The organism is Pseudomonas sp. A, from assembly GCF_056270345.1.
The window spans coordinates 1,807,773-1,865,443 of sequence record NZ_CM149873.1 but is presented as its reverse complement, the minus strand read 5'-3'; the positions used below and the strand labels follow the sequence as shown (position 1 = coordinate 1,865,443).

The following is a 57,671-nucleotide window of genomic DNA, read 5'->3' as shown; positions in this document are numbered from 1 at the left end:
TTCACCGGCAAGGCCGGCTCTGATGGAACTACATATAACTCATTGATTTAGCAGGACCATGTGGGAGCGGGTTTACCCGCGAAGAATCCAACGCGGTGGATGGCACCGGCTCCGCCGGTGTTCGCGGGTAAACCCGCTCCCACAGGTAATCTTGCCAACCTGTCACCGATACCAGGCCGCCCCCTCCTCGCCAATCCCATAGCGCGCCCTCGCCTGCCCCAGCACATCCGCCGGCAGCACGCCCTGGCACACCAGCCCGTACAACGCTGCCAGCACTACAGCATGCCGATCCACCTCGAAGAACCGACGCAACTGCTGACGCGTGTCACTGCGCCCGAAACCATCGGTGCCCAGGGTGATATAGGGCGCCTGCACATACTCGGCAATCAGCTGCGGCCAGGCACGCACATAGTCGCTGGCCGCGATCACCGGGGCATCACCGGGCAGGCAACGACGCACGTGGCAATCCCCCTGTTCCCCGGCCATCGCCAGGCGCTGCGCATCCCTGGCCCCACGCGCCAGCTCGCTGAAGCTGGTGACGCTGAACACCTCACTGTCGACCTGCCAATCACTGGCCAGCAACTCGCCGGCGGCGATCACCTCGCGCAGGATGGTGCCCGAGCCCAACAAGCGCACCTGGCCACGAGGTGCCGCCGACGCATGCCGTGCAAACCGGTACATGCCTCGCAACACATCGTCGTGCACATCTTCGGGCAACGACGGCTGCGGGTAGTTTTCATTCATCACCGCCACGTAGTGGAACTCGTCCCGTTGCTCCACCAGCATGCGCCGTGCGGCATGATCGAGGATCACCGCCAGCTCGCCGGCAAAGCACGGGTCCCAGGCGCGGCAGTTGGGCACCATGGCGGCCATGACCAGGCTCGAGCCGTCCTGATGCTGCAGCCCCTCGCCACCCAGCGTGGTGCGCCCTGCGGTGGCGCCAAGCAACAGGCCGCGGGCGCGCTGGTCGGCGGCGGCCCAGATCAGGTCGCCGACCCGCTGGAAGCCGAACATGGAGTAGTAGATGTACACCGGCAGCATCGCCTCGCCATGCACCGCGTAGGCGGTCGCCGCCGCGATCCACGAAGAGATCGCCCCGGCCTCGGTGATGCCCTCCTCCAGCAACTGACCGTCGCGCGCTTCCTTGTAGACCAGCAGCGAGCCGGCATCCTCCGGCTCGTAGCGTTGCCCCTGGGGCGAGTAGATACCGATCTGACGGAACAGGCTGGCCATGCCGAAGGTCCGCGCTTCGTCGGCGACGATCGGCACCACCCGCGGCCCCAGCCCCGGCACCTTGAGCCAGTTGCCGAGCAGGCGCACGGCGGCCATGGTGGTGGACATCTCTTTGCCCTCGGCGCGCAGGGCGAAGCCTGCGAAGCTGTCCAGGTCCGGCACGGGCAGGCCGGTGCAATCGCTGCGCCGCACCGGCAGCGGCCCGCCCAAAGCCTCGCGGCGCTGGCGCAGGTAGATCATCTCCGGGCTGTCGGCGGCCGGACGGTAGAAGCGCAGCTGCTCCACTGCCTCGTCGGACAGCGGCAGGTGGAAGCGATCGCGAAAGGCCAGCAGCGCCTGCACATCGAGCTTCTTGGCCTGGTGCGCGGTCATTCGCGACTCACCGGCACTGCTCATGCCGTAGCCTTTCTTGGTCTTGGCCAGGATCACCGTCGGCCGCCCCTTGCAGGCCTTGGCCGCGGCGTAGGCGGCATGCAGCTTGCGAAAATCGTGGCCACCGCGCTTGAGGGCGTTGATCTCGTCAGCGCTCATGTGCGCCACCAGACGCTGCAACGCCGGGTTCTGCTTGAAGAAGTGCTCGAGGTTGTAGCTGCCGTCCTTGGCACCGAGGGTCTGGAACTGCCCATCAGGTGTCGCCGCCAGCTGGCGCAGCAGCGCATGCTCATGATCCCGGGCGAACAGCGCGTCCCACTCCGAGCCCCACAGCACCTTGATCACGTTCCAGCCGGCGCCGCTGAACAGCGCTTCGAGCTCCTGGATGATCTGGCCGTTGCCGCGCACCGGGCCGTCCAGGCGCTGCAGGTTGCAGTTGACGATGAAGGTCAGGTTGTCCAGGCCTTCGCGGGCGGCCAGGGTCAGGCCGGCTATCGACTCCGGCTCGTCCATCTCGCCATCGCCGAACACGCCCCACACATGCCGCGCCGAGGTATCGAGCAGGCCGCGGTGCTGCAGGTAGCGCATGAAGCGCGCCTGGTAGATGGCATTGAGCGGGCCGATGCCCATGGAACCGGTGGGGAACTGCCAGAAATCGGGCATCAGCCAGGGATGCGGATAGGAGCACAGGCCGTTGCCCGCGACTTCCTGCCGATAGTTGGCCAGTTGCGCCTCGCTCAGGCGCCCTTCAAGGAAGGCGCGGGCATAGATGCCCGGCGCCGAGTGCGGCTGGAAGAACACCAGGTCGCCACTGCGCTGCGCGCCGCCGCCCTCGCCACGGAAGAAATGCTGGAAACCGACCTCGAAGATTTCCGCCGCCGAGGCATAGCTGGCGATGTGCCCGCCCAGCTCGCCGTAGGCATGGTTGGCCCGCACCACCATGGCCAGGGCATTCCAGCGCAGGATGCCGGTGATTCGCTCATCCAGCTCCAGGTCGCCGGGGTAGTTGCCCTGCTGCTCCACCGGCAAGGTGTTGCGGTAGGCCGAGAAGGCCTGGGCCTCACGCTCCAGACCCAGCTCCAGGGCATGGGCCTGCAGGCGCTGCAGCAGGTAGCGCGCCCGCGCCGGGCCGCAGTGGGCCAGGGTCGAGGACAGGGCCTCACACCACTCGGCGGTTTCCTCGGGGTCACTGTCCAGGGCGGCTTCGAGGGCCGTCAACGGCTCGTTCGGGTTCATCATCGCTACCATCGCGCAGGCCTCGTCCGTGGCGGTTCAGGCACAGGCCTTCAGGGCCTGGGCAATGTCTGCGAGCAGGTCGTCGATGTCTTCCAGCCCCACCGACAGACGCACCAGCCCTTCCGAGATGCCATGCTCGGCACGCTCCTGCTGGGTATAGCTGGAGTGGGTCATGCTCGCCGGGTGCTGGGCCAGCGACTCGGCATCGCCCAGGCTCACCGCGCGGCTGAACAGCTGCAGGGCGTTCATGAAGCGACGGCCGGCCTCGATACCGCCCTTGAGTTCGAAGGCGATCATGCCGCCCGGCAGGCGCATCTGCCGCTGGGCCAGCGCGTACTGCGGGAAGGATGGCAGCCCCGGGTAGTGCAGCAGCTCTACCTGTGATTGTCCGGCGAGGAACTCGGCCACCTGCTGGGCATTGGCGCAGTGGCGGTCCATGCGCAGGGCCAGGGTCTTGATGCCGCGCATCAGCAGTGCGGCATCATGGGGCGACAGCACCGCGCCGGTCATGTCCTTGAGCCCTTCCAGGCGGATGCGGTCGATCAGCGCCTTGCGCCCGACCACCAGCCCGGCGGTGATATCGCCATGCCCGGACAGGTACTTGGTGGCCGAATGCACCACCAGGTCCACGCCCAGCTCCAGCGGGCGTTGCAGGTAGGGGGTGCAGTAGGTGTTGTCGACCACGATGCTCAGGTCGTGACCACGGGCGGCGTCGACCACCGCGGCAATGTCCACCAGCTGCATGTTGGGGTTGGCCGGGGTTTCGAAGTAGATCATCCGCGTCTTCGGGGTGATCGCGGCCTGCAGTGCCGGGATGTCGTTGAGATCGACATGGCGGATCTTCACGCCAAACTCGCCGATGCCGTGGTGCAGGTAGGCGAAGGTGCAGCCATACAGGGTGCTGCCGACGATCAGCTCGTCACCGGGGCGTAGCAGGGTCCATAGCGTGGCGGTAATGGCGCCCATGCCGGAGGCCAGCGCCAGCCCGGCCTCGCCCCCTTCGAGAGAGGCCATGCGCTGTTCCAGCAGGCCCAGGGTCGGATTGGAAATGCGGCTGTAGAAATGCCCCGGTTCCTCACCCGCGAAGCAGGCGGCGCCGTACTCGACGGTGGGGAAGGCATAGGTGGCGGTCTGGTACACCGGCGGCACCAACGCGCCGCCGTGGGACATCGGGTCATAGCCATGGTGGATGGCCCGTGTGGAGAAACCGGTGTTCTTGTTGGAGTCGCGCATGGCAACAGCCTCTTGTGGTTTGCTATAAGCTTATGCCACCAAGCTGCCGCGCTTTTTCCAAACTTGCCCACGCAATTGCGCAAGTTTTGAAAGAAAAACAACAAAAATAGAACCAGGAGGGCAAGATATGCCTTCAGCTCTCGACCGTACCGACCGCGCCCTGCTCGCCGCCCTGCAGGACAACGCCCGCCTGACCGTATCCGAACTCGCCGACCAGGTCGCCCTGACCACCTCGCCCTGCTGGCGGCGGGTCAAGCTGCTGGAGGACAACGGCTACATCACCGGCTACCAGGCCATTCTTTCGCCCAAGTCGCTGGGCTTCGGGGTGACCGCGTTCGTCAGCATCATGATGGACTCGCACACCAAGGAGATGGCCCTGGCGTTCGAGCAAAGGCTGATGGAGATTCCCGAGATCGTCGCCTGCCACAACATCTCCGGGCGCTATGACTTTTTGCTGGAGATCCTCGCCCGGGACCTGGAGTCGTTTGGCGAATTCACCCGGGAGGTGCTGCAACGGTTGCCGGGGGTGAAGGAGATCTATTCGAGCTTTTCGTACAAGGCGGTGAAGGAGCGGCGGGTGATTCCCGTTTCCGAGAAACACATTTAGAGAGTCGGGGGCGCGCTGCGCCCCGTTCGCGGCACAAGGCCGCTCCTACAGGGTTGTGCGGTCCCCTGTAGGAGCGGCCTTGTGCCGCGAAAGGGCTGCACAGCAGCCCCGGCTCTCCCGAACCAAACAAAAAACCCCGCCGAAGCGGGGTTTCTCAGATCACGTGGTTACTCAGATCGCGCCACGCAGACGCAGCACATCCAGCACCAGCTTCACACCTTCATCGACACTGACCGACTGGGTGTCGATCACCAGGTCCGCATCCAGCGGCACATCGAACGGGAAACTCTCGCCCGGAATGTTGTCGCCACCGGCCGCGTACAGCCCCTGTGGATCACGCTCACGGCACACCAGCGGCGACGCCTGGACGTAGACGGTGACCAGGCGCTCCTTGCCGATCAGCGCCTTGGCCTGCTCGCGGCCTTCGGCATCCGGGGCAACGAACGCAGCCAGGGTCAGCAGGCCGGCTTCGTTGAACTGGCGCGCCACATGGGCGGCGCGGCGCCAGTTCTCGGTGCGCCCGGCGCGATCCTGCGGCAGGCCCTTGTTCAGGTCGTGGCGCAGGTTCTGGCCATCGAGCACATAGACCGCACGGCCCATGTCGAACAGCTTGCGCTCCACCGCGTAGGCCAGGGTGCTCTTGCCGGCGCCGGACAGGCCGCTGAACAGCACGGTGGCCGGCTGCTGGCCGAAGCGCAGGGCGCGCTCTTCGGTCGACACATGGGCCAGCTTGCCGTGCTGACCGGTGCTGCCGTGCGGCAGTACCGGCGGGGCGATGATCATGCCGGCGCCGACGGTGCCGTTGGTCAGGCGGTCGATGACGATGAACGCGCCGGTGGTGCGGTTGCTCTCGTAGCCGTCCAGGGCAATGGCGCTGTCCAGCGCGACCTTGACCCGGCCGATCTCGTTGAGCTGCAGCGCGCTGGCGGGGCCCTGCTCCAAGGTGTTCACATCGACCTTGTGGGTGATGCTCGCAATCGAGCCCGGCACGTAGCTGGTGGCGCGCTTGATGTCGTACTTCTTGCCCGGGAGCATTGGCTCCTCGGCCATCCACACCAGCATGGCATCGAACTGGTCGGTGACCGACGGTACGTTGTCGGCATGTACCAGCAGGTCGCCACGGGAGATGTCGATCTCGTCTTCCATCGTCAGGGTCACGGCCTGGCCGGGGCCGGCGTTCTCCAGTTCACCTTCGTAGGTGACGATGGACTTGACCCGGCTGCTCTTGCCCGACGGCAGCACGACGATCTCGTCGCCCTTGTGCACCACGCCACCGGCGATGGTGCCGGCGAAGCCACGGAAGTTCAGGTTCGGACGGTTGACGTACTGCACCGGGAAACGCAGGTCGGTGACGTTGCGGTCGGCGGCGATCTCGACGGTCTCGAGGATCTCCATCAGCGCCGGGCCCGTGTACCACGGCGAACGCTCGCTGCGGTTGACCACGTTGTCGCCCTTGAGCGCCGACATCGGCACGAAGTGCAGGCTGCTCGGCTTGAGGTTGATGCCCTCGGCGAACTTCAGGTAGTCGGCCTTGATCGACTCGAAGACCTGCTCGTCGAAGCCCTTGAGGTCCATCTTGTTGACCGCGACGACGATGTGCTTGATGCCCAGCAACGAGGCGATATAGCTGTGCCGGCGGGTCTGGGTCTGTACGCCGTAGCGGGCATCGACCAGGATGATCGCCAGATCGCAGGTGGACGCGCCGGTGGCCATGTTGCGGGTGTACTGCTCGTGGCCCGGGGTGTCGGCGATGATGAACTTGCGCTTGGCGGTGGAGAAGTAGCGGTAGGCGACATCGATGGTGATGCCCTGCTCGCGCTCGGCCTGCAGGCCGTCCACCAGCAGCGCCAGGTCGACTTCCTCGCCAGTGGTGCCGGATTTTTTCGAGTCGCGGGTGATGGCCTCGAGGTGGTCCTCGTAGATCATCTTCGAGTCGTGCAGCAGGCGCCCGATCAGGGTGCTCTTGCCGTCGTCCACGTTGCCACAGGTCAGGAAGCGCAGCAGCTCTTTACGCTCGTGCTGGGCCAGGTAGGCGAGGATGTCCTCGCTGATCAAATCGGATTGGTGCGACATGAGGAAACCCTGAAATTAGAAGTAGCCTTGGCGTTTTTTGTCTTCCATGGAACCGGCGCCATCGTGGTCGATGACGCGGCCCTGGCGCTCGGACGTTCGGGTCAGGAGCATTTCCTGGATGATGTCCGTCAGGGTCTCGGCTTCAGACTCGACCGCGCCCGTCAGCGGGTAGCAGCCCAGGGTACGGAAACGCACTTTCTTCTTGACGATGCGCGCCTTCTCCTCGTCGCTCAGGTGCTCGAGGATGCGCTCGTCGTCGATCATGATCAGGGTGCCGTTCTTCTCGATCACTTCGCGCTCGGCGGCGAAGTACAGCGGCACGATCGGGATGCCTTCGAGGTAGATGTACTGCCAGATGTCCAGCTCGGTCCAGTTCGACAGCGGGAACACGCGGATCGACTCGCCCTTGTTGACCTTGCCGTTGTAGATGTTCCACAGCTCCGGGCGCTGGTTCTTCGGGTCCCAGCGGTGCTTGCTGTCACGGAACGAGTAGACGCGCTCCTTGGCCCGCGACTTCTCTTCGTCACGGCGCGCACCGCCGAAGGCGGCGTCGAAGCCATGCTTGTCCAGCGCCTGCTTCAGGCCCTGGGTCTTCATGATGTCGGTGTGCTTGGAGCTGCCATGGGTGAACGGGTTGATGCCCTGCGCCACACCCTCGGGGTTGACGTGGGTGATCAGCTCCAGGCCCATCTCTTCGACCATCTTGTCGCGGAAGCGGTACATCTCCTGGAACTTCCACTGGGTGTCGACGTGCATCACCGGGAACGGCAGCTTGCCCGGGAAGAACGCCTTGCGCGCCAGGTGCAGCATGACCGCGGAATCCTTGCCGATCGAGTACAGCATCACCGGGTTGTCGAACTCGGCGGCCACCTCGCGGATGATGTGGATGCTCTCCGCCTCCAGCTGTTTCAAGTGCGTCAGATTGTCGACCATGGCTACTCACGAAAAACGATCTTATGGACGGCCTGCGGGCCGTGTTCGAGCGAGCCACTTTATCACAGCACCTGATTCTATTTAGGAGGCTGCCTAGATCGAAACAATCTAACGATATGACTGGGGGTTTGGGCCCTGTAGGAGCGGCCTTGTGCCGCGAAAGGGCTGCAAGGCAGCCCCGGCGATTTATGCATCAACGCTGAAATCCTGGGGCTGCTGCGCAGCCCTTTCGCGGCACAAGGCCGCTCCTACAGGAACGACATCTGCATCATCAGATCGGATTCGGGCAATCGATGAACAGGTGCTCGACCGCGAACCGCCGCGCCAGGTAATCCCCCAGCGCCTGCACGCCATAGCGTTCGGTGGCGTGGTGCCCGGCGGCGATGAAGCTCACGCCGTTCTCGCGGGCACTGTGGAAGGTCTGCTCCGACGCCTCGCCACTGATGAACAGGTCGACCCCGGCGGCGATGGCGGTGTCGATGTAGCCCTGCCCACCGCCGGTGCACCAGCCGACCCGGCGGATCATCTGCTCACCCTCGACGACCAGCGGCTCTCGCCCCAGCGCCTCGCGCACCCGGCGGGCGAAGTCCCGCGCCGACACCGGTTCCGCCAGCGAACCGACCAGGCCGACCACCTTGGGGTTGTTCGGGTCCAGCGGGCCCTCGACGGTGATGTCCAGCTGGCGCGCCAGCTGCACGTTGTTGCCCACTTCCGGGTGTACGTCCAGCGGCAGGTGGAAGGCCAGCAGGCTGATGTCGTGCTTGAGCAGGGTCTTCAGGCGCCGCTGCTTGATCCCGGTGATGCACGGGTTCTCGCCCTTCCAGAAGTAGCCATGGTGCACCAGCACCAGGTCGGCTTCGGCCTCGACCGCCGCGTCCAGCAGCGCCTGGCTGGCGGTCACGCCGCTGACGATACGGCTGACCTGGGGGCGGCCTTCGACCTGCAGGCCGTTGGGGCAGTAGTCCTGGATCTTCGCGCTGCCCAGGTAGCGCTCGGCTTCCTCGACCAGGGTATTGAGGGCGACGGCCATGAAAAATCTCCTCGAATTCGGCGTTGCACCAGGGCGCGAGGCCCTATAATGGCCGCCATTATGGGCCGTCGCCGGCGCAGGGGAAACCGGTGACAAGTGCTTGGGGGCAAACCTGCGGTGCTGCCCTTCGCGGGTAAACCCGCTCCCACAGGGTTGGTGTGATCTCTGTGGGAGCGGGTTTACCCGCGAAGCAGCCACTGCGGTTTCGACCGTGCCGATCGACTTTTTCACGTGTATGATCGCGCGCGCTCGCCCCGGGCCGAACTGACAAGGCCCCCGCCCTACTCCCAGGATTCATTCATGTTCAAGGCTCTGCGTTACTTCGGCTGGCCCCTGCTCACCGGTGTGCTGATCGCCATCCTGATCATCCAGCGTTTCCCGCAATGGGTCGGCCTGCCCAGCCAGGACGTCAACCTGCAGCAGGCCCCGCAAACCACGAAGATCATGCAGGGCCCGGTGTCCTACGCCGATGCCGTGACCCTGGCCGCGCCTGCGGTGGTCAACCTGTACACCACCAAGGTGGTGAACAAGAGCGCCCACCCGCTGTTCGAAGACCCGCAGTTCCGTCGTTTCTTCGGCGACAACCTGCCCAAGCAGCGGCGCTGGGAGTCGAGCCTGGGCTCGGCGGTGATCATGAGCCCGGAAGGCTACCTGCTGACCAACAACCACGTCACCAGCGGCGCCGACCAGATCGTCGTGGCCCTCAAGGACGGCCGCGAGACCCTCGCCCGGGTGATCGGCAGCGATCCGGAAACCGACCTGGCGGTGCTGAAGATCGACCTCAAGAGCCTGCCGGCGATCACCATCGGCCGCTCCGACAACATCCACATCGGTGACGTGACCCTGGCCATCGGCAACCCGTTCGGCGTCGGCCAGACCGTGACCATGGGCATCATCAGCGCCACCGGTCGCAACCAGCTGGGCCTGAACAACTACGAAGACTTCATCCAGACCGACGCTGCGATCAACCCGGGCAACTCCGGCGGCGCGCTGGTGGATGCCAACGGCAACCTGGTGGGCATCAACACGGCGATCTTCTCCAAGTCCGGCGGCTCCCAGGGCATCGGCTTCGCCATCCCGGTCAAGCTGGCGCTGGAGGTGATGAAGTCGATTGTCGAGCACGGCCAGGTGATCCGTGGCTGGCTGGGCATTGAAGTGCAGCCGCTGAGCCAGGAACTGGCCGAGTCGTTCGGCATGCAGGGCCGCCCGGGCATTGTCGTGGCGGGTATCTTCCGCGATGGCCCGGCGGCGCGCGCGGGGCTGCAACTGGGCGATGTGATCCTGAGCATCAATGGCGAGCCGGCCGGTGACGGGCGCAAATCGATGAACCAAGTGGCGCGGATCAAGCCCAATGAGAAGATCACCATCGAGGTGGTGCGCAATGGGCAGCAGCTGAAGCTGGTGGCCGAGGTGGGGCTGCGGCCGCCGCCAGCGCCGGTGGCCACCAAAGAAGAGAAGTGATATTGCTTGATTGGGGCTGCTTTGCAGCCCTTTCGCGGCACAAGGCCGCTCCTACAAGGATCGCGTTGTTCCTGTAGGAGCGGCCTTGTGCCGCGAAAGGGCCGCAAAGCGGCCCCGACTGCATCAATGCAGGATCTGGCTCAGGAACAACTTGGTCCGATCACTGCGCGGCCGGTCGAAGAAGTCATCCGGCGCGGCCTGCTCGACGATCTCCCCCTTGTCCATGAAGATCACCCGGTTCGCCACGGTGCGGGCAAAGCCCATCTCGTGGGTCACGCAGAGCATGGTCATACCGTCTTCGGCCAGGCTGACCATGGTGTCCAGCACCTCCTTGACCATCTCCGGGTCCAGCGCCGAAGTCGGCTCGTCGAACAGCATGATCTTCGGCTTCATGCACAGCGCCCGGGCAATCGCCACCCGCTGCTGTTGACCACCAGACAACTGCCCCGGGTACTTGTGCGCCTGCTCCGGAATGCGCACGCGCTCGAGGAAGTGCATGGCGATTTCCTCGGCCTTGCGCCGCGGCAGCTTGCGCACCCACATCGGCGCCAGGGTGCAGTTTTCAAGGATGCTCAGGTGCGGGAACAGGTTGAAGTGCTGGAACACCATGCCCACCTCGCGGCGGATCGCCTCGATCTGCTTGAGGTCATTGGTTAGCTCCACGCCATCGACGACGATGCGCCCCTGCTGGTGTTCCTCCAGCCGGTTGAGGCAGCGGATGGTGGTCGACTTGCCCGAGCCGGACGGCCCGCACAGGACGATGCGCTCGCCCTGGCGCACGTTCAGGTTGATGTCCTTGAGCACATGGAACTGGCCGTACCACTTGTTCACGCCCTGCATCTGGATGATGCCTTCGGGGCCGGCAGGCTGCTTGATCGCTTCACTCATTTCGAAACTCCTAACGCTTGTGGCCAGTGTCCAGCTTGCGCTCCAGGTGCATGGAGTAGCGGGACATACCGAAACAGAAAATCCAGAACACCAGGGCGGCGAACACATAGCCCTCGGTGGCCATGCCCAGCCAGGCCGGGTCAGCCGCTGCCTGCTTGACGCTGTTGAGCAGGTCGAACAGGCCGATGATGATCACAAGGCTGGTGTCCTTGAACAGGGCGATGAAGGTGTTGACGATGCCAGGAATCACCAGCTTGAGCGCCTGGGGCAGGATCACCAGGCCCATCGCCCGCCAGTAGCCCAGGCCCATGGCCGCGGCGGCTTCGTACTGGCCCTTGGGGATGGCCTGCAGGCCGCCGCGCACCACCTCGGCGATGTACGCCGACTGGAACAGGATCACGCCGATCATCGCCCGCAGCAGCTTGTCGAAGCTCATGCCCTCGGGCAGGAACAGCGGCAGCATCACCGATGACATGAACAGCACGGTGATCAGCGGCACGCCGCGCCAGAACTCGATGAAGGTCACGCAGACCACCTTCACCGCCGGCATGTTCGAACGCCGCCCCAGCGCCAGCAGGATGCCCAGCGGCAAGGCGCCGACGATACCGACCGTGGCGATCACCAGGGTCAGCATCAGGCCGCCCCACTGGCTGGTGGGCACCGTGTCCAGGCCCAGCACACCGCCATGCAGCAGGATGTAGGCGAGGATCGGGTACAGCACCAGGAAGCCCAGGCCGTACACCGCCTTGCGCGGGAAGCGCTTGATGAACAGCGGTGCGGCGCCGAGCACGGCGAGCCATACGCTCAGGTCGACGCGCCAGCGCAGTTCCGCCGGGTAGTAGCCGTACATGAACTGGCCGAAGCGCTGTTGGATGAACACCCAGCAGGCGCCCTCCTTGGTGCAGTCGGCGCGAGTGGTGCCGACCCAGTTGGCGTCGATGAACGCCCACTGCACCAGCGGCGGCACGATCAGCCAGACCAGGTACAGGGCGAACAATGTCAGCAGGGTGTTGAGCCAGCTGGAGAACAGGTTGGCCCGCATCCAGGCGAGCACGCCAACGGTCTTCACCGGTGGCGGCATGTCGGGTTTGAAAACATGGGCTGTCACGGATGTACCCTCACCGTTCGATCAGCGCAATGCGCTTGTTGTACCAGTTCATCAACAGCGAAATGCTGATGCTGATGGCGAGATAGACGCTCATGGTGATGGCGATCACCTCGATGGCCTGGCCGGTCTGGTTGAGCACGGTACCAGCGAACAGCGAGACCATCTCCGGGTAGCCGATACCGGCGGCCAGCGACGAGTTCTTTGCCAGGTTCAGGTACTGGCTGGTCAGCGGCGGAATGATCACCCGCAAGGCCTGGGGAATGATCACCTTGCGCAGCGTCGGGCCTTCGCGCAGGCCCAGCGAGCGGGCCGCCTCGGTCTGGCCGTGGCTGACCGAACGGATACCGGAACGCACGATCTCGGCGATGAACGCCGCGGTATAGATGGTCAGCGCCAGGGTCAGCGCCAGCAGCTCGGGGATCAGCACCCAGCCACCGACGAAGTTGAAGCCCTTGAGCTGCGGCACTTCCCAGTGCACCGGGCTGCCGAACAGCAGCGCGCAGACGCCGGGGATGCCGATGAACAGCAGCAGGCCGACCCAGAACTTGTGGAACGGCTCGCCGGTTTCGTTGAAACGCTTGTTGGCGAAACGCACCATCACCGCGATGGCGACGATCGCCAGCACCAGCGCGATGACGAACGGCCAGAAGCCCTCGGCCATCGAGGCGCCGGGCATGTTCAGGCCGCGGTTGCTGATGAAGAAGGTGTCGTCGATGTTGATGCTGCCCCGTGGCCCGGGCAGGGTCAGGAACACGGCGAAGTACCAGAACAGGATCTGCAGCAGCGGCGGAATGTTGCGGAAGGTCTCCACGTACACCGTCGCCAGCTTGTTGATCATCCAGTTCGGTGACAACCGCGCCACGCCGATGATGAAGCCCAGCAAGGTGGCCAGGATGATGCCGATGAAGGTCACCAGCAGGGTGTTGAGCAGGCCGATGACGAACACCCGGGCATAGCTGTCCGATTCCACGTAGGGGATCAGGTGCTGGGCGATGCCGAAGCCGGCGCTGCGCTCGAGGAAATCGAAGCCCGAGGTGATGCCCCGGTGCTGCAGGTTGGTCTGCGTATTGTGGAACAGGTACCAGCCCAGGCCCACCACGAAGACCACCGTGAGGATCTGGAACAGCCACGCGCGCACACGTGGATCACTAAGGGAAAACCCTTTCCGTGCGCCGATTTGATTTTGCATGAAGTGCCCCGAAAAGAAGGGATTCGAACGACCCGCGGCGGCAGGATGCCGCCGCGGGGTGCAACCATCAGCGCACCGGTGGCGCGTACTGGATGCCGCCGTTGTTCCACAGGGCGTTCATGCCACGGTCGATCTTCAGGTCGGTGCTCTGGCCCAGGTTCTTCTCGAACACTTCGCCATAGTTGCCGACTTGCTTGACGATCTGTACTACCCAGTCCTTGGGCAGCTTGAGGTCCTTGCCATACTCGCCGTCGGCGCCCAGCAGGCGGGCGACGTCAGGGTTCTTGGTGGACTTGGCCTCGGCCTCGACGTTCTTCGAGGTGACGCCGGCCTCTTCGGCGTTGAGCATGGCGAACAGGGTCCACTTGACGATGCTGAACCACTCCTCGTCGCCCTTGCGCACCACTGGGCCCAGCGGTTCCTTGGAGATGGTCTCCGGCAACACTACGTACTCGGTCGGCGCGGCCAGCTTGGAGCGCTGGGCGAACAGCTGCGACTTGTCGGAGGTCAGTACGTCGCAACGGCCGGACTCCAGCGACTTGGCGCTTTCGTCGGAGGTGTCGAAGGTGATCGGGGTGTACTTCAGGCCATTGGCGCGGAAGTAGTCGGAGACGTTCAGCTCGGTAGTGGTACCGGCCTGGATGCAGATGGTCGCGCCATCGAGTTCCTTGGCACTGGAGACGCCGAGTTTCTTGTTGGCGAGGAAGCCGACGCCGTCGTAGTAGGTGACACCGGCGAACACCAGGCCCATGCCGGCATCGCGCGAGCTGGTCCAGGTAGTGTTGCGCGACAGCACGTCGACTTCGCCGGACTGCAGCGCGGTGAAGCGCTCCTTGGCGTTGAGCTGGCTGAACTTGACCTTGGTCGCGTCGCCGAACACGGCGGCGGCGACGGCGCGGCACACATCGGCGTCGATGCCGACGATCTTGCCTTGCGCGTCCGGTACGGAGAAGCCTGGAAGACCATCGCTCACGCCACACTGGACGAAGCCCTTCTTCTTCACCGCATCGAGGGTGGCGCCGGCCTGGGCAAAGCTGGTGGCGCCCAGCGCAGCGGCGGCGGTCAGGACTGCCAGGGTGGTTTTCAACATCTTCATCAACAACCTCCAAATCGCTCTTGTTGTATGAGCCGGAATTGCACCGCACCCTTATGAGGCGCATCCGACCCCTTGTTGGCTTGTTTTTGGGTCAATTGGCGCAATGGGCTGTTCTATGACAGCCTTCGATCCACACGAGGGGTGTTACCGCGACCGGTCCACCTCTTCGCATGGCAAGGACGTAGCAAAGGGCGTACCACAGTCGAAGGCTTAAGCGATTAAGCGGTAGTCAAGTAGTAAAAGTTGTAGAGTTGCGACATCTTTTTCTGGCATTAACCTCCAATGCCTTCTTTTTACGCACTACATAAGTACGCAAGCACTCTTTCGGAGCAGTCATGACCAACCCGCTGATCCTCGAACCGCAGAAAACCGCCGACGCCTGTGTGATCTGGTTGCACGGCCTGGGGGCCGACCGTTACGACTTCCTACCTGTGGCGGAATTTCTCCAGGAACGCCTGCTGAGCACTCGCTTCATCATGCCCCAGGCGCCAACGCGCGCGGTGACCATCAACGGTGGCTACGAAATGCCCAGTTGGTACGACATCAAGGCCATGACCCCGGCGCGGGCCATCGACGAAACGCAGCTGGAGGAATCGGCCGATCAGGTCATTGCCCTGATCAAGGCGGAACAGGCCAAGGGCATCAACCTATCGCGCATCGTCCTCGCCGGTTTCTCCCAGGGCGGCGCCGTGGTGCTGCACACCGCCTATATAAAGTGGCAGGAAGCCCTGGGCGGGGTGATCGCACTGTCCACCTACGCACCGACCTTCACCGACGCCCAGCAGCTGAGCGCCTGCCAGCAGCGCACCCCGGCGCTGTGCCTGCACGGCGTGCATGACTCGGTGGTGATCCCGTCGATGGGCCGCACGGCGTTCGAATACCTCGATACCTGGGGTGTGGCTGCCCAATGGCACGAGTACCCCATGGAACACGAAGTGGCGGTGGCCGAGCTGTCCGACATCCACGACTGGCTGAGCCGCCAGCTGAAGTGATCGTGTAGCCCAGGATGCATTGCACTACGCCGCGCCCGATTCTTGCATTACACTGCCCGGCGTACATTCCTTAACCAGTTGACGAGACGACCGTGCTCAAGGCACTCAAGAAAATATTCGCCAAGGGAGACGCCACGCCGCAGGCCGCCGAGCCCGTCGCCGTGACCCCGCCCGCGCCGGCTGCGCAACCCGCCGTCGAAAAGGCGCCAGCGCGCCAGCACGCCAAGCCCAGGGCCGCGGCAAAACCGCAGGCCGAACCCCAGCCCGCCGACCAGCCGCGCGTCGAACAGCCCGCCCGTGACAAGCCGCGCCGCGAACGCAAGCCCAAGCCTCAGGCCAGCCTGTGGAAACCCGAGGACTTCGTGGTCGAGCCGCAGGAAGGCAAGACCCGCTTCCACGACTTCAAGCTCTCCAACGAGCTGATGCACGCCATCCACGACCTCGGTTTCCCTTACTGCACGCCGATCCAGGCCCAGGTCCTGGGCCACACCCTGCGTGGCCAGGACGCCATCGGCCGAGCCCAGACCGGCACCGGCAAGACCGCCGCGTTCCTGGTCTCGATCATCTCGCAGCTGCAGCAGGTGCCGCCGCCCAAGGAGCGCTACATGGGCGAGCCGCGGGCGCTGATCATCGCCCCGACCCGCGAGCTGGTGGTACAGATCGCCAAGGATGCCCAGGCCCTGACCAAGTACAGCGGCCTGAACGTGATGAGCTTCGTCGGCGGCATGGACTTCGACAAGCAGCTCAAGTCGCTGGAGGCCCGCCACTGCGACATCCTGGTGGCCACCCCCGGCCGCCTGCTGGACTTCAACCAGCGCGGCGAGGTGCACCTGGACATGGTCGAGGTGCTGGTGCTGGACGAAGCCGACCGCATGCTCGACATGGGCTTCATCCCCCAGGTCCGCCAGATCATCCGCCAGACCCCGCCCAAGAGCGAGCGCCAGACCCTGCTGTTCTCGGCCACCTTCACCGACGATGTGATGAACCTGGCCAAGCAGTGGACCACCGATCCGGCCATCGTCGAGATCGAGCCGGAGAACGTGGCCAGCGAGACCGTCGAGCAGCACGTCTACGCCGTGGCCGGCAGCGACAAGTACAAGCTGCTGTACAACCTGGTCACGCAGAACAAGTGGGAACGGGTGATGGTGTTCGCCAACCGCAAGGACGAGGTGCGACGCATCGAGGAGAAACTGGTGCGCGACGGCATCAACGCCGCCCAGCTGTCGGGTGACGTGCCGCAGCACAAGCGCATCCGCACCCTGGAGAATTTCCGCGAAGGACGCATCAGCGTGCTGGTGGCCACCGACGTGGCCGGCCGCGGCATCCACATCGACGGCATCAGCCATGTGATCAACTTCACCCTGCCGGAAGATCCGGACGACTACGTGCACCGTATCGGCCGTACCGGCCGTGCGGGCAGCAGCGGTGTGTCGATCAGCTTTGCCGGCGAGGACGATTCGTACCAGCTGCCAGCGATCGAAGAGCTGCTGGGGCGCAAGATCAAGTGCGAGATGCCGCCGGACGAGCTGTTGAAGCCGGTGCCGCGCAAGCATCATTGATCAGTGGTGACTTCTTCGCGGGTAAACCCGCTCCCACAGGCACGCATGATCCCTGTGGGAGCGGGTTTACCCGCGAACCGGGGCCCAAGCCCCGGCCATCCACAACAGGCCTACCAGCGCCCCGCCGCATCCTGATCGCTCTGCTTACCCTCGACCCAGCGCGGCCCTTCCCGGGTGTTCTCCTTCTTCCAGAACGGCGCCCGGGTCTTCAGGTAATCCATGATGAAATTGCAGGCATCGAACGCCGCCTGGCGGTGCGCGCTGGCCACGCCGACGAAGACGATCGGCTCGCCCGGCTCCAGGGCGCCGATGCGGTGCAGCACCTCGACCTTGAGCAACGGCCAGCGCTGCTCGGCCTCGACCACGATCTTGGCCAGGGCCTTCTCGGTCATCCCCGGGTAGTGCTCGAGGAACATCCCGGCCACATCCAGGCCATCGTTGAAGTCGCGCACGTAGCCGACGAAACCGACTACCGCCCCCACGCCGACATTGGCGGCGTGCATGGCGTTGACCTCAGCGCCCGGGTCGAAGGCCGCCTGCTGGACACGTACGGCCACGGTCAACCTCCGGTCACGGGTGGGAAGAACGCGATCTCGTCACCCTCTTCCACTGGCTCATCGAGCCGGCACAGCTCTTCGTTGCGGGCGCACATCAGGTTCTGCTCGGCCAGCACCGCATAATGCCCGCCCTTGCCCACCAGGGCCTGGCGCACATCCTCCAGTACCTTGAAGTCACCTTCCAGGCGCTCGGCATCGACGCCCAGCAACTCACGGTAGCGGGCGAAATACATGACCTTGACCTTCATCACCCCTCCACCTTGTAGTGGCCGCTCTTGCCGCCGGTCTTCTCCAGCAGGCGCACTTGCTCGATGACCATGCCCTTGTCCACCGCCTTGCACATGTCGTAGATGGTCAGCGCGGCGACGCTGGCGGCGGTCAGGGCTTCCATCTCGACGCCGGTCTGCCCGGCCAACTTGCAGCGGGCGACGATATGCACCACATCCTCGCCTTCGGCGGCCAGCTCGACCTTGACGCCGGTAAGCATCAGCGGATGGCACAGCGGGATCAGGTCGCTGGTCTTCTTCGCCGCCTGGATGCCGGCGATGCGCGCCACGGCGAACACGTCGCCCTTGGGATGTTGGCCATCGACGATCATGCGCAGGGTGTCCGGCAACATGCGCACCCGCGCCTCGGCAATCGCCTCGCGCGCGGTCACGGCCTTTTCAGTGACGTCGACCATGTTGGCGCGCCCCTGGGAATCAAGATGAGTCAGCACTGCTCTGCTCCTGGGTAGGGAATACAGAGTGTAAACCTGCAGGTCAGCTTTGAGCAGAGGGCAGATCAGCGCATCGCGGGGTAAGCCCGCTCCCACGACGAATCGTGGGAGCGGGCTTGGGTTACAGATGCGACTCGGCGTACTCGGCCAGCACCGAGCGCGGCACGCCCTGCAGGGTGATGTGAACGCCGTGGGGGAAGTCCTTGAAGCGTTCGGTCAGGTAGGTCAGCCCGGAGCTGGTGGCCGACAGGTACGGCGTGTCGATCTGCGCCAGGTTGCCCAGGCAGACCACCTTGGACCCGTTCCCCGCGCGGGTGATGATGGTCTTGATCTGGTGCGGCGTGAGGTTCTGGCACTCGTCGATGAGGATCAGGCTCTGCTGGAAGCTGCGACCCCGGATGTAGTTCAGCGACTTGAACTGCAACGGCACCCGCTCGAGGATGTACTCGACACTGCCGTGGGTGCTCTCGTCGTCCATGTGCAGCGCTTCGAGGTTGTCGGTGATGGCGCCCAGCCAGGGCTCCATCTTCTCCGCCTCGGTGCCCGGCAGGAAGCCGATCTCCTGGTCCAGCCCCTGCACGCTACGGGTGGCGATGATGCGCCGGTAGCGCTTGCTGACCATGGTCTGCTCGATGGCCGCGGCCAACGCCAGGATGGTCTTGCCGGAGCCGGCGGCGCCGGTGAGGTTGACCAGGTGGATATCCGGGTCGAGCAGGGCGAACAGCGCCAGGCTCTGGTGGATGTCCCGCGGCTTGAGGCCCCAGGCTTCCTGGTGCAGCAGCGGTTCCTGGTGCAGGTCGAGCAGCAGCAGCTCGTCGTTGCGGATGCCCTTGATCCAACCGACGAAGCCCTGTTCATCGATGATGAACTCGTTGATATGCACCGCCGGCAGGTTGTCGATCAGTTGCACCCGGTGCCAGGTACGGCCGCGTTCCTGGCGGGTGTCGACCTTGCTCACGCGGTCCCAGAACGACCCTGTGACCGAGTGATAGCCCTTGGACAGCAAGGACACGTCGTCGACCAGCTGGTCGGTGCTGTAGTCCTCGGCGGCAATCCCGCAGGCACGCGCCTTCAGGCGCATGTTGATGTCCTTGGTCACCAGCACCACGTCGAGGTCCTTGCGCTTGGCGCGCAGGTCCAGCAGCTGGTTGATGATGATGTTGTCGGCGAGGTTTTCGGGGAGCAGGCGGTTCGGCTCGTTGCGCGTGCTCATGAGGATGGACAGGAAGCCCTTGGGCCCGCTCTTGCCGCGCTGGATCGGCACGCCCTGCTCGACATCGCTGGGCGAGGCATCACCGAGGGTCTGGTCGATCAGGCGGATGGCCTGGCGACACTCGGCGGCGATGGTGTGTTTACCGGTCTTGAGCTTGTCGAGTTCCTCCAGCACCGTCATCGGTATGGCGACGTGGTGCTCCTCGAAGTTGAGCAGGGCGTTGGGGTCGTGAATCAGGACGTTGGTATCGAGCACATACAGGATTGGCTGGTTGGAGGAAGGGTTGCGTCCTTGGTCATCCATACTCGTTCACCTTATGTGAAAGCCACACGGCGCGAACGGCTGCGCCGCAGAGTGACTGCCGTTCTTCCCGTATCCGCGTCGTTACGGGCGGGAAGCTCACCTGGCAAAAGGGGCGTGGATGACGCCACCTGTGCTGCAGGGTTCGGCTGTCTGATTCCTTGATACCGCAAAAACCATGACCGAAAAAAGTCTTTTTACGCTCTAGTGAAGTTTATTTTTCGGATTGACGAACAGGGCTTGGCGCGAGGCCGGAGCGGGACTACAGTCAGAGATCAGGTAGCGCATCAAGCCCGTTCAGGCGCGCACGAAACGCTGGCGCAGCACATTGCTCAGGGCATCCACCAGCAGCACCAGCAACAGCATGGCGATGATCACCGTGCTGGCCTGGGCCTCCTGGAACAGGCTCAGGGTCGCGTAGAGCATCTGTCCCAGCCCGCCCGCCCCCACGAAGCCCAGCACGCTGGCCATGCGGATGTTGTTTTCCCAGCGATACAGGCTGTACGCCAGCAGTTGTGGCCACAGGTTGGGCAACGTGCCGAAACAGAACGCCGCCACCTGGCTGCCGCCTTGCAGGCGGATCGCCGTCGCAGGCTCAGGCGGCGCATTCTCCAGCGCCTCGGCGAACAGCCGCCCCAGCACCCCGGCGGTGTGCAGCGCCAGCGCCAGGGTGCCGGCATTCGGCCCCAGGCCCGCCGCCAGCACGGTCAGCGCCGCCCAGACCAGCTCCGGAATCGCCCGCAGCGCATTGAGCAGCAGGCGCGCCGCGCCCTGCAACGGCCAGCCAAAGCGTCCGGCGGCCGGCAGCGCCAGCATCAGGCCGAGCAGTATTGCCAGCAGTGTCCCCATCCCCGACATCGCCAGCGTTTCCAAGGCGCCGCGCCCAACCGCCCGCAGGTGCGCCACAGAGAGGTCCGGGTGCAGGAAACGCGCCGCGTATTCCCCCATCTGCGCCGGCCCACCGCTGCCGACAACCGCTGCCAGGTCCAGCTCCAGGTAGGCGAACGACGCCAGCACCGCCGCCAGGATCGCGACAATCACCAGCCCATTGATCACCCGCCTCATGCGAGCCTCCCGCGCAGGAAGCGGCTGAGCAGGTCGGCCAGCATCACCAGCAGCAGGAAGGTCAGCAGCATGCTCGCCACCTCGGCGCCGGCGAACATGCGCATCGACAGGTCGATCTGCTGGCCGAGGCCGCCGGCGCCAACGAAGCCCATCACCACCGAGGCGCGCACCGCGCATTCCCAGCGGTACACGGTGTAGGACACCACCTCGCTCGCGGCCTCGGGCAGGGTGCCGTAGAGAAACGCCGACAGCCGGCTGCTGCCGGCCTGGAGCAAGGCATGGGCCGGGCGCTGGTCCACCGATTCGAAGATCTCCGCGTAGACCTTGCCGAGCATGCCGCTGTAGGTAATGGCGATGGCCAGCACCCCGGCGGTCGGGCCCAGGCCCACGGCGCGGACGAACAGCAGTGCCCAGACGATCTCCGGCACGCTGCGCAGGAAGATCAGCACGCCGCGCACCGGCAGGCGCGCAGCGCGTGACCATGGTCCCAGACGTCCACCATTGGAAGCCGCCCGCAGCGACAACGCCCGGCTGGCCAGCAGGCTGGCCGGGACTGCCAGCAGCAACGCCAGGGTCATGCCCGCCGTGGCCACGGCCAGGGTCTGCACGGTGGCGGTGAACAGCAGGTCGAGAAACCCGGCGTCGTGGGCCGGGGGCCAGAACGCGCTGACGAAGCTGGCCATCTGCCGGCGGTTCTCGGCCTGCAACAGCACGCCGGGGTCGAGTTCGCTCAAGCGCAGGCCCGGCCACAGCAACGCCAGGCCCAGCAGGGTCAACAACAAGCGGGGGATGGCAGCGGGATCGCGCTGGTCAGTGCTCAGCATCGCGGGATCTGCACCTGCAGGCTCGCCGTCGCGGCGACAGGCGAGGCCAGTTGCTCGTTGGCGTACAAGGCATCGAGCATCGCTTCGCTGACCGCTGCTGCCGGACAATCGAACGCCACCTGCCCGGCACGAATACCGATGATGCGCGGAAAATGCGCCAGGGCGAGCTCAACCGCGTGCAGGCTGGCGACCAGGGTCACGCCATGGGCCTGGGCATGACGGTTGAGCAACGCCAGGCTATGGTCGGCCAGCACCGGGTCCATGGCCGAGACCGGCTCGTCGGCCAGCAGCACTTCGGGTTGCTGGTACAAGGCGCGGGCGATGCCGACCCGCTGCAACTGGCCACCGGACAACTGCCCGCATTGGGCGAACAGCTTGTCGGCCATGCCCAGCTCGGCCAGCGCCGCACGGGCACCGGGTACATCGCCGGGGTGGATCAGGTTGAGCAGCCCGCGCAGCGTGCCCCACTGCCCCAGGCGCCCCGCCAGCACGGCGGTGACCACCCGCTGGCGCGGCGGCAGGGGCGGCGCCTGGTGCACCAGGCCGACCCGTGCGCGCAGGCGCTGGCGAGCCCTGGCAGACAATGCCCAGGGTTGCTCGCCCAACAGTTCCAGGCGCCCTTCACTGGGCGGCACGGCAGTGGCCATCAGGTGCAGCAGGCTGGACTTGCCGGCCCCGGACGGGCCGATGATCGCCACCCGCTCGCCCTGGCCGAACTGCAGGTCCACCGCGCTCAAGGCCTGGACCTGGCCATGGCGCACACTGGCGCCCTGAACACGGATACTCACTTGAGCAGGCCGGCCTCACGCGCAGCTTGCTCGGTGCCCTTGTAGTTCTCGGGCTTGGTCTCGATGAAGCGGCTGGCGGCCTGCAGGTCGAGGATCGCCTTGTCCGCAGGTTTGGCCGGATCCAGGGCAAGGAAGGCCTGCTTGATCTTCTCTTTCAGCGCCGGGTCCATATTGCCGCGCACGGTCCAGTTGTAGTCGAAGTACTCCGGCGTGGTGGCAAACACCTTGACCTTGCTGGTATCGACCTTGCCCGCCGCAACCAGCTTGTCCCAGACGCTGGCATTGAGCACGCCGGCATCGGCCTTGCCGGCCTGGACCCAGGCGGCGGTGGCATCGTGGGCGCCGGAATAGGCGACGCGGCTGAAGTACTCCTCGGGCTTGATGTTGTCGTTCTTGAGCATGAAGTAACGCGGCATCAGGCTGCCCGAGGTGGACGAAATCGAACCGAAGGCGAAGGTCTTGCCCTTCAGGTCCTTGAGGCTCTTCACGTCCGGGTTGGCGGTGATGAACTTGCTGGTGAACTTGGCATCCTGCTCACGCTGCACCAGCGGCGTGGCCTTGGGATCCTTCAGGTGCACCTGGACGAAGGTGAAGCCCCCCAGCCAGGCCAGGTCCAGGCGATCGCTGGCCAGCGACTCGACCACCGCCGGGTAGTCGGCCACCGGCACGAACTGCACCTTCATGCCCAGCTGCTGCTCGAGGTATTCGCCCAGCGGCTTGAACTTGCGCAGCAGTTCGGTTGGCGCCTCGTCGGGGATGGCGCTGACGCGCAGCACATCGGCGGCCTGGGCGACCACCGCGCAGCAGGACAGCGCGAGGCCGGCAAACAGGGCCAGGGGGCGTTTGAGCATGGGGATTCTCCGGTTCGATAGCGGGGCATGAGTCGATGGCGCATCGCAGGTCTGCGTGGGAGCGGGCTTGCCCCGCGATGCTGATAAACGAGGGAAGTATAAGAGCCGCAGGCACAAAGGCCAGCTTTGCTACAATCGCGCATCACGAAAAGTCGAGGTGCACATGAGCGAGCCGATTCGTCTGACACAGTACAGCCACGGCGCTGGCTGTGGCTGCAAGATTTCTCCCAAGGTCCTGGATGTGATCCTCGCCGAGAGCGGCACCCAGGCCCTCGACCCGAAACTCTGGGTCGGCAACGCCTCGCGCGACGACGCCGCCGTCTACGCCCTGGATGACGAGCGTGGGGTGGTCTCGACCACTGACTTCTTCATGCCCATCGTCGACGACCCGTACGACTTCGGCCGCATCGCCGCCACCAACGCCATCAGTGACATCTACGCCATGGGCGGCGATCCGCTGATGGCCATCGCCATCCTCGGCTGGCCGGTCAACGTGCTGCCGCCGGAGGTCGCCCGCGAGGTGATCCGCGGTGGCCGCGCCGTGTGCGCCGAAGCGGGTATCCCGCTGGCCGGCGGCCACTCCATCGACGCCCCCGAACCGATCTTCGGCCTGGCCGTGACCGGCGTGGTGAGCAAGCGCCACCTCAAGCGCAACGACACCGCCAGCGTCGGCTGCCGCCTGTACCTGACCAAGCCGCTGGGCATCGGCATTCTCACCACCGCCGAGAAGAAGGCCAAGCTGCGCGAGCAGGACCAGGGCCTGGCCCGTGACTGGATGTGCACCCTCAACACCCCGGGCAGCCGCTTCGGCAAGCTCGACGGCGTGCAGGCGATGACCGACGTCACCGGTTTCGGCCTGCTCGGCCACCTGGTCGAAGTCGCCGAGGGCAGCGGCCTCACCGCCCGCCTGCAGTTCAATGCCGTGCCGCGCCTGCCCAGCGTCGAACACTACCTGGCCGAGGGCTGCATCCCCGGCGGCACCCTGCGCAACTTCGACAGCTACGGCCACAAGATCGGCGCGCTGAGCGACGAGCAGAAGCACCTGCTGTGCGACCCGCAGACCAGCGGCGGCCTGCTGGTGGCGGTCACCCCGCAGGGCGAGGCCGAATTCCTCGCCGTGGCGCGGGAACTGGGGCTCGAGCTGGCGCCGATCGGCGAGCTGGTCGAGCGACAGAGCCACGCAGTCGAGGTGATCTGATGCGCCCCGACTGCACCGAGCTGAAACAGCTGTTCCTCGACGACGTGCCGATGATGGACATGCGCGCGCCGATCGAATTCACCAAGGGCGCCTTCCCCGGCGCCGTCAACCTGCCGCTGATGAACGACCAGGAGCGGCAGAAGGTCGGCACCTGCTACAAGCAGCAGGGCCAGGCCGCCGCCATCGCCCTGGGCCATCAGTTGGTCAACGGCGCGCTCAAGCAGCAGCGCCTGGAAGCCTGGGCCGCGTTCACCCAGGTCCATCCCGACGGCTACCTCTATTGTTTCCGTGGCGGTCTGCGCTCGCAGATCGTCCAGGGCTGGCTCAAGGACGCCGGCATCCAGTATCCGAAGGTGGTGGGCGGCTACAAGGCCATGCGCACCCTGCTGATGGATACCACGCTGCAGGCGGTGCAGCAGTGCGAGTTCGTCCTGCTGGGCGGACTGACCGGCACCGGCAAGACCGATGTGCTGCACCAGCTGGACAACGTGCTCGACCTCGAAGGCCACGCCAACCACCGCGGCTCCAGCTTCGGCAAGCGCGCCACGGCGCAGCCGGCGCAGATCGATTTCGAGAACGCGCTGGCCATCGACATCCTCAAGAAACGCGAGCGTGGCACCGGCCAGTTCGTGCTCGAGGACGAAGGCCGCGTGGTCGGCAGCTGCGCGGTGCCGCTGGAGCTGTACCAGGGCATGCAGCGCTATCCGCTGGTGTGGCTTGAAGACAGCTTCGAGCATCGCGTGGAACGCATCCTGCGCGACTACGTGATCAACCTGTGCGCCGAATACATCGCCGTGCACGGTGCAGAGGCCGGCGGCCCACTGTTCGCCGAGCGTATGCGCCAGAGCATGGCCAACATCCACAAGCGCCTGGGCGGCGAACGCTTCCAGCGGCTGTCGACGTTGCTCGACCAGGCGCTGGAGGAGCAGTTGCGCAGTGGTGACGTGAGCCTGCACCGAGGGTGGATCGAAGGGCTGCTCAAGGAGTACTACGACCCGATGTACGCCTACCAGCGTGAGGCCAAGGCACAGCGGATCGAGTTCGCCGGAGACGGCGTGGAGGTGCGCGAGTACCTGAAGGCCCGGGCACGACGCGCGCACCGCAGCGCCTGAAGCTCGGGCAAGACCGCTCCAATGGAACTGCAAATGACTGATTGATTTAGCAGGGACCTGTGGGAGCGGCTTTAGCCGCGAACACCGGCGAAGCCGGTGCCAGGCACCGCGTTGGATTCTTCGCGGGTAAACCCGCTCCCACAGTCGCGCAGGGAGCTGACTTCGCGGGTAGTCCGCGCACCCTGTGGGAGCGGGCTTGCCCGCGAACACCGGCAAAGCCGGTGCCATACCCCGCTTGACTAGCCCACCAAAGGACCACTGCACTTCGCGTCAATGCTTGTACAACTTGAACTCACGATCTATCCAGATCACATGGAAGATCCGCCCGCTGCGATACCCCACCATCGCCACCAGATCGAAAGCCCTGAACGCCAGCAACCGAACATCCTCGGTGAGAAATGAAGGCAACACAGCCCTGATACTGCCGCGTGAAATCGTCTCCGTGCCATAACCGTGTCGATCGAGCTGGCGGATCTCTCGCCACGTGCGTTGGCTGATCTGGCGCAGTCGCTCGAGCATCCGCGCCCGCTCCGCCTGCTGGCAATCCTGGATGCACCAACCTGATTGCAGGTGCTCCAGTGAGAACACTGGTGGGCGCAGCCTGCCGCTTGGCGTGTCCTGACCTGATTTCCCTGGGCGTCTCGCTCCTTGAGTCGCTTGCGTACCATTGCTCAGTTCACCAGGTGGTTCCTGAAGTAGCGCTGCATTTCGTCCCGGGGAATTTCCCGGCTGAAAGCGCCCTCCTGATAATTGTCCCGCCAGGGGTCTTCTTCATGGGTCAGTTGGCGGAGCTTCCACGCCGAATACTGCCCATAAACCTCGAAGACCTCCTTGATCAGACGGGCCTGCTCCCGGGAAAAGCAGGTCGGCTCGAACACGGCAGGCACCGGAATCGGGTTCGAGCCGTGCTGGCTGAACCGGCGGTAGAGGTCGGGCACCACCGGGCCATGCATCCAGGCCTCGATTCGCTCTTCGAACAACGGCCCGCCCAGCAAGACCAAGCTGAAGCCCTGCGCGTAATAAACCAGCTTCTGCAGCTTCAGGTTCGAGATTTCACCCGCCTCGCCTTCCAGCGTGAGGAAGTAGTTGGCGACATCGGTGCTGTCAGGCATGTGCTCCTCCCTTGGTGAACAAGCTGTCCATGAGCTATACAAAAATACAGCCATCAAGGTCGCGGCGATACCCTTCAGCCGACCAGATCAACCACCAATCTGTAAGCTGATGCTGCGCTACTGCCCCGGACTGAGCACACGCTCCAGCTCCGCCGCCCGGTCCTTGCTCATGTCCATCTCGCACATCGCGCCTTCGATGCGGTAGATGCTGCCGTTGCTCAACTTGCCGTGGAACGCGCAGTTGCCGTCGCGGTACTTCATCCAGGTACGCTGGACTTCGCGCAGGTCCTTCTGCTGCTGGCTGTCGAGCTTGGCCATCAACTGCTTGTAGACCCGGTTCAGCCGGTCATCCTGTAGCTGGGTCTCGGCCTGGATACAGGCGCCCATGGCCAAGGTGCTGGAGGCCTTGTCCATGCACTGGGTGTAGGTGGGCGAATAGTCTTCGGCCTGGGCAGCGGTCGCGATCAGCAGGGCGGCAACGCCGGGCAGGTAACGCTTGAACATGGGCATTCCTTCTCGCTTAGGGTCTTGGCACAGCCTAGTGTCCTGTCTCGGAAATACGTTCTCTTTTGGCGAGTGGCTTGGGTGTTCGGGCAAGGCGCCGCGACGAGTCATAGCAGGGCTATGGCGAGGAGTGGCAACGCCGGCCGGGCGCCCAAGACGCCGCCAAAAGTGAACAGCTTATTTCCGAGACAGGACACTAGCACCCTGCCACGCTTTCGTTCACGCACAGCGCCTGGATCCGCGCCCGCAGCCAGCGGTGCCCGGCATCGCCGTCACGCCGCGAATGCCAGGCCTGGGCGAAGGCGAACGGCGAGATCGCCAGGGGCGGCGCGAACTGGCGCAGCGCCGGGTCCAGCCGGGCACCGGCGAGGCTGCGCCGGGCCACGGTGAGCACCAGATCGGTCCCGGCAATGAGGCTTTGGGCCACACCCCAATGCGGCAGGGTCAAGGCGATGCGCCGACGTGCGCCCAAGCTGGCCAGGGCCTGGTCGATCTCGTTGTCGATGCCGGGGCGTACCGCCACCAGCACATGGGGCCGCGCCAGCCACGGGTCGAGCGCCAGGCCGCCACGGGGCGGCAGGCTGGCGCGGTCGGCCAGGCAGACGAAGGATTCCTCGAACAGCACCTGCTGGGCCATCTCCGTCGGCAGCTCCGGGAACACGCCCAGCGCCAGGTCCGCTTCGCCGTCGATCAATTGGCCGAGCATCGCCTCACGGCTGCCCTGGGACACCACCAGGTCAATGCCCGGCGCTTCGCGCCGCAGCAGGCGCATCAGCGCTGGCAGCACCACGCGGGCGCCGTAGTCGGACATGGCCAGGCGAAAGGTACGCCGTACCCGCGCCGGCTCGAAGCCCGGCGTGCCGAGCAATCCGTCGAGTTGCTGCAACGCCTCCTGCAACGGCGCTTGCAAGGCCTCGGCACGGGCTGTCAGTTGCAGGCGGCCACCGCGTCGCACCAGCAGCGGGTCGGCGAAGAGCTCGCGCAACTGCGCCAGGGCATGGCTGACCGCCGGCTGGCTGCGGTGCAGGCGCAGGGCCGCGCGGGAGACATGTTGCTCGCTGAGCAAGGCGTGCAAGGTCAGCAGCAGGTTCAGGTCGATGCGGCGCAAATCATCCATGGTACGAATACAGCCTGTGCGAAGTTCGAATTTCCATCATTGAAATGCATGATCGAGACTGAGGCCAGTGTTCTTATCTGGAGTAGACACCATGCCCGCCAGCCTCTTCGCCGCCCTCCCCTTGCTCATCGCCCTCCTTGCAGGCGCCGCCGTGCCGTTCCAGGCGGGCAGCAACGCCGCGCTCGGGCGCCTGCTCGGCCATCCGCTGTGGGCCGCCGGGGTGTCGTTGCTGGTCAGCCTGCTGATGCTGGTGCCGGCCCTGCTGCTGATGCGCGCGCCGCTGCCGCAGGTGCAGCAACTGGCCCATGCGCCCTGGTGGGCCTGGTTCGGCGGGGTCGCCGGGGTGCTGTACATCACCGCCGCGCTGGTGCTGACGCCGCGCCTGGGGGCAGCCGGGTTCATCGTCTGCGTGGTGGCCGGGCAGGTGCTGTCGTCGCTGCTGATCGACCAGTTTGGCTTGATGGGGTTGCCGGAGCGGCCGGTGAACCTGTTGCGGCTGGCGGGGGTGGGGATGATCGTGATCGGGATGATCGTGGTGCAGTGGGGAACGGTGCGTTGAGGGCCATCAAGTGCCCGCCGCTCGCCTTGCAGCGAACACTTGGTGGCCCTCACTCGGTCAACAATCCTCGCACCCAAAGACCTTGAAAGAGCTGGCATTAAGGGCCTTGTCGCAGGGCAATCCATCACAAGCTGCGCGGCTGCTCCGGCGGCACGATCACCTTGTGCGGCTCGAAGCGCAGCGAGGGCATCTGCGTACCGGCATACAGCGCCACGCTCAGGGCAGCGATCAGCGCCACATCGAGCCAACCCCAGCCCGGCACATCCGCCGCCGAGCGCGCCTTCCAGCACCACCACAGCTGCCCCAGGCAGAACACCAGGATCGCCAGCAGCCACAGGTAGAAGCCCACGCCGAAGCCGGTCACATCCTGGAAGGCGTAGCTCTGGTTGTCCGGCAAGCGGCTGATGGCAAAACTGCTGGCCGCCAGGTACAACGCCACCAGGCCGCATACCAGCGCCAGGCGGCGGAACCGTCGATGGGCGAGGATAGCCAGCGCCAGCAGCGGATTGGCGAACCACTGGTACAGGCCGAAGGCGATGCCCCAGGGGCCGTAGAGCAGCATCTGCAGCGCCGGCACATGCCGCCCGGCGCCCGTCAGGGCACCGTCGAAAGCCAGGCTCAGCAGGTACAGGGCCAGGCTTGTGGTCAGGTAGAAAGCGGGCAAGTCAGGTACCTGGAGAAAACGGGACAAGCTGCGACCTTAACCCAGCCCCTGTCGACTTTCCAAACCCATCCGGGCCGCACCGCATCAGCGTGTCGCAGCCTGCTCCGGCAACTCGTCGGCGCCGCTCGGCTGGACGCGCAGGCTCGGCATCTGCGTCCCGGCGTAGATCGTCGCCACCAGCACCGTGATCAGCACACCATCGAACCAGCGCCAGCCCGGCACATCCGCCGCCGAACGCACCTTGCGGCACCACCAGGCCTGCCCGACGCAGAACAGCAGGATCGCCAGTGTCCATAGATAGTAACCGGCGCCAAAACCCGTCAGGGGCAGGAAGTTATAGCTGCGGTTGTCCGGCACCCGTTCGATGCCAAGGCAACTGAGCGCCAGGCCCAGCGCGATCACCCCGGCTGCAAGCGCCAGCCGGCGAAAGCGCCGATGGGCGAGCAGCGCCAGGCCCAGCAGCGGATTGGCAAACCACTGGTACTGCCCGAAGGCAATGCCCCAAGGGCCCATGAGCAGTATCTGCAAAGCAGGCATATGCCCATCGACGCCCATCAGGATGCCGTCGAAACACAGGCATAGCAGGAACAGCAGCAAGGTGAACGTCACATATAAAACAGGCAAAACACGGGCTCCATCCATCAATAAAAGACTCGTCCATGACACCCTCGGGTATCAGGCCACAGGCGGTTCCAGCAGCAGCCCGTACAGCCCCGAGTCAGACAGCTCACCCGCTACGCACCAGCGGGCCCGCAGCGTCCCCTCCAGGACGAAGCCCTGGCGCTCGAGGGTGCGCGCCGAGCCCTGGTTGCGCGGGTCGATTTCCGCCTCCAGGCGACGCAGGTGCAGGGTGTGGGCGAGGTAGTCGATGAAGCAGGTCAGCGCCTCGTCCATGTAGCCCCGCCCTTGGGCCGACTTGGCCAGGCAGTAGCCGACCTCGCCACGGCGCGAGCCCTCCTCGAGGTTGAACAGCTGGACCATGCCGATCAGCTCGCCGTTGTCGCGGCGGTACATGCCCAGTTTGAGCAACTGGCCGGCGGCATAGGCTTCGCGGTCGGCGGCCAGGGCGCTTTCGGCCTCGGCCAGGGTCTGCCAGGGGGCGTGGTACCAGTAACGCATCACTTCCGGGTCGGCCATGATGGTCAGCCACTGCTGCGCGTCGCCATGGCGCATGGGGCGCAGCTGCAGGCGTGGGCTTTCAAGGCACAGGTCGCTGGGGAAACTGCGGGGGTCGGGCACGCCGGGACTCCTGTCCGGTGGTGGGGAGATGACAGTCTAACGACAGTGGCCCGGTCTGGCATCCCTGGGGCCGCTTTGCGGCCCTTTCCGGCCGGTCCGACGCCTCGGCAAGGCCGCTCCTACAAGAAAACGCGATCCCCTGTAGGAGCGGCCTTGCCGAGGCGTCGGACCGGCCGGAAAGGGCTGCGCAGCAGCCCCCCATTCACCGCGCTCGATTCAACCCCAACTCCATGTCATCGATCAGCCCCTTGGCCAGACCGCTGAGAATCTGCGCCGCACTGGCGGCCATGAGGTCCCCTTCCATCTCCGCCTCGGTAGTGAAATGCGCCACGCAGCCGAGCAGCACCGACAGGTCGCTGAAGGCGTGATCGAACGGGATGCCAGGCTGGATGCAGAAGATCTCGAGGCAGGTGGTCTTGCCCTGGGTCGGGCCGGGCTTGAAGTCGTCGCTCATACCGGCGCCCCCTTGGCCCGGGCGTGGCGGACCAGCGAGATGACCAGTTGGCCGAGGATCTCGACGCTGTCCTTCATCACGTCGAGGCGCTCGTCGCGCTGGCAGACGGTGTAGGCGTGGACGGTGTCGCTGAGGGTGTGCATCAGCTTGTTGGCGTGGGCCATGGCTTCTTCGTGGTCGAGGTCGCTGATGATGGTGACGAAGGGGATTGGGTAGGGTGGGTCGGGTACTAGTTTTTTCATGGTTACTCCTCGAAATTGAATTTCAGGAACAACCACCTCGATCCTTCTCACAGATTAGGGTGGCAGTCGTACGCATGGTGAGAAGCCCGTGTGTAACCATGAATCCACGGTCAGGCCAAAGCCTGCACGCGCACGACCGCCATTGACGGTATCGACATGGTTCACACAACGGGCTTCTCACACCCGGTCGCCAAATGTGACGACCCAGTGACGGTACCCCTGATGAGTTTCCCGGCCAATTCAGAGCCTTCCGGCTGGCGCGTAGGATAGGTCCGAAGTGCTGGATGGCTGAAGGATTTGGTTTCAAGTTCAGAAATGTCTTACGGGGTTTGGGGCGAGGGTTTTGATCGCGTCATGGCCACCAGGTGCTTGGCGCTGCAAAATTTGCGGCGAACGCCTGGTGGCCCTGATGCGGTCAACAGCCCTCGCGCTCGAAGACCAAGAAAAGGCCGGGGGCGCTTTGCGCCCCTTTCGCGGCACAAGGCCGCTCCTACAGAGAGGAACACGGTCTCCTCCTGTAGGAGCGGCCTCGTGCCGCGAAAGGGCTGCAACGCAGCCCCGGCGATCTACCTCAGAACCCCATGCTGAAGCTCACCACCACACCATGGTCACGGTTCTCGCTCGACAGCTGCCCGGAATACCCGACCCCCAGCTTGCCGCTCGCGCCCACCGACAGGTCCACCCCTGCCTCGACCACTGCCGCGTCCTTGGCGATCGGCACGCCCTCGGTGCTGAACCCGGCGCCACCGTCGATAAAGCGCAGATCCGCATCGGGCTTGTCGTCACCGAACGCATGGCGCCAACCCACCGACAGCCGCGGCGTGACGCTGCTGCCATTGTCGAGCAGGATGCGCTTGCCGGCCCGCACGCCCAGGGTGGAGAAGGTCACGTCCTGGTCGACCTTGCCTTCCAGCCGCCCTGCCCCGCCCTTCTCGTGGGCGGTGTCGCTGTCGTAGTTGACGTAGGCCAGCCCGGCGAACGGCTCCAGGGCGATGCCGCCGGCATCGATGGCGTAGCCCACCTCGCCGAACACCTGGGCGCTGCGCGCCTTGTACTTGGCCTTGAGCCGGTCGTCGTAGCTGCCGACGGTGACATCGCGCTTGGTGTCGATGTCGTGCCAGCTGTAGGCCACGCCCATACGGGCGGCGAAGGCGTCCAGCTGGTAGCCGAGGTAGGTGGTCAGGTGGTAGCTGTCTACCGTGGCGTCGGAGCGACGGCGGTGCGCATCGATGCTCGAGCGGGTGTAGCCGGCGGCGGCGCCGACTTTCCACTGGTCATCCAAGGCACGGTCGACGCCGAGCATGAAGCCCGACAGGTCGCGGTCGACGCTGGCATGGCTGCTGCTGCCGTCGTAGGTACCCCAGCCGCCGATGGCGCGGATCCAGCCCACAGCCTGGCCCTGGCAGCCTTCGCTGGTCAGCTGCTGGTTGGCGGTCGGCGCCAGGGTGCGACGCGGATCGTCCTGGTTGCTGCAGTCGGCCTGGCGCAGACGGTCGTTGACCGCTTCGCGGACGTAGCGCGAGTCCTCGATCAGCACGGTCGCGGTGCTGGCGTGGATCTCGCCGGACAGGCTGTCGAACGCCGCCTGGGCGCCCTGGCGGTCCAGCGGCAGCAGGTTGTTGACCAGCTCGGCCGGCGCCCCGGCACTGCCCAGGGCCGTGGCCACGCCACGCTGGTTGCCGGTGGCGGCGACATCGGCGAAGGAGTTGCCGTTGCGGCTGACCGACAGGGTCACCTGGTTGGCGCCATAGTCCAGCGAGCTGTTGAGGAACGCCGAGTTGGCCAGGTTGGTGGTGGCGAAAGTACCGGTGACGCCACCCGCGGCGCTGACCACGGTGTACTGGCCGTTGCCGCTGGCAAGGTTGGCCACCATCAGGCTGCCGCCGAGGTTCGCGGTGCCGCCCACGTTCAGGTAGTTCACCGGTGAACTGGCGAGGTCGATCACCAGGGTGCCGGTGGCGCCATTGGTGAAGTTGCCCGACACGTTCAGGTTGCCGGCCGGCCCCGGCAGCACGGTGCCGTTGTTGATCAGCCCGGCGACGGTGCCGTTGCCGGTCAGGGCGGCGCCGTTGGCCACCGTGACCTGGGCGCCGAGGTTGCTGCCCGGGTTGGCCGCGTCGCCCACCTGGAGCACGCCCTGGTTGACATTGAAGGCGCCGCTGAACGGCTGGTTGCCGGTCAGCAGCAAGGTACCGCCACCCTGCTTGGTGGTGATGCCGGTACCGCTGAGGGTGCCGTTGAAGGTGCCGTTGCTGCCCTGGGCGAACACCAGGTTGGCGTTGTTGAGGATGTTGCCCTGCAGGCTGGTGGTGTTACCGACCAGGGTACCGCCGCTGACGGTGGTGCCGCCGCTGTAGGTGTTGGCGCCCGCGAGGATCAGGGTGCCGGCATCGAGTTTCTCGATACCGCCAGTGCCGACCAGCGGTGCGCTGACGGTGGCCGTCGCGCCGGCGTTGACACGCACTGCCGCCAGGCTGCCGTCGGCATCGTTGACCGGGGTCAGGCTGCCGCCAGAGCCCGGGACGACCTGGTAGCCATCACTGAGGAACTGCAGGCCCTCGAACGACTGGTTGCCAACCACGGTAACGGTGCCCGACGTGCCGCCAAAGACCGCGTAGCCGCCACTCCAGCCTTCGCTGCTGGTACCGCCGGCATTGGTCCAGCCAGTGTTCGAGCCCCAGGTGCCACTGCCGCCGCCGACGCTGCCGTCGGGGTTGGTCTTGCCGCCGTTCCAGAACTGCAGCTCCTCGCCGTAGTTCTGCACCACCAGGTTGATCTGGTTGGCGATGGCGGTCTGCAGGCTGAGGTCGCCCAGGACCACGCTGCCGGGGATGGCGCCGAACACCAGGCCATTGTCGGTGAGCGTGCCGCCGTAGCTGAACAGTTGGTAGACACCGGTGCCGAAGCCGCCGGCATCGGTGATGTTCAGCGTGCCGTCAAGCACCAGGTTGCCGTTGACCCTGACCACGGTGGTGGAGGCAGCCGGAGCGCCAAGGCTGAAGTCCAGGGCGCTGCCCGACGCCAGGTCGAGGCTGCCTACTGTGAGCGGCGTGGCGCTCTGGCCGGCGGCCAGGGTAGCGCCGTTGGCGATCTGCACGCCGCCGCCGTAGGTGCCGCTGCCGCCCAGGCGGGCGCCGGTGGCGACCTGCACGCTGGTGCTGTCGAGACGGCCGTTGACCAGCAGGGTGCCGGCATTGACGCTGGTGGCGCCGGTGAAGGTGTTGACCCCGGTCAGCAGCAGCTCGCCGGTACCGTTCTTGGCCAGGGTGCCGTTGCCGCTGAGGTTGCCGGTGTAGCTGCCGTTGGCGTTCTGTTCGAAGGTCAGGGCGCCGTTGTTGAGTATCGCGCCTTGCAGGCTGGTGCTGTTGCCCACCACGCCGCCGGCGTTGATCTGGGTGCCGCCGCTGTAGGTGTTGGCCCCGTTCAGGGTCAGCAGGCCGGCGCCGTTCTTGATCAGCCCACCCGTGCCGCTGACTACGCCATTGAGAGTCAGGGCGTTGCTGCCGGCGATGGCCAGGGCACCGTTGAGCACGGTGGTGTTGGCCAGGGTGACGGCGGTGTTGCTGTCCAGCGTGGTGCCGCCTGCGGCCGTCAGCGTGCCGCTGCCCAGCGCGCTGTTGTTGCCAAGCACCAGGGTGCCGCCATTGAGGGCAGTGCCGCCGCTGTAGCCGTTGGCGGCGTTGAGCACCAGGGTGCCGCCGTCCTGCTTGGCGACGCTGCCGGTGCCGTTGAGGGCGACGTTGAGGGTCGCGGTGACACCGTTGTCGACCCGCAGGTTGGTGGTGCCGTTGCCCAGCAGTTCACCGGCGGTACCGGCGTTGAGCACATAGCCATCGGTGACGAACTGCAGGCCGGTGATGCTGTGGCTGCCGTTGACGGTGACAGTGCCGGGGGCGCCCTGGAACACCGCGAAGGTGTCGTTCCAGGTGCTGTTCAACACACCGTTGACGTCGGTCCAGTTGGTGTTGGTGGCGTCCCAGGTGCCGCTGCCGCCGTCGATCTGGCCGTTGGCGACGCTCTGGCTGCCATCCCAGAACAGTACGTTGCTGGCACCGCCGACCACCAGGTTGACCTGGTTGGCCACGGCAGTCTGCACGGTCAGGTCGGTGATCGGCACCGGCGTGGTGCCGAAGCTCATGCCGTTGTTGGTGAGGCTGCCGCCGTAGGCGAACAACCGGTACACGCCAGCGCCAAAGCCGCCGATATCGGTGACGTTGAGGGTACCGCCCAGGGTCAGGTTGTTGGCCACGTTGACCAGCGGCGTACCACCAGACGACGGCGTGCCCAGCGAGGCGTTGAAATTGGCGCCGCTGTCGAGCACCAGGTTGCCGGCGTTCAACGTGCTGCCGCTGGTGGCCGCGAGGTTGCCGCCGTTGGCCACCGTCACCGCGCCGCCGAGGCTGCCGGCGCCGCTGAGGCTGGCGCCGCTGGCGACGTTGACCGCGCCACTGGCCAGGGAGCCATTCACCTGCAGCCCCCCGGCCTGGACGTTGGTGGTGCCGGTGTGGCTGTTGGTGCTGCTCAACGCCAGGGTGCCGTTGCCGAGTTTGTTCAGGGTGCCGGTGCCGCTGATATTGCCGTCGAACACCCCACCCTCCACTGCCAGGCTGTTGCCGGCGGCGATCTGGATCGCGCCGGTGCCGCCGATGTCGCCGAGGCTGGTGTTGCCGTCAAGGTTGAGGCTGGCGCCGCTGCTGACGTTCAGCTGGCTCTGGGTACCGAGGGCAGTGGTGCCGATGGTGCTCAGGCTGCCGGAGAGGATGTTGAGGATGCCGCTGAAGGTGTTGTTGCCTGACAGGGTCAGGTCGGCCAGGCCGCTCTTGTTCAGCTCGCCCCCGCCGCTGAGCACGCCAGCCAGTTGCAGGTCGTTGCTGCCCAGCACGTTGAGCACGCCACTGACATTGACCGGGTTGGCCAGGGTGACGGCACTGGCGCTGTCGAGGTTGGCGTTGCCGCTGACCTCCAGGCCGCCGCTGCCCAGCGCCGCGTTGTTGCCGACCACCAGTGTACCGGCCTGCAGGTCGGTGCCGCCGCTGTAGATGTTGGCGCCCATCAGCGCGAAGCGCGCGAGGCCGGCCTTGAGCAAGCGACCGGTGCCGCCGACGGTGCCGCCCAGGGTCAGGTCGTTGCTGCCCAGCACGGTGAGATCGCCCGTGGTGGTGACGTTGTTGGCGAGGGTGACCGCCTGGCTGCTGTTCAGGCTGGTGCCGGGCGCCGCGGTCAGGCTGCCGGTGCCGAGCGCGGTATTGGAGCCCAGCACCAGGGTGCCGCCATTGAGCGCGGTATTACCGGCATAGGTGTTGTTGCCGGCCAGCGCCAGCCGCGCGCTGCCGGCCTTGACCAGGCCACCGGCGCCGCCGATGTTGCCGTTGAGGGCCAGGTCATTGCTACCGGCAATGTTCAGCGGGCCGGCCAGGGTGACGGCATTGCCGAGGGCGACCGAGGCGTTGCTGTCGAGGGTGGTGCCCGCCGCGGTGTCGAGCGCGCCGCTGCCCAAGGCGGTGTTGCTGCCGACGATCAAGGTACCGCCGCTGAGCAGGGTGCCGCCGCTGTAGCTGTTGTTGCCGTTGAGCACCAGGGTGCCGCTGTCGAGCTTGTTGAGTTTGCCGACGCCGGCCAGGCCGACATCGAGGGTCGCCGTGGCGCCGGGGTCGACCCGCACGCTGGTGTCGCCACCGCTGCCGTTGATCAGGTCGAGCACACCGCCGGTGCCCGCCAGCAGGCGATAGCCATCGGTGACGAACTGCATGCCGTTGAGGGTCTGGCTGCCATCGACGGTGACGTCGCCCGACGCGCCCTGGAACACTGCGAAGGTGCTGCCCCAGGTGGTGTTGAGCACGCCGTTGAGGTCGGTCCAGTTGGTGTTGCCGGCGTTCCACACGCCGGTGCCGCCATCGACCTGGCCGTTGGGCACGCTCTGGCTGCCGTCCCAGAACTGGATGTTCAGGCCGGCGGCGCTGACCAGCAGGTTGACCTGGTTGGCCAGGGCGGTCTGCAGGGTCACGTCACCCAGGCCTACGCCCACTGGCAGGCTGCCGAAGTCCAGGCCGTTGTCGGTGAGCGCGCCGGTGTAGTCGAAGATGCGGTACACGCCGTTGCCGAAGCCGCCGATGCTGCCGACATTGAGCGTGCCGTCGAGGGTCAGGTTGCCGCCGACGTTGAACAGCGCGGTGCCGCCGGTGGACGGGGCGCCCAGACCTACATCGACGATCGAGCCGCTGTTGAGCACCAGGCTGCCGAGGCCCAGGGTGGCGCCGCTCTGCCCGGCCAAGTGGCCGCCGTTGTTGATGACCACCGTGGCGTTGGCACTGCCGCTGCCGGTCAGGGTGGCGCCGCTGGCGACCGTCAGCAGGTTGCTGCCCAGGCTTCCGTCGATCTTGAGGGTGCCGGCGTTGACCTGGGTGTTGTCGGCCAGGTTGCTGTTGCCCGTGAGGGTCAGGGTGCCGCTGCCGATCTTGGCCAGGCCGCCCAGGCCATTGAGGCCGCCGGCGAAGGTACCGTTGAGGTTGTTGCTGCCCAGGCTCAGGGTGCTGCCGATGCCGACATCGACCTGGCCGCTGCCGGTCAGGCTGCCGAGGCTGGCGTTGCCGTTGAGGTTGAGCTGGCCGCTGGCACCGACGTTGAGGGTGTCGACGTTGGCCAGTACACCGCCGCCGAGGGTGGTCAGGGACCCGGCCTGGATGTCGACGTTGCCGGTGAAGGTCTTGACGCCGACCAGGGTCAGGTCGTCGACGCCGGTCTTGACCAGGTTGCCGCTGCCGCCGAGGTCGCCGCTCAGGATCAGCGCGTTGACGGCTTCAACGGTCAGGTTGGCGCCGTTGCTCAGGGCAATGGTGTTGCCCAGGGCCATCGGCGCGCTGTTGGCCAGGGTGGCGTCGGCGGTGACCGAAAGGGTACCGGTGCCCAGCGCACCGCTGCTGCCCAGGGTCAGGCGCCCGGCGTTGAGCTGAGTGCCGCCCTGGAAGCCGTTGTTGCCATTGAGGGTCAGGTTGCCGCTGCCGTTCTTGGTCAGGCCGGCGGTGCCGTTGATCACGCCATTGAGGGTCAGGTCGTTGCCGCCATCGACGGTCAGGCCGGCGTTGAGGGTGACGTTGTTGGCCAGGGTGGTGCTGGCGCCGCTGCTCAGGGTCGAGGCCCCGGCGACGGTCAGGGCGCCCTGCCCCAGCGCGTTGTCGTTGCCGACCACCAGCCGGCCGGCATTCAGGGTGGTGCCGCCCAGGTAGTTGTTGGCGCCGTTGAGGGTCAGGGTGCTGGCGCCGGACTTGTTCAGGCCGCCGACGCCATCCACCACGCCGTTGAGGGTAAGGTCGGCGCTGCCCGGCAGGTTGAGGGTACCGCCCAGGTGTACATTGTTGGCCAGGGTGGCGCCTGCGCCACCGGCATCGAGGCTGGTGTTGGCACCGGTGCTCAACGCGCCGCTGCCCAGCGCGGTGTTGCTGCCGACCACCAGGGTGCCGGCGTTGAGGGTGGTGCCGCCGCTGTAGGTGTTGTTGCCATTGAGGGTCAGGGTGGCGGCGCCGTTCTTGACCATGCCGTTGCTGCCGGAGACCACACCGTTGAGGGTCAGTGCCTGGCTGCCGCCGAGGGTCAGGTTGCCACCGGCGAGGTTGACGGCGTTCACCAGCGCCAGCGCCTGGCTGGCATCGAGGCTGGCGGCGCCGTTGACGCTCAGGGCACCGCTGCCCAGGGCGCCGGCATTGCCCAGCAGCAGGCTGCCGGCCTGCAGCGAGGTGCCGCCGGCGTAGGTGTTGCTGCCATTGAGTATCAGTTGCCCGGCACCCAGCTTGTTCAACGCCCCGGCACCGCTGATGACACCGTCGAGGGTCAGGGCCTGGGTGTTGTTGACGCCGAGAGTGGTCCCGACGCCAAGGCCGATGGCATTGGCCACCTGCAGTACACCGATAGTGGCCAGGGTGCTGTTGCCGGTCACCGCCAGGTTGCCCGTGCCCATGGAGGTGTTGTTGCCCAGGGTCAGGGTGCCGCCGCCAAGGGTAGTGGTGCCCTGGTAGGTGTTGGCGGCGCCGAGGCTCAGGTTGCCGCTGCCGGTCTTGGTCAGGCCGCCGGTACCGCTGATCACACCATTGAGGGCCAGGTTGTTGTTGCCGGTCAGGCTCAGGGTGTTGTTGAGTGTCACCTGGTTGGCCAGGGTCAGGGCACCGGTGGTGGCCAGGTTGCTGGCGCCGCCGACGGTCAGGGTGCCGGTGCCCAGTGCCTGGTTGTTGCCCAGGGTCAGCGTGCCGGCATTGAGGGTCACGCCTCCGGTCAGGGTGTTGGCGCCACTGAGGGTGAGGTTGCTGGCACCGTTCTTGGTCAGGCTGCCGGCCCCCGTGACCAGGCCGCCCAGGCCCAGGTCGTTGCTGCCGGTGATGGTGAGGTTGCCTCCCAGGTTGACCGTGTTGCCGATGTTGATCGCCGCGGAGCTGTCCAGCGTGGTGCCGGCCGCCGCGTTGAGCTGACCGAGGCCAAGGGCGCTGGCGCTGCCGAGCACCAGGGTGCCGGCATTGAGGTTGGTGTTGCCCAGGTTGCCATTGGTGCCGTTCAGGGTCAGGGTGCCGCTGCCGGTCTTGGTCAGGCCGCCGACGCCGTTGACGTTGCCGCCCAGGGTCAGGTTCTGCGCCCCGGCGATCGTCAGGTTGCCGGCCAGGTTGAGCTGGTTGGCCAGGGTGACGTTGGCATTGCTGCTCAGGGTGGTGCCGCCGACTGCGTTCAGGGCGCCGGTGCCCAGCGCGGTGTTGCTGCCTACCACGAGAGTGCCGCCGTTCAGGCTGGTGCTGCCCTGCTGGCTGTTGCTGCCGTTGAGGGTGAGCGTGCCGGAACCTGTCTTGACCAGGCCCCCGGTGCCACTGAGCGCTCCGTTGAGGGTGAGGTCGTTTGTTCCCGGTAGGGTGAGGTTGGCGTTCAGGGCGACGGTATTGCCCAGTGCCAGGTTACCGGTGGTGTCCAGGCTGGCGGCGCCGGTGACGGTCAGGCCGCCAGTACCCAGCGCCTGGGCGTTGCCGAGGGTCAGGGTGCCGGCGCCCAGGCTGGTGCCGCCGCTGTAGGTGTTGGCGCTGCCCAGGGTCAGGTTGGCGCCGCCAGCCTTGACCAGGCTGCCAAGGCCGGAGACCACGTTGGACAGCCCCAGGTCGGCGGAACCGGCGACGGTCAGGGCACCGCTTAGATTGAAGGCGTTGCCAAGGGTCACGGCGGTGTTGCTGTCCAGGGTGGTGCCGTTGGCGGTGCTGACAGCGCCGCTGCCAAAAGCGGTGTTGTTACCGACCACGACCGTGCCGCCGTTGAACAGGGTGCCGCCGGTGTAGCTGTTGGCACCATTGAGCACCAGGGTGCCGCTGTCGAGCTTGGCCAACTGGCCGCTGCCCGAGAGGCCGACGTTGAGGGTCGCAGTGACGCCGGGGTCGACACGCACGGCGAAGGCGCCGTTGCTGCCGTTGACCAGGTCCAGCCCACCGGCGCCGATCAGGCGGTAGCCGTTGGTGACGAACTGCAGGCCCGTGGCGGCCTGGGTACCGACCACGGTGACATCCCCCGCGGTGCCCTGGAACACCGCGAAGTCACTGGCCCAGCTGCCGTTGAGCACGCCGTTGACATCGGTCCAGTTGGTGTTGCTGCCATTCCAGGTGCCGGTGCCGCCGTCGATCACGCCATTGGGCACGCTCTGGGCGCCGTCCCAGAACTGCACGGTGCCGGTGGCGCCGCCGACCAGCAGGTTGACCTGGCTACCGATGGAGGTCTGCACTTGCAGGTCGCCGGGCAACATGGCACCCGGCACGTTGCCGACCAGCAGGCCGTTGTCGACCAGCGCGCCGGTGTAGTCGAACAGCCGGTAGATACCGGTGCCGAAGCCGCCGACGTCGGTGACGTTGAGGGTGCCGTCCAGGGTCAGGTTGCCGTTGACGTTGACCAGCGCGGTGCCGCCAGTAGCGGGCGAGCCCAGGCCGAAGTCGAGGACCGAGCCACTGTGCAGGGTCAATGCGCCGGTGCCGAGGGTCGCACCGCTGTTGGCCAGCAGGTGCGCGCCGTTGGCGATGTCGACCGCCCCCAGCAAGCTGCCGGTGCCGCCGAGGCTGGCGCCGCTGTTGACCTGCACGCTGGCGCTGGCCAGCGAGCCGGTGACATTGAGCAAGCCGGCATTGACCGTGGTATTGCCAGCGAGCACGTTGACCCCGGACAGCTCGAAGCTGCCACTGCCGTTCTTGATCAGCCCGCCGCTGCCGGCCAAGACGCCGCTGAACACGCTGTTGAGGTTGTTGCCGCCCAGGGTCAGGGCACCACCGCCCGCGATATTCACCGTACCGGCGCCGCTCAGGCCACCGATGGTGGCGCTGGCGCCGAGGTTGAGGCTGGTGCCGGCGCCGACGCTGACCGCCGAGGTATTGCCCAGAGCGGTGGTACCGACGGTGGTGATGCTGCCGCCGAGCAGGTCGATGGCACCGCTGAAGGTGTTGTTGCCCGTCAACGTCAGGTCGGACACGCCGTTCTTGATCAACCCGCCGGTACCGGCGAGCACGCCGCCCAGGGTCAGGTTGTTGCTGCCGCCAAGGGTCAGGTTGGCGCCGAGGTTGACGTCGTTGCCCAGGGTCATCGCCACGCTGTTGGCCAGGGTCGCGGCGCCCCCGACGTTCAGCGCGCCGGTTCCCAGCGCCGCGGCATTGGCCAGGGTCAGGGTGCCGGCATTGAGGTTGAGGCCGCCGCTGAAGGTGTTGGCGCCCGACAGGGTCAGGTTGGTGCTGCCGTTCTTGGTCAGCACGCCAGTGCCGCTGATCACGCCGCCAAGGGTGGTGGCGTTGCTGCCCGGCAAGGTCAGGGTGGCGCCGGCCCCCAGGTTGATGGCGTTGCCCAGGTTGAGCGCGGCGCTGCCGTCGAGGCTGGCGTTGCCGCCCACGCTCAGCGCGCCGCTGCCGATGGCGTTGTTGTTGCCCAGGGTCAGCAGCCCGGCATTGAGGGTGGTGCCGCCGCTGTAGGTGTTGTTGCCGTTGAGGGTCAGTCCGGCGCTGCCATTCTTGACCAGCGCACCGCTGCCGCTGATCAGGCCGCCGAGGGTGGTGGCGTTGCTGCCCAGCACGGTCAGGGTGTTGCCGCCCAGGCTGATGCCGTTGGTCACCGCCACCGCGGTGCTGGCGTCGAGATTGGCGTTGCCGCCCAGGGTCAGGGCACCGATGCCCAGCGCGGTGTTGCTGCCGAGGGTGAGCGTGCCGGCATTGAGCTGGGTGCCGTTGGTGTAGAGGTTGTTGCCGCTCAGGGTCAGGTTGGCGTTGCCGTTCTTGACCAGCGAACCGATGCCGCTGACCACGCCGCTCAGGCCCAGGTCGGCGCTGCCGTCGATGGTCAGGGGGCCGGCGATGGTGACGTCGTTGGCCAGGCTGACTGCCGTGCTGGCATCCAGGTGGGTGCCGGCCAGCGTGTTGAGGGTGCCGGTGCCCAGCGCGGTGTTGCTGCCGAGCACCAGGGTACCGGCGTTCAGACGGGTGATGCCGCTGTTGCTGTTGTTGCCGCTCAGGGTCAGGCTGGTGGCGCCGTTCTTGGTGATGCCGCCGGCGCCGGCGATGGTGCCGCTCAGGGTCAGGTCGTTGCTGCCGGGCAGGATGAAGTTGCCGGCCAGGTTCAGCGCGTTGCCGATGTTCAGCCCGGCGACGCTGGTGTCCAGGGTGGTGTTGTTGGCGGCATTCAGCGCGCCAGTGCCCAGGGCGGTGTTGCTGCCCAGTACCAGGGTGCCGGCGTTGAGCGCGGTGGCGCCGCTGTGGGTATTGTTGCCGCTCAGGGTCAGGGTGGCGCTGCCGCTCTTGACCAGGCCGCCGGTGCCACTGAGGTTGCCGGCCAGGGTGAGATTGCTGGTGGTGGGCAGCGACAGGTCGGCGGCGAGGTTGATGGCGTTGTTCAGGGTCATGGCCGTGGAGTTGGCCAAGGTGGCAGCACCGCCGACGTTCAAAGCTCCGGTCCCCAGCGCCGCGGCGCTGGCCAGGGTCAAGGTGCCGGCATTGAGGTTGAGACCACCGCTGAAGGTGTTGGCACCTGACAGGGTCAGGTTGGTGCTGCCGTTCTTGGTCAGCGCGCCAGTGCCGCTGATCACGCCGCCGAGGGTGGTTGCATTGCTGCCCGCCAGGGTCAGGGTATTGCCGGCGAGGTTGATGGCATTGCCCAGGTTGAGGGTGCCGCTGCCGTCGAGGCTGGCGTTGCCACCCAGGGTCAAGGCGCCGCTGCCCAGGGCATTGTTGTTGCCCAGGGTCAGCAACCCGCCGTTGAGGGTGGTACCGCCGCTGTAGGTGTTGTTGCCGTTGAGGGTCAGGCCGGCGCTGCCGTTCTTGACCAGCGCGCCGGTGCCGCTGATCTGTCCGGTCAGGGTGGTGGCGTTGCTGCCCAGCACGGTCAGGGTGTTGGCGCCGAGGCTGATGGTGTTGGTGGCGGCTACCGCGGTGCTGGTGTCGAGGTTGGCGTTGCCACCCAGGGCCAGGCCGCCGATGCCCAGTGCGGTGTTGCTGCCCAGGATCAGCGTGCCGGCGTTGAGCTGGGTGCCGTTGGTGAAGACGTTGTTGCCGCTCAGGGTCAGACTGGCGTTGCCGTTCTTGACCAGCGAGCCGATGCCGCTGAGCACGCCGCTCAGGCCCAGGTTGGCAGTGCCGTCGATGGTCAGGGGGCCGGCGATGATGGCGTCGTTGGCCAGGCTCACGGCCGTGCTGGCGTCCAGGTGGGTGCCGGCGGCGGTGTTGAGGGTGCCGGTGCCCAGCGCGGTGTTGCTGCCGACCACCAGGGTACCGGCGTTGACAAAGGTGGAACCGCTGTTGGTGTTGGCACCGGTCAGGGTCAAGGTGGTGTTGCCGCCCTTGGTGATGCCGCCGGCGCCGGCGATGACGCCGCTCAGGGTCAGGTCATTGCTGCCGGGCAGATTCAGGTTGCCGGCCAGGTTAAGGGCGTTACCGATGTTCAGCCCGGCGACACTGGTGTCGAGGGTGGTGTTGGTCGCGGCGTTGAGCGCGCCGGTGCCCAGCGCGGTGTTGCTGCCCAGCACCAGGGTGCCGGCGTTCAGCGCCGTGGCGCCGTTCTGGGTGTTGTTGCCGCCCAGGGTCAGGCTGGCGCTGCCGTTCTTGATCAGCCCGCCGGTGCCGCTGAGGTTGCCGGCCAGATTGAGATTGTTGGCGCCGGCCAGGGTCAGGTTGGCGCCGAGGTTGACGCCATTGTTCAGGGTCATCGCCACGGCGTTGGCCAGGGTCGAGGCCCCGCCAACAGTCAGGTCGCCCGTGCCCAGGGCCGCCGCGCTGGCCAGGGTCAGGGTGCCGGCATTGAGGGTCAGCCCGCCACTGAACGTGTTGGTGCCACCCAGGGTCAGGTTGCTGCCGCCGTTCTTGACCAGTGCCCCGGTGCCGCTGATCACGCCACCCAGTGTGGTGGCGCTGGTGCCCGGCAGAGTGAGGGTGTTACCGGCCAGGTTGATGGCGTTGCCCAGGTTGACCGCCACGCCCGCATCGAGGCTGGCATTGCCGCCCAGAGACAGCGCGCCGGTGCCCAGGGCATTGTTGTTGCCCACGGTCAGCACGCCGCCATTGAGGGTGGTGCCGCCGCTGAAGGTATTGCTGGCGTTGAGGGTCAGGCCGGCGCTGCCGTTCTTGACCAGCGCGCCGGTGCCGCTGATGACACCGCCCAGGGTGGTGGCACTGGTGCCCAGCAGGTTGAGGGTGTTGGCGCCGAGGTTGACCGCGTTGCCCAGGTTGACCGCGGTGCCGGCGTCGAGGCTGACGTTGCCGCCCAGGGTCAGCGCACCGCTGCCCAGCGCATTGCTGTGCCCGACGGTGAGCTTGCCGGTGTTGAGCGTCAGGCCGCCGCTGAAGGTGTTGTTGCCATTGAGGGTCAGGTCGCCGGCGCCATTCTTGACCAGCGCGCCGGTGCCGCTGATGACACCACCCAGGGTGGTGGCGCTGGTGCCCAGCAGGTCGAGGGTGTTGGCCCCCAGGTTGATCGCGTTGCCCAGGCTGACCGCGCTGCTGGCATCCAGGCTGGCATTGCCGCCCAGGGTCAGGCCGCTGGTGCCCAGCGCGGCGCTGTTGCCGACAGTGAGCTTGCCACCACCCAGGGTGGTGGTGCCGCTGTAGGTGTTGACGCCGTTCAGGGTGAGGTCGGCAGTGCCGGTCTTGGTCAGGCCGCCGGTACCGCTGATCACGCCGTTGAGGATGGCGGCATTGCTGCCCGGCAGCGTGAGGGTGTTGCCGCCCAGGTTGATGGCGTTGCCCAGGGTGAGCGCGGCGGTGTGGTTCAGGGTGCCGTTGCCAGTAAGGGTCAGCGCGCCGGAACCGAGGGCACTGTCGTTACCGATGGTCAGCGTGCCGCTGGCCAGTGTGGTACCGCCACTGAAGGTGTTGACGCCGTTGAGCGTCACGGTGCCGCTGCCGCTCTTGACCAGCGAGCCGGAGCCGCTGAGCACGCCGCCAAGGGTCAGGGCATTGCTGCCGGGCAGGGTCAGCGCCGCGTTCAACGCCACGTTGCTGTTCAGCACCAGTGGCACGCTGCCCTGCAGGCTGCTGGCGCCGCTGACGGTGAGGCCGCCGCTGCCCAGTGCCGCGGCGCTGGCCAGGTTGAGGCCGCCGGCGGCCAGGTTGGTGCCGCCGCTGTAGGTGTTGGTGGCGCCGAGGGTGAGCAGCCCGGTACCGGTCTTGGTCAGGCCGCCGACACCCGAGATCACGCCATTGAGAGCCATGTCGGTGGCGCCGCCGACGCTCAGGCCGGCATTGAGGGTGAAGTTGTTGGCCAGGCTCAGGCCGCCGACGGTGCCCGCCAGCCCGCCGCCGTTGACAGTGATGGCGCCACTGCCGAAGGCACTGGAATTGTCGAAGTTGAGCTGGCCTCCGTTGAGGGTGGTCTGGGTGGTGCCGTTGAGCACCTGGCCGATCAGGCTCCAGGTGCCGGCGTCGACAATCAGGCGGCTGAAGTTGATGTAGTTGGTGGCGTTGATCGTACCGCTGCCCGCGGTGCCGCTGCCGCCGCCAATGGCGTTCTGCAGCGCCAGGGTGTTGGTGCCACCGGCGCCGCCGTCGATCTTCCCGGCTGCGGCAAAGGCGAGGTTGGGGTTGCTGGTGACCAGCAACGCCACGCCGACCCCAAGCCCTGCCCCGACGCTGGAGCCGGTGATGGCGTTGAAGCGGTTGGTGCTGTTGGCGCCCATCGACAGGCTGCCGGTCAGGGTCCCGGCGTTGGTGAAGGTGTTACCCGCCGCAGAAGCCTCGAACGCGGCACGGCCGAGGATGGTGCCGGTGTTGGTGAAGTTTACCGTACTGCCGCCGGTCACGGCGATGACCGGCGTGTCCTCGCTCACCAGCGTGAGGCTGGCCAAGGCCGAGGAGCCGATACTGCCGGCGTTGCTGATGGTGGTGGTGCCGGCGGCGCCGTTGCGCGCGTCCAGCGCCATGCCGGTGAGGTTCAGCAGGTTGGCGCCGAGCAGGGCGCCGGTGCCCTTGATCACGCCCGTGGCGTTGTTGTTGATGGTGAGGGTGCTGCCGGTGCCGGTGTTGCCGATCAGCACGGCGGAGGACTGGATGCTCAACAGCCCGAGCAACGTCGGGTCGATGGTGCCGGAGTTGTTCAGGGTGTTGTTGTTGCCGGCCAGCGATAACGAGGTGCCGCCCACGCCCAGCAAGGTGCCCAGGGTCGCGCCCGGGTTGACGTTCACGGTGAGGCCGCTGCCGCCGTTGGTATAGCTCGGCGCCAGCGGGTTGGCAGCGCCGTTGCAGGTGATCGTGGCCCCGGCCGCGCTACAGGCAGCCAGGGCCTGTTCGCTGGACAGACCAAATGCCATCGCACCTACAGCCAGGCTGACAGCCAGCGACAGTTGCGAGAAACGGGCGGGTGAACGGGGGGCGGCACGTCTGTCCACGGAGAGCTCCTTCGTGGATCAGGCGATTCAGTCCTTGAATGCGTGCACAGCGGGGCAGGAAAGAGCAGTGGAACACGCGACGGCCGAAACGCCTGATCTATGGCTACGAATTTCCTTTGAGGGAATGTGTAGCCGCTCAGGCGCGGGCGGTACGGCACAGGGGACGGTCAAATGGTGTTAATACTTTGTTTAGGCGGCACGTGTTTCGCGGGTTTCAGACTTGCGGCCATTGGATCCAACCGACGAACGGTCATGGCGAATGGCCAGAATGTGAAACGGTTTGTGGGAGCGGGCTTGCCACGGGATGACGCCGGCACCGCAATCGCGGGACAAGCCCGCTCCCACGCAGTTCGCAGTCTGCAAGGCCAAGTAATCCCTTCAGGCGACCTCCGCCCCCTCATCCGGCCAATGCGGCTCATTGGCGCCCGGTGGTGTCAGCGGTGGCAAGCCATAGGCTGCCCGGGCGTCGTCACAGCTGGGGTTGTGCACGCCGTTTTCCCACGAGGCATCGAACTCGCGGCAGGGGCTGGAGCGGTTCTCGTAGATGGAGCACGCCACTTGCGTGCCGATCTCGCCACCCAGGCTGACGCAGCGGCAAGGCTTGGCGTCGGTGCCGATCATGGCGACCCGGGTCGGGTTGATCTGCACCACCAGATCGTCGGGCACCACGCCGCCGGCGGACTGGCATTCACCCCAGAAGAAAGACACACGAAAGTAGCCGCAGCAGGCGCCGCAGGTCAGGCAAGGGTTCTGATCGGACATGATGGCCAGGGAAGGAGGTTGTTGTTATCGGGGCGAGCGCCCGCGGCGCTATTTGTAATCCAGGCGCGGACGGCTGAGAAGAGGGGGAAGCAAAAAAAGATCGCCGCTGATCGGCGTTCCGAGGTAAGCGATATGCGCAGGTCTTTGTAGGAGCGGCCTCGTGCCGCGAAAGGGCTGCAAAGCAGCCCCGGGTTCTTGGCAATGCTGCATACATCCTGGGGCCGCTTCGCGGCCCTTTCGCGGCACAAGGCCGCTCCTACACCCGCGATAGCGCCCTGGCGGCTTACTTGCTGGTCAGCCCATCGGCCCGGAACATCTGGCGAATGCCGCGAATGGCCTGGCGAATCCGGTCCTGGTTCTCGATCAGGGCAAAGCGCACATGATCGTCGCCGTAGTCACCGAAGCCGATCCCCGGCGACACGCAGACCTTGGCCTCGGCCAGCAGCTTCTTGGCAAACTCCAGCGAGCCCAGGTGCGCATAGGCCTCGGGAATCTTGGCCCAGACATACATCGAGGCCTTGGGGTTCTCGACCATCCAGCCCAGCTCGTGCAGGCCCTTGACCAGCAGGTTGCGGCGCTGGCGATATTGCTCGGCGATGTCTCGCACACACTGCTGGTCGCCTTCCAGGGCAGCGATGGCGGCCACCTGCAGCGGGGTGAAGGTGCCGTAGTCGTGGTAGCTCTTGATCCGCGCCAGGGCGCTGACCAGCTCGGGGTTACCGACCATGAAGCCGATCCGCCAGCCGGCCATGTTGTAGCTCTTGGACAAGGTGAAGAACTCCACCGCGATGTCCTTGGCGCCCGGCACCTGCATGATCGACGGCGCCTTCCAGCCGTCGTAGACGATGTCGGCGTAGGCCAGGTCGTGCACCACCAGCACGTCGTACTGCTTGGCCAGGGCCACCACGCGCTCGAAGAAGTCCAGCTCGACGCACTGGGCGGTGGGGTTGGACGGGAAGCCGAGGATCATCATCTTCGGCTTGGGGATCGACTCGCGGATCGCCCGCTCCAGCTCGTTGAAGAAGTCCACCCCTGGCACCAGCGGCACGGAGCGCACCTGGGCACCGGCGATCACCGCACCGTAGATATGGATCGGGTAGCTGGGGTTGGGCACCAGCACCGTGTCTCCCTGGTCGAGGGTGGCCAGCATCAGGTGCGCCAGGCCCTCTTTCGAGCCGATGGTGACGATGGCCTCGCTTTCCGGATCGATGTCGACCTCGTAGCGATCCTTGTACCAGTTGGAGATCGCCCGGCGCAGGCGTGGGATGCCGCGGGAGGTGGAATAGCCGTGGGTGTCCTCGCGCTGGGCGACCTGCACCAGCTTCTCGACGATATGCGGCGGGGTGGCGCCATCGGGGTTGCCCATGCTCAGGTCGATGATGTCCTCGCCACGGCGGCGGGCGGCCATCTTGAGCTCGGCGGTGATGTTGAAGACGTACGGGGGGAGACGATCGATGCGCGCGAAGCGGCGCGGCGAACCTGGGTTGGCCATGTGTTCCTCTGCAGACGTAAGCGCCCGGAACCGTCCGAGCGACGTTGGCCGCTGCGGCGGCCTGATTCAGAAGATAGTGCCGAAACAATATTTCTGTAAAGGATAATTTCCTGTTTTGTTTAACATTTTCAGATGTATTTTTTGAAAATCAAAGATTTATGTTTTCAGGGCCGGCCTCTTCGCGGGTAAACCCGCTCCCACAGGGATCGCGCTAACCCTGTGGGAGCGGGTTTACCCGCGAGGAGGCCGGCACAGGACAAACAGGCATAAAAGCTTGCGGACGCCGACCTGTCATTTTTGCCAGCTGCGCTGTTCCAGCAGCCAGCCTACGCTTGATGCACCCTCACCCGACAGACCATGGGATGCATAATGGGAACGCATGAGAAGAAGGCTGAGCAGGGCCACCTCAGCAGCAACCCGCACTCCAGCATTGTCCATTTACTGGCGACTGAACGCAGTGGTAGCGTGGTTGAGATACGCCCGGAGGACAAACTCACTATTACCTACTCACCCTATGGTATGACGCGCAGGGATATATCAGCTTCAGTAAAACAGCGATTCAACGGTCATTTAAGAGAGCGTTGCCTGGACGGTTACTTGCTGGGCAATGGTTACCGCATGTACAACACACTGCTCATGCGCTTCAACTCACCCGACAACCTAAGTCCCTTCCTCCAGGGTGGTATCAATCCCTACATGTATTGCTCGGGGGATCCTGTGAACCGACATGATCCGACTGGCCATGTAAATAATCGCATCGCGTCCCCTCAACAACGTCGCGCCCTCCCCGGATTGGTGACTGATCAGCCACCAGCCACCTACGATCCTACAAACGCCAATGCTCCGAGAACGGAAAACAATCAAGAGCTCTTCGGCCCCACATCTCAACAGAAAGAAAGCGCTACACCAACCATGCAGCATAAAACTCTTAACGCCAATGACAGCTGGGCAGATATTAATAACAAACTAGATATAAAGGATAACAAAAGAATAGATTTTGCACGAACCCTAGTAAACAACAACACAACAACCAAAACCTCAACCGATGTCAAGAATGCGCTAATCAGGTACATCACGGCATTGGGAATTTCACACGACCCAACTCTTATCTTACAAGAAGCGTACCCTGGGATAGATGATAGAACCATCGGATACTTAGCGGGCACTGCCGAGGCGATTAGGCAAAAGATCGTACAGCAACCTTTTTCTACCTGACTGATACAAACACAATTAGCAGCCACAAAAAACCCCGGCACATGGCCGGGGTTCCTGGTGTAACAGGCTGCTGTATCAGCGCGCGTAGGTCATCAGCACATCGGCCGCGGTCTGGCTGTCCACGCCCATCATCACGCTCAGGGCGGTGACGGTGAGGATGGAGAAGCCGAACACCTTGCGGGCCCACTTGCTGTCGTCCTCGGCCTTGTAGCCGCCCCAGGCCATGTACAGCCAGTACAGGCCCATGGCGGCCGCCACGGCGAGGTAACCCAGGCCGGCATAGCCGCCGAGGGTCAGCATCAGGGTGGCGAGCACGAAGGCCAGCACGTACAGCACGATCTGCTTCTTCGCCGCGAGGATACCGCGTGCCACCGGCAGGACCGGAATGTTGGCGGCGCTGTAGTCCTTGAAGCGGAAGATGGCGATGGCGAAGCTGTGCGGCATCTGCCACAGGCTGAACATCACCAGCAGGGTCACCGCAGCCAGGTCGAAGCTGTTGCTCACGGCGCAGTAGCCGATCACCGGAGGCATGGCACCGGACAGGCTGCCGACCAGGGTGCCGTGCACCGATTTGCGCTTGAGCCACAGGCTGTAGAAACCGACGTAGACGACGAAGCCGACCAGGGCGCAGAACGCCGCCAGCGGGTTGGCTTGCACATACAGCAGGCTGAAACCCGCCACCCCGAGCAGGGTGGCGTAGATCAGCGCCAGGGGCAGCGACATGCCGCCCTGGACCATGACGCGGTTCTTGGTACGTTCCATCTTGTGGTCGATGTCACGGTCGATGCAGTTGTTGAACACGCATCCGGACGCGACCACCAGGGAAGTACCGATCACCACCGCCAGGAACAGGGCGAAATCCACATGCCCCTTAGCGGCAAGGAAGAAACCGCCTGCCACGGAAAGCACGTTACCGAAAATGATCCCCGGTTTGGTGATTTGGATAAAGTGCTTCACGGACATGCAGTCTTACCTCACTTGGCCAACATTTCGAAGTGGATGCTGAACATGATCCACAGCGACAGGCCGACCAGCAGTGCAATTACCAGGACGGTGAACAGGAACGTCGACACGTTGGAACGCTGCTCTTTCGAGCGGTCCATGTGCAGGAAGTACACGAGGTGCACGACAACCTGGATGATGGCCATGGCCACCACGATCAGGACGGTCAGGTTCTTCGGCAGGCTCGGGTACATCACCAGGCCGAACGGGATCGCGGTCAGGATGATCGACAGTACGAAACCGATCATGTACGACTTCACGCTGCCGTGATTACCTTCGTGGTGAGTGTCGTGTGCGTTAGCCATTACAGAACCCCCAGCAGGTAGACGACGGTGAATACGCAGATCCAGACCACGTCCAGGAAGTGCCAGAACAGGCTCAGGCAGCTCATGCGGGTCTTGGCGGTCGGCGTGATGCCGTGCTTGTTGATCTGGTACATCATGATTGCCATCCAGATCAGACCGGCAGTCACGTGCAGGCCGTGGGTACCGACCAGCGCGAAGAACGCCGACAGGAAGCCACTGCGCTGCGGGCCGTAGCCCTCGGCGATCAGGTGATGGAACTCATAGATTTCCATCGCGATGAAGCCGGCACCGAACAGGAAGGTCACGGCCAACCAGCCCAGCACGCCTGCCTTGTTGCCGGCGAACATCTTCAGCATGGCGAAGCCGAAGGTGATCGAGGACAGCAGCAGGAACGCGGTTTCAACCAGCACGAAGTCGAGCTGGAAGATGTCGTGACCCGACGGGCCGCCGGCGAAACCGCCGGACAGCACCGCGTAGGTGGCGAAGAGCGACGCAAACAGGATGCAGTCGGTCATCAGGTAGAGCCAGAAACCGAGTACGGTCATCTGGCCCGAGTCGTGGTGGTGGTCGTCGTGCGCATGGTCATGACCATGCGCGCCACCGTGGATTACTTGACTGGACATTGATTACACCCGTTCAAACGATTCGACACGTGCGCCGGCAGGCAGAGCACCTGCTTTGGCCAGCGCTTTCATGCGCTCGCCTTCGATGCGCGCCACTTCTTCGGCCGGAACCATGTAGCCCTGGTCGTCACGCGCGGCGTGGCGAACGAAGACAGCGATGGTTGCCACCAGGCTCGCGCCCACCAGCCACCAGATGTGCCAGATGAAGGCGAAGCCGAACACGGTCAGCAGCAGACCCATGAACAGACCGGTGGAGGTGTTGCTCGGCATGTGGATCGCTTCGTACTTGGCAGGTGCCTTGTACGCAGCGCCGGCTTCCTTGGCTTCGTGCCAGGCGTCCAGGCCAACATGCTGTGGCATGTGAGCGAAGTTGTAGAACGGAGGTGGCGACGAAGTCGACCATTCCAGGGTACGGCCGCCCCATGGGTCGCCGGTGACGTCCATGTTGTCCTTGCGGTCGCGAACCGAGACGTAGATCTGGATCAGCTGGCAGGCGATACCGAACAGGATCAGCACCGCACCGACCACGGCAACCCATAGGTAGGGTTCCCACAGCGGGTTGTCGGAGTGGTTCAGACGACGGGTCATGCCCATGAAGCCCAGGGCGTACAGCGGCATGAACGCTACGTAGAAGCCGGAGATCCAGAACCAGAAGGCAGCCTTGCCCCACTTCTCGTTCAGGGTGAAACCGAAGGCTTTCGGGAACCAGAAGGCGAAGCCGGCGATGTAGCCGAATACCGCGCCACCGATGATCACGTTGTGGAAGTGGGCGATCACGAACAGGCTGTTGTGCAGAACGAAGTCGGCACCTGGAACAGCCAGCAGGACGCCGGTCATGCCACCGATGGAGAAGGTGACCATGAAGCCCAGGGTCCACATGATCGGCGCGGTGAAGCGCAGACGGCCCTGGTAGATGGTGAACAGCCAGTTGAACAGCTTCACACCGGTCGGAATGGAGATCAGCATCGTCGCCAGGCCGAAGAAGGTGTTGACGCTGGCGCCGGCACCCATGGTGAAGAAGTGGTGCAGCCAGACCGCGAAGCCGAGGATGGCGATCGCGCCCGAGGCGTAGATCATCGAGTGGTGACCGAACAGGCGCTTGCCTGCGAAGGTCGAGGTGACTTCCGAGAACACGCCGAAGGCCGGCAGGATCAGGATGTAGACCTCAGGGTGACCCCATGCCCAGAACAGGTTGACGTACATCATCGGGTTCCCACCAAGCTCGTTGGTGAAGATATGGAAGTCCAGATAACGGTCAACGGTCAGCAGGGCGAGCGCGGCGGTCAGGATCGGGAAGGAAGCGACGATCAGCACGTTGGCCCAGGTGCAGGTCCAGGTGAAGATCGGCATGTCCATCAGCTTCATGCCAGGGGCGCGCATCTTCATCACGGTGACGAGGAAGTTCACGCCGGTAAGCGTCGTACCCAATCCGGATAGCTGTAGCGCCCAGATGTAGTAGTCGACACCCACCCCAGGGCTGTACTGGATACCCGCGAGCGGCGGATAGGCAACCCAGCCGGTCTTGGCGAATTCACCAACGCCCAGCGAGATGTTGACCAGCAGCACGCCTGCCAGCAGCAGGTAGAAGCTCAGGGAGTTCAGGAACGGGAAGGCAACGTCACGTGCACCGATCTGCAGCGGAACCGCGAGGTTCATCAGGCCGGTGAAGAACGGCATCGCCATGAAGATGATCATGATCACACCGTGGGCGGTGAAGATCTGGTCATAGTGTTCAGGCGGCAGGTAGCCTTCGGAGCCACCGGTGGCGGCGGCAAGCTGGGTACGCATCATGATGGCGTCGGCGAAGCCGCGCAGCAGCATGACCATAGCGACGATGATGTACATCACGCCGATTTTCTTGTGGTCGACCGTGGTCAACCACTCGGTCCACAAGTAGGTCCACTTGCGGAAATAGGTGATGGCACCAACGACAGCGATACCACCGAGCGCGATCATGGCAAGCGTCACCATGACTATCGGCTCGTGATACGGTATCGCCTCCAGAGTTAATTTACCGAACATCTCTTACTCCTCTGCACCGGCAGCTGGTTGCATACTCGATTCCACACCCTTGGTAGTGGCCAGGTCTTTGCTGCCTGCTTCTTCGTGGTTCGGACGACCGCGGTTCATGCCTTCGTACTTGTCGACGATGCGCTGGAACTGGTCAGCCGGAGCCTCGCTGTACAGCGCGACTGGGTTGTTTTCGCTAGCTTTGGCCAAGGCGTCATATTCGGCCTGGTCCAGTTTCTTCGGCGATGCCTTCACTTCAGCGACCCATGCATCGAAGTCAGCTTGCGAGGTGGCAACAGCCTTGAATTTCATACCGGTGAAGCCGGCGCCGCTGTAGTTGGCGGAGATACCGTCAAACACACCGTTCTCGTTGGCGATCAGGTGCAGTTTGGTGGTCATGCCGGCCATGGCGTAGATCTGGCCGCCCAGACCCGGGATGAAGAAGGAGTTCATCACGGCGTCGGAGGTGACACGGAAGTTGACCGGGGTGTTGGCCGGGAAGACGATCTTGTTGACCGTGGCGATGCCCTGCTCCGGGTAGATGAACAGCCACTTCCAGTCCAGCGCGACCACGTCGATCTGCACCGGCTTCACATCGGAATCCAGTGGACGGTACGGGTCCAGCTTGTGGGTGGAGTGGTAGGTGAAGTAACCCAGGGCGATGATGATCAGGATCGGGATGATCCACACCGCAGCCTCGATCTTGGTCGAGTGCGACCAGTCGGGGGTGTAGGTGGCGGCCTTGTTGGAAGCACGGTACTTCCAGGCGAATGCCAGGGTCATGATGATCACGGGCACGACCACCAGCAGCATCAGGCCGGTGGCGATCAGGATCAGGTTCTTCTGCTCAATGCCGACCTGGCCCTTCGGGTCGAGCAGGGTCCAGTTGCACCCACTGAGTAAAAGCATGCCTAAAAAGGGCAATATGCCAAACAGTCTGGGGTAACGCTTTTTACTCATCTCACGACCTCTAGATCAGCTTGCTTCAATGCAATTTGTGTTTTGGTAGCCAACACTTCGTCCTGCCAAGTGCGGCAATTGGCGCCCGTACTCGCCCCTGCCAGGGATCCGACTGCAGGATCTTGGCGTCAAGCGGGTGTGCGGTGCTTATGGTTTCGTAGGCAACAGGCCTGTACTTCAGACCAAGTCCATTTGGTGCGGAAAACGCGGAGGGGGGTCCGCCCGGTATCGCCGTTGGGCGAAACTTGACGAAGTCAGCAAATGGAAAGCGCTGCGGCTTCCATCAATCCTGCGACTTGCAAGCAGTGCCGAACGGAAATTGGGGGCGATTGTAGATAGGTCGTTCAACGATGACTATGACTTATTGAGCAACAGTCTTTTACAGAATGCGTAACAATGCTGGTCAAAAAATCAACTTCGCGACAGTTTGTCGCACCCCTTCCAGTAGCCCTGAAAGCCTTGCCGCGCAAGGGCTGGTGGCTGACCTGGATCAATCGTGCGGTGCGCACTGCGGCTTATCTCGCCGCGCAATAGACCCAGGTCAATTCGGGACTTTGGTCTAAGCGCGACGTCGGTTTCGGTAGATCCCCAGGGGCACCAGCACCGCCGTCAGGACGAAGGCCACCAGCGCCCATTGCGCCAGCGACAGGCCGAGGATCGGCGGGTACGGGGTGGAGCAGAAACCGTCGACCTGGAAGGCCAGCGGCCAGAGCTTGGCCAGCGGCAGGTCGTCGACGATGGGCTGCAGGGTGTCGATGCCGCAGCTGACCATCGGGTTGGCGAGTATATACACATGGTTACCCGCCGCAATGATCCCACCGATGGCGCTGAGCACCACCAGCGCCTCGAAGAAGGTCAGGCTGCGACGCCCGGGCATGGCCGCGGCGATGAAGGCGAAGAGCGCGATGAACAGCAGGGCATAGCGCTGCAGGATGCACAGCGGGCAAGGCGCCTCGCCCAGCACCACCTGCATGTACAGGGCGCCGCCGATCAGCGCCAGGCAGATCACGCCGAGGAGCACCAGAAAGCGCCGTTCCCGATTCAGGCGCGATGAGAGTTCGTTCATTGCCGATTCCTTCGATGGAGAGTGGCAGCGCGGGCTGCCCGAGGGGCGCCCAGTCTACACGCTGGAGATGACCTTTGAATGCATCGAGGAGGGGCGTGCGCGGCTATCCATTGATGACCTAGTGTCCTGTCTCGGAAATACGTTCTCTTTTGGCGAGTGGCTTGGGTGTTCGGCCAAGGCGCCGCGACGAGTCATAGCAGGGCTATGGCGAGGAGTGGCAACGCCGGCCGGGCGCCCAAGACGCCGCCAAAAGTGAACAGCTTATTCCCGAGACAGGACACTAGGACCGAGCGGGTCGGTTTCGGTTCACTGGCGCACATGAAAAATACGCCAGCCCGAGCGCCGGACAGGGGCAGGCCCCTCGACACCCGGGAGTGAAGGATACAGTGATTAAAGGAGGATTAAAGATGAACGCGGGCGTAGAGGCGTTCATCACTTTCTATATAGAGAAGGGTGGTAGGCCCAATGGCTGGCAAGCCAGCCCCCGCACTGAGAATGCAATCGTCCGCTTCGTTCTCGATTACCCACGGCTGGGAGCATCCGGTACGGGAGCTGGCTTGCGAGCAATTGGGATGGTGAGCATCCCCGGGGGCGCTTTGCGCCCCGTTCGCGGCACAAGGCCGCTCCTACAGGGATCGCGCACTCCTGTAGGAGCGGCCTTGTGCCGCGAACGGGCTGCGCAGCAGCCCCCGGCGATTGCTACTCCAACGCCGCCGCCGGCCCGAAGAACTCGTAACGGCTCTGCCCTTCCGGCACGCCCAAGCCCTTGAGCTGGCGCTTGATCGCGGCCATGAAGCCCTTCGGCCCGAGGAAGTAGGCATCGACATCGCGCCCACGCGGCATCCACTCCGCC

The 57,671-nt window shown here is 65.1% G+C and carries 44 protein-coding genes (1 of these 44 only partly in view); 8 read left to right on the top strand and 36 right to left on the bottom strand.

Annotated elements, in window-relative coordinates:
- Positions 1 to 162: 162 nt before the first annotated feature.
- The gene (mdeB, locus tag AC0MAZ_RS08455) at positions 163 to 2,853 is read right to left on the bottom strand and encodes an alpha-ketoglutarate dehydrogenase (protein ID WP_475860856.1); all 2,691 of its coding nucleotides are present in this window, start codon (positions 2,851 to 2,853) and stop codon (positions 163 to 165) included.
- A 24-nt stretch (positions 2,854 to 2,877) separates the two neighbouring features.
- Positions 2,878 to 4,074: a methionine gamma-lyase gene (locus tag AC0MAZ_RS08450; RefSeq protein ID WP_475860855.1), complete on the bottom strand. Its 1,197-nt coding sequence runs from the start codon at positions 4,072 to 4,074 to the stop codon at positions 2,878 to 2,880.
- A 127-nt stretch (positions 4,075 to 4,201) separates the two neighbouring features.
- On the opposite strand from AC0MAZ_RS08450, the gene AC0MAZ_RS08445 reads away from it, so the two are divergent.
- Positions 4,202 to 4,681 carry an Lrp/AsnC family transcriptional regulator gene (locus AC0MAZ_RS08445; protein ID WP_028689769.1) on the top strand — a complete coding sequence of 160 codons (480 nt, stop codon included), beginning with the start codon at positions 4,202 to 4,204 and terminating at the stop codon, positions 4,679 to 4,681.
- A 171-nt stretch (positions 4,682 to 4,852) separates the two neighbouring features.
- On the opposite strand, the gene cysN is transcribed toward AC0MAZ_RS08445, so the two are convergent.
- The 3 genes from cysN to AC0MAZ_RS08430 all read right to left on the bottom strand — a co-directional run bounded on the left by cysN (position 4,853) and on the right by AC0MAZ_RS08430 (position 8,717).
- Positions 4,853 to 6,754, bottom strand: coding sequence for a sulfate adenylyltransferase subunit CysN (gene cysN, locus AC0MAZ_RS08440; RefSeq protein ID WP_475860854.1), 1,902 nt, complete (start codon positions 6,752 to 6,754; stop codon positions 4,853 to 4,855).
- 15 nt (positions 6,755 to 6,769) lie between these two features.
- Complete coding sequence (gene cysD, locus AC0MAZ_RS08435) at positions 6,770 to 7,687, bottom strand: sulfate adenylyltransferase subunit CysD (RefSeq protein ID WP_011535568.1); 918 nt, start codon at positions 7,685 to 7,687, stop codon at positions 6,770 to 6,772.
- 271 nt (positions 7,688 to 7,958) lie between these two features.
- Positions 7,959 to 8,717 carry a Nif3-like dinuclear metal center hexameric protein gene (locus tag AC0MAZ_RS08430; RefSeq protein WP_028689771.1) on the bottom strand — a complete coding sequence of 253 codons (759 nt, stop codon included), beginning with the start codon at positions 8,715 to 8,717 and terminating at the stop codon, positions 7,959 to 7,961.
- A 300-nt stretch (positions 8,718 to 9,017) separates the two neighbouring features.
- On the opposite strand from AC0MAZ_RS08430, the gene algW reads away from it, so the two are divergent.
- Positions 9,018 to 10,178 carry a Do family serine endopeptidase AlgW gene (algW, locus tag AC0MAZ_RS08425; RefSeq protein WP_198745891.1) on the top strand — a complete coding sequence of 387 codons (1,161 nt, stop codon included), beginning with the start codon at positions 9,018 to 9,020 and terminating at the stop codon, positions 10,176 to 10,178.
- 123 nt (positions 10,179 to 10,301) lie between these two features.
- Here the strand turns inward: algW and AC0MAZ_RS08420 are convergent, their stop codons facing one another.
- The 4 genes from AC0MAZ_RS08420 to AC0MAZ_RS08405 form a co-directional block, all read right to left on the bottom strand.
- Complete coding sequence (locus tag AC0MAZ_RS08420) at positions 10,302 to 11,066, bottom strand: amino acid ABC transporter ATP-binding protein (RefSeq protein ID WP_232854680.1); 765 nt, start codon at positions 11,064 to 11,066, stop codon at positions 10,302 to 10,304.
- 10 nt (positions 11,067 to 11,076) lie between these two features.
- Positions 11,077 to 12,174 (bottom strand): amino acid ABC transporter permease, encoded by a 1,098-nt coding sequence (locus AC0MAZ_RS08415; protein ID WP_232854681.1) that lies wholly within the window; start codon positions 12,172 to 12,174, stop codon positions 11,077 to 11,079.
- A gap of 10 nt (positions 12,175 to 12,184) precedes the next feature.
- Entirely contained in the window at positions 12,185 to 13,363 is a 1,179-nt protein-coding gene (locus AC0MAZ_RS08410) for an amino acid ABC transporter permease (protein WP_232854682.1), read from the bottom strand.
- Between the two features lie 67 nt (positions 13,364 to 13,430).
- Positions 13,431 to 14,459: an amino acid ABC transporter substrate-binding protein gene (locus AC0MAZ_RS08405; protein ID WP_023629381.1), complete on the bottom strand. Its 1,029-nt coding sequence runs from the start codon at positions 14,457 to 14,459 to the stop codon at positions 13,431 to 13,433.
- 335 nt (positions 14,460 to 14,794) lie between these two features.
- Here AC0MAZ_RS08405 and AC0MAZ_RS08400 point away from each other — a divergent pair, with 335 nt between their 5' ends.
- Positions 14,795 to 15,451, top strand: coding sequence for an alpha/beta hydrolase (locus AC0MAZ_RS08400; protein ID WP_254465292.1), 657 nt, complete (start codon positions 14,795 to 14,797; stop codon positions 15,449 to 15,451).
- A gap of 92 nt (positions 15,452 to 15,543) precedes the next feature.
- Positions 15,544 to 17,010 carry an ATP-dependent RNA helicase RhlB gene (gene rhlB, locus AC0MAZ_RS08395; RefSeq protein WP_254465291.1) on the top strand — a complete coding sequence of 489 codons (1,467 nt, stop codon included), beginning with the start codon at positions 15,544 to 15,546 and terminating at the stop codon, positions 17,008 to 17,010.
- 110 nt (positions 17,011 to 17,120) lie between these two features.
- Here rhlB and moaE read toward each other — a convergent pair whose 3' ends face one another.
- The 8 genes from moaE to AC0MAZ_RS08355 form a co-directional block, all read right to left on the bottom strand.
- On the bottom strand, positions 17,121 to 17,567 hold the full coding sequence (moaE, locus tag AC0MAZ_RS08390) for a molybdopterin synthase catalytic subunit MoaE (RefSeq protein ID WP_186713231.1): 447 nt from the start codon (positions 17,565 to 17,567) through the stop codon (positions 17,121 to 17,123).
- 2 nt (positions 17,568 to 17,569) lie between these two features.
- The gene (gene moaD, locus AC0MAZ_RS08385; RefSeq protein WP_203647930.1) at positions 17,570 to 17,815 is read right to left on the bottom strand and encodes a molybdopterin converting factor subunit 1; all 246 of its coding nucleotides are present in this window, start codon (positions 17,813 to 17,815) and stop codon (positions 17,570 to 17,572) included.
- Entirely contained in the window at positions 17,815 to 18,285 is a 471-nt protein-coding gene (moaC, locus tag AC0MAZ_RS08380) for a cyclic pyranopterin monophosphate synthase MoaC (protein ID WP_046857035.1), read from the bottom strand. Before moaC ends, moaD begins: the two co-directional genes overlap by 1 nt.
- A 121-nt stretch (positions 18,286 to 18,406) precedes the next feature.
- Entirely contained in the window at positions 18,407 to 19,801 is a 1,395-nt protein-coding gene (locus AC0MAZ_RS08375) for a PhoH family protein (RefSeq protein ID WP_011535580.1), read from the bottom strand.
- 294 nt (positions 19,802 to 20,095) lie between these two features.
- Positions 20,096 to 20,863 carry a phosphonate ABC transporter, permease protein PhnE gene (gene phnE, locus AC0MAZ_RS08370; RefSeq protein WP_203647931.1) on the bottom strand — a complete coding sequence of 256 codons (768 nt, stop codon included), beginning with the start codon at positions 20,861 to 20,863 and terminating at the stop codon, positions 20,096 to 20,098.
- Positions 20,860 to 21,687, bottom strand: a complete 828-nt coding sequence (locus tag AC0MAZ_RS08365) for a PhnE/PtxC family ABC transporter permease (protein ID WP_475860853.1) — start codon at positions 21,685 to 21,687, stop codon at positions 20,860 to 20,862. Before AC0MAZ_RS08365 ends, phnE begins: the two co-directional genes overlap by 4 nt.
- Positions 21,681 to 22,475, bottom strand: coding sequence for a phosphonate ABC transporter ATP-binding protein (locus AC0MAZ_RS08360; protein WP_475860852.1), 795 nt, complete (start codon positions 22,473 to 22,475; stop codon positions 21,681 to 21,683). The genes AC0MAZ_RS08365 and AC0MAZ_RS08360 overlap by 7 nt, the downstream gene beginning before the upstream one ends.
- Positions 22,472 to 23,326, bottom strand: coding sequence for a putative selenate ABC transporter substrate-binding protein (locus AC0MAZ_RS08355; RefSeq protein ID WP_254465289.1), 855 nt, complete (start codon positions 23,324 to 23,326; stop codon positions 22,472 to 22,474). The genes AC0MAZ_RS08360 and AC0MAZ_RS08355 overlap by 4 nt, the downstream gene beginning before the upstream one ends.
- A 163-nt stretch (positions 23,327 to 23,489) precedes the next feature.
- Between AC0MAZ_RS08355 and selD the strand changes: the two genes are divergently transcribed.
- Both selD and mnmH read left to right on the top strand, forming a co-directional pair.
- On the top strand, positions 23,490 to 24,524 hold the full coding sequence (gene selD / locus AC0MAZ_RS08350; RefSeq protein WP_198744823.1) for a selenide, water dikinase SelD: 1,035 nt from the start codon (positions 23,490 to 23,492) through the stop codon (positions 24,522 to 24,524).
- A complete protein-coding gene (gene mnmH, locus AC0MAZ_RS08345) occupies positions 24,524 to 25,636 on the top strand; it encodes a tRNA 2-selenouridine(34) synthase MnmH (RefSeq protein WP_232854689.1) in 1,113 nt (370 codons plus the stop codon). The genes selD and mnmH overlap by 1 nt, the downstream gene beginning before the upstream one ends.
- A gap of 270 nt (positions 25,637 to 25,906) precedes the next feature.
- On the opposite strand, the gene AC0MAZ_RS08340 is transcribed toward mnmH, so the two are convergent.
- The 4 genes from AC0MAZ_RS08340 to AC0MAZ_RS08325 all read right to left on the bottom strand — a co-directional run bounded on the left by AC0MAZ_RS08340 (position 25,907) and on the right by AC0MAZ_RS08325 (position 28,369).
- On the bottom strand, positions 25,907 to 26,155 hold the full coding sequence (locus AC0MAZ_RS08340; RefSeq protein WP_475860851.1) for a hypothetical protein: 249 nt from the start codon (positions 26,153 to 26,155) through the stop codon (positions 25,907 to 25,909).
- Positions 26,156 to 26,307: 152 nt separating this feature from the next.
- A complete protein-coding gene (locus AC0MAZ_RS08335) occupies positions 26,308 to 26,748 on the bottom strand; it encodes a Panacea domain-containing protein (protein ID WP_203647936.1) in 441 nt (146 codons plus the stop codon).
- Between the two features lie 117 nt (positions 26,749 to 26,865).
- The gene (locus AC0MAZ_RS08330) at positions 26,866 to 27,252 is read right to left on the bottom strand and encodes a lysozyme inhibitor LprI family protein (RefSeq protein WP_062575096.1); all 387 of its coding nucleotides are present in this window, start codon (positions 27,250 to 27,252) and stop codon (positions 26,866 to 26,868) included.
- Between the two features lie 196 nt (positions 27,253 to 27,448).
- The gene (locus AC0MAZ_RS08325; protein WP_203647937.1) at positions 27,449 to 28,369 is read right to left on the bottom strand and encodes a LysR family transcriptional regulator; all 921 of its coding nucleotides are present in this window, start codon (positions 28,367 to 28,369) and stop codon (positions 27,449 to 27,451) included.
- A gap of 91 nt (positions 28,370 to 28,460) precedes the next feature.
- Between AC0MAZ_RS08325 and AC0MAZ_RS08320 the strand changes: the two genes are divergently transcribed.
- Positions 28,461 to 28,928 carry a DMT family transporter gene (locus AC0MAZ_RS08320; RefSeq protein ID WP_203647938.1) on the top strand — a complete coding sequence of 156 codons (468 nt, stop codon included), beginning with the start codon at positions 28,461 to 28,463 and terminating at the stop codon, positions 28,926 to 28,928.
- A gap of 124 nt (positions 28,929 to 29,052) precedes the next feature.
- Here AC0MAZ_RS08320 and AC0MAZ_RS08315 read toward each other — a convergent pair whose 3' ends face one another.
- From AC0MAZ_RS08315 to alaC, 8 genes are all read right to left on the bottom strand, one after another.
- Positions 29,053 to 29,592 (bottom strand): hypothetical protein, encoded by a 540-nt coding sequence (locus AC0MAZ_RS08315; protein WP_232854691.1) that lies wholly within the window; start codon positions 29,590 to 29,592, stop codon positions 29,053 to 29,055.
- 84 nt (positions 29,593 to 29,676) lie between these two features.
- The gene (locus tag AC0MAZ_RS08310; RefSeq protein ID WP_375538092.1) at positions 29,677 to 30,234 is read right to left on the bottom strand and encodes a hypothetical protein; all 558 of its coding nucleotides are present in this window, start codon (positions 30,232 to 30,234) and stop codon (positions 29,677 to 29,679) included.
- A 33-nt stretch (positions 30,235 to 30,267) separates the two neighbouring features.
- On the bottom strand, positions 30,268 to 30,831 hold the full coding sequence (locus AC0MAZ_RS08305; RefSeq protein ID WP_232854692.1) for a GNAT family N-acetyltransferase: 564 nt from the start codon (positions 30,829 to 30,831) through the stop codon (positions 30,268 to 30,270).
- A 202-nt stretch (positions 30,832 to 31,033) separates the two neighbouring features.
- Positions 31,034 to 31,285 carry a DUF3077 domain-containing protein gene (locus tag AC0MAZ_RS08300; protein WP_475860850.1) on the bottom strand — a complete coding sequence of 84 codons (252 nt, stop codon included), beginning with the start codon at positions 31,283 to 31,285 and terminating at the stop codon, positions 31,034 to 31,036.
- Positions 31,282 to 31,527, bottom strand: coding sequence for a hypothetical protein (locus AC0MAZ_RS08295; protein ID WP_475860849.1), 246 nt, complete (start codon positions 31,525 to 31,527; stop codon positions 31,282 to 31,284). The genes AC0MAZ_RS08300 and AC0MAZ_RS08295 overlap by 4 nt, the downstream gene beginning before the upstream one ends.
- 571 nt (positions 31,528 to 32,098) lie before the next feature.
- On the bottom strand, positions 32,099 to 47,383 hold the full coding sequence (locus AC0MAZ_RS08290) for an autotransporter-associated beta strand repeat-containing protein (RefSeq protein WP_475860848.1): 15,285 nt from the start codon (positions 47,381 to 47,383) through the stop codon (positions 32,099 to 32,101).
- Between the two features lie 378 nt (positions 47,384 to 47,761).
- Positions 47,762 to 48,145 carry a YkgJ family cysteine cluster protein gene (locus AC0MAZ_RS08285; RefSeq protein WP_050703800.1) on the bottom strand — a complete coding sequence of 128 codons (384 nt, stop codon included), beginning with the start codon at positions 48,143 to 48,145 and terminating at the stop codon, positions 47,762 to 47,764.
- 283 nt (positions 48,146 to 48,428) lie between these two features.
- Positions 48,429 to 49,637, bottom strand: a complete 1,209-nt coding sequence (gene alaC, locus AC0MAZ_RS08280) for an alanine transaminase (RefSeq protein ID WP_203647943.1) — start codon at positions 49,635 to 49,637, stop codon at positions 48,429 to 48,431.
- 369 nt (positions 49,638 to 50,006) lie between these two features.
- On the opposite strand from alaC, the gene AC0MAZ_RS08275 reads away from it, so the two are divergent.
- Positions 50,007 to 50,852, top strand: coding sequence for an RHS repeat-associated core domain-containing protein (locus tag AC0MAZ_RS08275; RefSeq protein ID WP_232854694.1), 846 nt, complete (start codon positions 50,007 to 50,009; stop codon positions 50,850 to 50,852).
- A 75-nt stretch (positions 50,853 to 50,927) separates the two neighbouring features.
- Here the strand turns inward: AC0MAZ_RS08275 and cyoE are convergent, their stop codons facing one another.
- The 7 genes from cyoE to hmpA form a co-directional block, all read right to left on the bottom strand.
- The gene (gene cyoE / locus AC0MAZ_RS08270; RefSeq protein WP_028689798.1) at positions 50,928 to 51,815 is read right to left on the bottom strand and encodes a heme o synthase; all 888 of its coding nucleotides are present in this window, start codon (positions 51,813 to 51,815) and stop codon (positions 50,928 to 50,930) included.
- A gap of 11 nt (positions 51,816 to 51,826) precedes the next feature.
- Positions 51,827 to 52,159, bottom strand: coding sequence for a cytochrome o ubiquinol oxidase subunit IV (gene cyoD / locus AC0MAZ_RS08265; protein ID WP_110736808.1), 333 nt, complete (start codon positions 52,157 to 52,159; stop codon positions 51,827 to 51,829).
- The gene (locus tag AC0MAZ_RS08260) at positions 52,159 to 52,782 is read right to left on the bottom strand and encodes a cytochrome o ubiquinol oxidase subunit III (protein ID WP_023629875.1); all 624 of its coding nucleotides are present in this window, start codon (positions 52,780 to 52,782) and stop codon (positions 52,159 to 52,161) included. Before AC0MAZ_RS08260 ends, cyoD begins: the two co-directional genes overlap by 1 nt.
- Positions 52,783 to 52,785: 3 nt before the next feature.
- Positions 52,786 to 54,804, bottom strand: a complete 2,019-nt coding sequence (gene cyoB / locus AC0MAZ_RS08255; RefSeq protein ID WP_232854695.1) for a cytochrome o ubiquinol oxidase subunit I — start codon at positions 54,802 to 54,804, stop codon at positions 52,786 to 52,788.
- 3 nt (positions 54,805 to 54,807) lie between these two features.
- A complete protein-coding gene (gene cyoA, locus AC0MAZ_RS08250) occupies positions 54,808 to 55,752 on the bottom strand; it encodes a ubiquinol oxidase subunit II (protein ID WP_028689802.1) in 945 nt (314 codons plus the stop codon).
- Between the two features lie 559 nt (positions 55,753 to 56,311).
- A complete protein-coding gene (locus AC0MAZ_RS08245; protein ID WP_203647945.1) occupies positions 56,312 to 56,818 on the bottom strand; it encodes a disulfide bond formation protein B in 507 nt (168 codons plus the stop codon).
- A gap of 699 nt (positions 56,819 to 57,517) precedes the next feature.
- On the bottom strand, positions 57,518 to 57,671 hold the end of the coding sequence (gene hmpA, locus AC0MAZ_RS08240) for an NO-inducible flavohemoprotein (RefSeq protein WP_475860847.1). It continues 1,025 nt past the right edge of the window; only the last 154 of its 1,179 coding nucleotides appear in the window; the start codon falls outside the window, past its right edge; it ends in the stop codon at positions 57,518 to 57,520.

Bases quoted from the DNA above. Each gene is read 5' to 3' on its own strand.
- mdeB (WP_475860856.1), bottom strand. From the start codon at position 2,853: ATGGTAGCGATGATGAACCCGAACGAGCCGTTGACGGCCCTCGAAGCC.
- AC0MAZ_RS08450 (WP_475860855.1), bottom strand. From the start codon at position 4,074: ATGCGCGACTCCAACAAGAACACCGGTTTCTCCACACGGGCCATCCAC.
- AC0MAZ_RS08445 (WP_028689769.1), top strand. From the start codon at position 4,202: ATGCCTTCAGCTCTCGACCGTACCGACCGCGCCCTGCTCGCCGCCCTG.
- cysN (WP_475860854.1), bottom strand. From the start codon at position 6,754: ATGTCGCACCAATCCGATTTGATCAGCGAGGACATCCTCGCCTACCTG.
- cysD (WP_011535568.1), bottom strand. From the start codon at position 7,687: ATGGTCGACAATCTGACGCACTTGAAACAGCTGGAGGCGGAGAGCATC.
- AC0MAZ_RS08430 (WP_028689771.1), bottom strand. From the start codon at position 8,717: ATGGCCGTCGCCCTCAATACCCTGGTCGAGGAAGCCGAGCGCTACCTG.
- algW (WP_198745891.1), top strand. From the start codon at position 9,018: ATGTTCAAGGCTCTGCGTTACTTCGGCTGGCCCCTGCTCACCGGTGTG.
- AC0MAZ_RS08420 (WP_232854680.1), bottom strand. From the start codon at position 11,066: ATGAGTGAAGCGATCAAGCAGCCTGCCGGCCCCGAAGGCATCATCCAG.
- AC0MAZ_RS08410 (WP_232854682.1), bottom strand. From the start codon at position 13,363: ATGCAAAATCAAATCGGCGCACGGAAAGGGTTTTCCCTTAGTGATCCA.
- AC0MAZ_RS08405 (WP_023629381.1), bottom strand. From the start codon at position 14,459: ATGAAGATGTTGAAAACCACCCTGGCAGTCCTGACCGCCGCCGCTGCG.
- AC0MAZ_RS08400 (WP_254465292.1), top strand. From the start codon at position 14,795: ATGACCAACCCGCTGATCCTCGAACCGCAGAAAACCGCCGACGCCTGT.
- moaD (WP_203647930.1), bottom strand. From the start codon at position 17,815: ATGAAGGTCAAGGTCATGTATTTCGCCCGCTACCGTGAGTTGCTGGGC.
- AC0MAZ_RS08375 (WP_011535580.1), bottom strand. From the start codon at position 19,801: ATGGATGACCAAGGACGCAACCCTTCCTCCAACCAGCCAATCCTGTAT.
- phnE (WP_203647931.1), bottom strand. From the start codon at position 20,863: ATGAGGCGGGTGATCAATGGGCTGGTGATTGTCGCGATCCTGGCGGCG.
- AC0MAZ_RS08365 (WP_475860853.1), bottom strand. From the start codon at position 21,687: ATGCTGAGCACTGACCAGCGCGATCCCGCTGCCATCCCCCGCTTGTTG.
- AC0MAZ_RS08355 (WP_254465289.1), bottom strand. From the start codon at position 23,326: ATGCTCAAACGCCCCCTGGCCCTGTTTGCCGGCCTCGCGCTGTCCTGC.
- selD (WP_198744823.1), top strand. From the start codon at position 23,490: ATGAGCGAGCCGATTCGTCTGACACAGTACAGCCACGGCGCTGGCTGT.
- mnmH (WP_232854689.1), top strand. From the start codon at position 24,524: ATGCGCCCCGACTGCACCGAGCTGAAACAGCTGTTCCTCGACGACGTG.
- AC0MAZ_RS08340 (WP_475860851.1), bottom strand. From the start codon at position 26,155: ATGCTCGAGCGACTGCGCCAGATCAGCCAACGCACGTGGCGAGAGATC.
- AC0MAZ_RS08335 (WP_203647936.1), bottom strand. From the start codon at position 26,748: ATGCCTGACAGCACCGATGTCGCCAACTACTTCCTCACGCTGGAAGGC.
- AC0MAZ_RS08330 (WP_062575096.1), bottom strand. From the start codon at position 27,252: ATGTTCAAGCGTTACCTGCCCGGCGTTGCCGCCCTGCTGATCGCGACC.
- AC0MAZ_RS08325 (WP_203647937.1), bottom strand. From the start codon at position 28,369: ATGGATGATTTGCGCCGCATCGACCTGAACCTGCTGCTGACCTTGCAC.
- AC0MAZ_RS08320 (WP_203647938.1), top strand. From the start codon at position 28,461: ATGCCCGCCAGCCTCTTCGCCGCCCTCCCCTTGCTCATCGCCCTCCTT.
- AC0MAZ_RS08310 (WP_375538092.1), bottom strand. From the start codon at position 30,234: ATGGATGGAGCCCGTGTTTTGCCTGTTTTATATGTGACGTTCACCTTG.
- AC0MAZ_RS08300 (WP_475860850.1), bottom strand. From the start codon at position 31,285: ATGAGCGACGACTTCAAGCCCGGCCCGACCCAGGGCAAGACCACCTGC.
- AC0MAZ_RS08295 (WP_475860849.1), bottom strand. From the start codon at position 31,527: ATGAAAAAACTAGTACCCGACCCACCCTACCCAATCCCCTTCGTCACC.
- AC0MAZ_RS08285 (WP_050703800.1), bottom strand. From the start codon at position 48,145: ATGTCCGATCAGAACCCTTGCCTGACCTGCGGCGCCTGCTGCGGCTAC.
- alaC (WP_203647943.1), bottom strand. From the start codon at position 49,637: ATGGCCAACCCAGGTTCGCCGCGCCGCTTCGCGCGCATCGATCGTCTC.
- AC0MAZ_RS08275 (WP_232854694.1), top strand. From the start codon at position 50,007: ATGGGAACGCATGAGAAGAAGGCTGAGCAGGGCCACCTCAGCAGCAAC.
- cyoE (WP_028689798.1), bottom strand. From the start codon at position 51,815: ATGTCCGTGAAGCACTTTATCCAAATCACCAAACCGGGGATCATTTTC.
- cyoD (WP_110736808.1), bottom strand. From the start codon at position 52,159: ATGGCTAACGCACACGACACTCACCACGAAGGTAATCACGGCAGCGTG.
- AC0MAZ_RS08260 (WP_023629875.1), bottom strand. From the start codon at position 52,782: ATGTCCAGTCAAGTAATCCACGGTGGCGCGCATGGTCATGACCATGCG.
- cyoB (WP_232854695.1), bottom strand. From the start codon at position 54,804: ATGTTCGGTAAATTAACTCTGGAGGCGATACCGTATCACGAGCCGATA.
- cyoA (WP_028689802.1), bottom strand. From the start codon at position 55,752: ATGAGTAAAAAGCGTTACCCCAGACTGTTTGGCATATTGCCCTTTTTA.
- AC0MAZ_RS08245 (WP_203647945.1), bottom strand. From the start codon at position 56,818: ATGAACGAACTCTCATCGCGCCTGAATCGGGAACGGCGCTTTCTGGTG.